Below are 53,458 nucleotides of genomic sequence, written 5' to 3'. Positions count from 1 at the left end.
GTAATTAAGAGAAAACCTTCCAAAAGGTTTTTGGAGGGCTATTTGTCATGCACAAAATAGTATATCATAAGATTAATAATAATTTTAGAGAAAAATATTGACATCCTATTAGCTGGTTTAGTAAAAAATCAATGTCAAAGCAAGATATGAGCTGGGAGGAAATATCCTAGCTCATTTTTTATGTATATTTAAAATCAGCCTTTACCTTTAACATAGCTTTATGTTAATAAGCTGAGCAAATTTCCTTAAAAGCATTTTACAGATTAAACACGAACATTAACTATGTATTGATTGGAGTGACATGTGAATGCTAATCGCTCACCCTGCGTAGGGTGTCTAGCTAGATGTAATTTAAACTATTATTAAAAAGCATATAAATTTCATTATTCTTTTTTCATTGTTCGTATTTGACTTAAAGCTAATTTCAAAATAAAGTAAAAAAATAATATAAATCGATCTATTGATTTGTTCCCTACTTTCTATATAATAAATTCTTGTGTTTCAAAAAAAGAAGAAAAGGATGGGGATAAATGAAAAGAACCCTTACAGCAGTTTTAGCATCCGCAATGCTATTATTATCTGCGTGCTCAGAGAACACAGATTCACAAGCGGAGGTTAACAAGGAAGTAGACACAAAAGCGTCAGCCGAAACTACTGTGGCAGTTAAACCAACTATGATTAAAGGCGAAGACTATGATGAAAACGGCGGTGCTGATGCCTATGCAGAAGCTGGCGATAACAAAGAGTCTCGTTATTTTAAAGCCCCTGATTTTTACAACATGAAATCAGATGATCAATTACTACTAATCGAAAATTTCCAAACGATGCAGCAAACAACGGAATGGTCTTGTGGACCTGTTACCGCATTAATGGTTGCTAACCATTTTGGCTTCACAGACATGACAGAAATGGATATTGCTGAGCAAATGAAAGCAATGACCGACTTGGACACTCCAGGAGCAAAGCCTGGTTCTGCAAACAACTTCCCAGAATACGGGACAGACGTTAGCCAGCTCCATAATTTCTTTACTAGTCTAGAGGGCTTTAAAGTGGTAGAGACAAGCTATAAGGTGAATTATGCAGCAGACGATCTAATTCAAGAAGCAGATGGTGAAACCGGAAATAATGTAGGAAACCTTCCTGCTACTTTCACATGGAACAGCTTATATGCTTCTGAAAATAGTGAAACTACTGAAGCATGGGTAACAGATGCTAAGGATAGCTATTTTGTTAAATGGTTAACTGGCCATCTTTCTAATGACCGACCAATTATGGTTGAGTGGGCAGATTGGGATGGACATTGGCAAGCCATTATTGGATATGATAATAATGGAACACCAGGTATTGGTGATGACATGCTTATCTTTGCAGACCCGTATGATACATCTGACCATTGGCAGGACGGATATTACTTCTATCCATTAGAAAGATGGTTCGGTATGTGGAACGATCGTAACATTGCACCAAAACCATTCCAATTACAGCCTTACATCGTTGTGGATTATACTAAATAGATTTAAAAGAGAGTCATGACATTGTCATAACTCTCTTTTTTTTGTTAATACTTAATAAGTAATCACTAAACAGTTTCTAAAAATCTGTCGATTGCTTTCTACTCTCTAATTTCATATGATAATAAAGCAAACAATCAACACGTTGTTCAGTACTTTATTATAAAGGAGAATGTTAAGTGAATAAAAAATATATATTAATGTTTGGTTCATTGATTATAGCTTTAGGATTAGTGATTGCAGCGCTAGTTACCGGTGACGATATAGTTACTTATCTAATAATATTCTTTTGCGTAGGTTTAGGTCTTGCTTTACTTCGTTTAGTAGTAAATGGAGCTATCAAAAAAATGAAGGGAAAAAGCATCTGGACGAAACTTCTCTTCTTCGCTGTTCTCTTAGGTTTTGGTCTACCTTTCCAAAACTGGTTCCGTAAAGACGTAATCTTTGCGATGGATTCTGATTACATTGTTCGATGCATCATCATCACTGTAATGGGAATTATCTTTATGACGTTCCTTTTTGGGATGCTGTTCAACAAAAAAAGTCAGCCAGCAGTTGAAGTAGATGTAGATTAGTAAGCAGGGAAAAGCACTTACTGCTTTCAGGAGATATTCTTATAAAAAATAGCCCATCTTTTGCATATATAAACGTCAAAAAGGGGCTATTTTTTATAGGGCTTAAATTTAACGAATGTTTAGCTAAGCCAGTAAAAGTGCTTCTTACTCCTTAAACTCTATTAAATCTGCAATTATATACTGTTTTTCTACAAGCTCTTTATTGTCAGTCCATGAAACTGTAACTTTTGAATCCTCGAACGCTTTTTTAATGTTCTCTTCCGATAATCCTTTTGCATAAAAAACCACTTCTTGCTGATATTCTGCAAAATTTTCACTTGGATTATCTTGTTCACCCTCACTTCCATGCCAATAACGATCCACTCCATCTATACTATTTAACGTATTTCTCCAGTCTACATCTATTTCTATTTGACGATCTGTTACAGCGTTCGTGTTTTCCATAAAAAATTTAAATTTTAATACTTTGAAGTCTTCTTGCTGGGGGTCATTTAAATCCTTAGTGCCACCAACGCTAGCATATTCCTCATCACTAATAGTAGAAATTATCGTTTCCACTTCTATTAGTGGTTCATTATTACAAGCAGTAATTAGAAATTGAAGCAATAAAACTAAGAACAATAAACTATACCGTTTCATACTTTCCTCCTCGCAAAATAATTCGATAACTCTCTATACTATGTAAAAACACAACTAATAATAAAATCGTTTTTTACCTTGGCTATGTTAACAATGATCATAGTATTGAGATAGCACTCGATCAATCATTCGAGTATGTATAACTAGAAGCGCAATTTCTTTTGTGATTTCTGAATTCAAAAATATCCACCTCCCAATTATTCTGCATACTGTGCCAAGCCATTGCCAAATGACCAATTTTCTTTAGGCACTTCCATTAAATTGATAAAAACATCTTCTTTTCGTATATGGAGTCTATTATTTAAATCATCCGCAATTTTTTTATATAATTGCTTTTTTAAATCTAAAGTTCTACCTTCATTCATAACAATTTGAATCATTATTATGTCTTCCGTGCGGTTAATCCCCAAATAATCAGGGCTAAAGATTAAATTATTTTTATCATGTTCGGAAATAATTTGGAATTTATCACTTTCGGGAATGTTTATTGTCTCCCGCATTGCCTCATAGACTAATTGGCTGAGTTCTTTTTTAAAATCAGATGATTTACCCGATTTAAGAGAAATTCGTACTAATGGCATTGAAAAATCTCCAGTTGTAGAATTGTTCTTTACATGCATGAACATGTATATGCATACTTTATGTGCTTTATGTGCTTTTTGTATTTTTGTAAACATTTATTTTAAATATTAAGAAAATTAAATTTAATAAAAGACATCTGAAAGTATATTAAGGTGAGCATATTTGCTTTGAAAAAGAAAGTGCCGGTTTATTACTATGAGCCATAAATTGACCATGTTTTGTTGAAGCAAGATCAATGAACAAGTGTAATATTTCACAAACTAAATTGCTTCATGAAAAAACAACCCTAGCCTTTTACATAGCCTTATATTAAAAAAACGTCTGCATTGAGTATCTCTAGATTCACGTCTTACTTTTCTTTTAGTTGCTCTAGTAAATAAATACATAGTGGGTTTATATAGTCAGCCTTACGATAATCACTTAATAATAATCTATTAAGCCCTGTAGTGTTAAATGGAATTGTTTCTACTCTTTTGAATTCTGGATGTTCTCCTTTACTATAATAATGTTTATGTATTTCTTTTACTTCTTGAGAAGTTAAATCAATGGTTACTCGATTTATTAAAACTAATGATTGGCCTCCACGTTTTATTAGCCATGGACTCAAAGGTGACAAACACATTATTTTAGTAAGGTTAATACCTAGCTCTTCTTGTATCTCTCTTATTATATTTTTGTGTATATTAATATGCCCTTCTTCTAAATCATTTTTGTCTAAGCCACCAGCAACTAATTGAATTCGATCCGGATTGGCTGTTCCTTCATTCATATGACCATAAACTAGATGTTGGTCCGAAGTAAGGACAAGTGTAGCAGGATAGACAACGGTGCAGTCGTACTCCGCTGATAACTCCATTTTCCTACTATAAAGAAAATGAGTATAGTCAGTGTGGATAAGGGTAATGAATAAATCATTTTCATCTTCTTGAATTTGATGAACAGTAAAGACCTCCCCTCTGCTAAAAGTATTTTGTCTGTTGATCGTTTCCCAGTATTGATTTACTTTTGACTTAATTTCGTCTGGTAAGTTTATTTCCTTTTCTAAGACACTGATTTTTATATTACTAGGTGACTTTTCTAAACTAATAGTGTTGGAAAATGTCATATGTTCCTCCTGATCATAATATTATTTCGTTCATCCGTATATTTGAGCTTCTTGATACAAACCGTTTTCATCAACATCTACTACTATCGTGTGACCCCAGAATAAGTCCCCGTCGTCATAGTACAATTCGGCATTTCCCTCACCAAAAATTAAAATCCCTTGTATATTAATTCGTTTTTTAAATTCATCCTTACTGATTATTTTGCCTTCATTCCATACTTCATTATGTAGTTTTAATAAATCCCCTGCTATTTTTTCTTTATACGATTCATTCTTTATTCTTATTTTCCCAAAAGTATTTTCGGCTAATTTAAATACTAGTTCTTTATCATATGACTCAGGAGAAATAGTTACATCTATAAAATAATCAGTCGCTATTTCCACTTTTCCATGATAGTTTCCTCTCTCCTTGTCATAGACCAGCCCATCAAAATTCAATCCACTGTTCATATTTACACCCCTTTACAAATTGAGGATTGTTTACTTTCATTATTTCATCACCCTCTATAATTCTACAAAGCTAGTAAAATCCCTTTCTTTATAGCTATCCTTATTTAATCTAATTTGCTTTATCCAAACTATAGGTTTTGTAAATTTTTGTAAGGTGCCAATGTATTTGAAGTGTTACACTTAAACTAATAGTTCAGTTTGTGAATAAATTGCTCAGTAGTAGATGGGATGGATGAATCATTAATATAGATACTGATTCACTTATTCAAATTATAATTATTTGGGGACTGCCGGCTTTTATGGTTTTTAGAGGTTATTTAAAAATGAATACTGAAATAGTCCTTCCCTTCATACCCTTACAATTAACAACAAAAAAGCAAGCCCAATGTTTTGAGCTTGCTGTAGTCTGCTTTGCTTTTATTATTTCTTAAATCCTTATAAAACCTTTTCTAAAAACTCTTTTGCACGCTCTGACTTTGGAGAGCTAAAGAATTCGACAGGAGGGGTGTCTTCGACTAAAACTCCACCATCCAAAAATAAAATACGGTCTGCTACTTCTTTTGCGAAGTTCATCTCATGTGTCACGATGACCATTGTCATACCTGATTCTGCTAAGTCCTTCATAACAGCTAAAACCTCTTTTACCATCTCTGGGTCTAAGGCCGAAGTTGGCTCATCGAACAACATAACAGAAGGGTTCATTGCTAACGCACGGGCAATTGCTACACGCTGCTTTTGACCGCCTGATAAACGATTTGGATATTCCGAGCGTTTCTCAAAGAGTCCGACTTTATGTAAGAGATCATCTGCAACAGCTATTGCCTCTTCCTTTGATTTTCCTTGAACATTCATTGGTGCATACGTTAAGTTTTCTAGTACAGTTTTGTGAGGAAATAAATAAAAATGTTGAAATACCATTCCTACATTTTCACGTACCTTCATAATATTAGTTTTTTTATCTGTTACAACATCATTGCCTATACTAATCACACCACTAGTAGGCTCCTCCAGTAAATTCAAGCAACGTAAAAAAGTAGACTTACCAGAACCAGAGGGCCCTATGATTGCAATTACTTCCTGTTCCTTAATTTCAGTGGATATGTTTTTTAAGACTTCATTTTTTCCAAATGATTTATATAATTTTTCTACTTTAATCACTTCTACTCATCCTCTTTTCTAGCTTTTTGCCAAGGAATGATAAAATAAGTGTAAGGATATAGTACATCACTCCAGCAATCATTAATGCCTCTAAGTAACGATAAGAAGATCCGCCCACGACGTATGCACGGCGCATAATGTCTAGTGCACCAATTACTGTTACAATCGCTGATTCCTTCGTTAATGTGATAAATTCATTCATAAGGGAAGGCATGATATTTTTCATCGCTTGAGGAAGAATAATATCCTTCATCATCTTCGAATAAGGTATACCCAAAGCTAAAGAAGCCTCTAACTGCCCCTTATCAACAGCATTAATCCCACCACGAATAATTTCAGAGATATAGGCACCTGAATTTAATCCAAATGCTATAATTGCTGCTGGCATCGGATCTACCGTAATATCAAAAAGCTGAGGAATCGCATAGTAAATAATCATTAATTGTAATACAAGGGGAGTTCCTCTGAAAATAGATGTATAAAAATCTGCTAATAGACGTAATACAGTTATTTTCCCTATTTTACATAGAGCTAACAAAATCCCTAAAATTAAACCTAAAATTGTGGCTCCCACAACTATTTGAAGTGTAACACCTATTCCTTTTGCAATATAAGGAATAGAGGGAACGACTGCAGAAAAATCTAACATATCGTTACCCTCCTTTCTATTCAAACTATTATATTTTTTATCTATATTATTCTGCTTCTACTACAAACCATTTTTCTCTAAGCTCGTCAATTTTTCCTTCTTCAATTAACTCATTAATAGCTTTATCAAACTTCTCTTTCAGCTCACTGCCTTCAGGGAAAACTGCTGCTTTAGTATCTATTTCTTCTACTACTATTGGGAAGTAAGTTAAATCTTTGTTACGCTGTGTATAATTTTCAGCTACTACATCCTCTATAACGGCTGCATCAAAACGCTTAGTCATTAGCTCTTGAATAACCTCTGGGATTAAGTTACGGCTCTCCACTTTCATGTCTACTGTTTCTGCTAATTCATTTGCTAGCTCTTCTTGAACAGATGAGATTTGAACCCCAACTGTTTTACCAGCTAAGTCTTCCACTGTTTTAATACCACTGTCTTTTTTAGTCACTACCATTTGTACTGTTTCGTTGTAAGGGATAGAAAAATCTACAACTTCATCGCGTTCTTCTGTTGGTGACATTCCTGCTAATACGAAGTCTAATTTACCTGCTTGTATCGCTGGGATTAATCCGTTGAAATCAATGTTTTCTACTTCAATCTTATATCCTAGCTTTTCAGCGATTAAATTGGATAGGTCAATATCAAAACCAATAATCTCTTCGCTCTTTGTTGGATCGATAAATTCAAATGGTGGATAGTCAGCTGAAGTCCCCATTACTAATACTGGTAATTCCTCAGAAGGTGTAGAACCCGATCCAGCATCCTCTTTCGCATCGTCTTTAGTTCCACAAGCAGCTAGTAAAGCAATAATCATTGTTAGCATGATTAGAAATAACTTGTTTTTCATAATGTTTTACCCCTTTATCTCATTTATTTTTATTTCATTTGTATATCGAATAATTGCTTTTTCAAGCATTGTTAAGCCATCATCAATTTGTTCCTTTGTTACCGTTAATGGAGGTATCATACGGATTACTTCACCGACGTTTCCACAAAGATAGAAGAGCACGCCTTCTTCTAGTGCATAGTCAAGAATTTTCATCACGGCTTGTCCATCTGGCTCTCCAGTTTCTATATTAGAGATTTCGATACCAATCATTAAACCGACAGAACGGACATCGCTAATGATTGGATATTTTTCTCTTAGCACGTTTAACTTTTCAGTTGCATATGCTCCTACAACTTTAGAGTTTTCTACTAGGTTCTCCTCATGGAGAATTTCTAGTGTAGTTAAGGCAACTGAACAAGCAATGGGATTTCCACCGAATGTTGTCCCATGCATTCCTAATGGCCACTTCTTCATTAATTCCTTAGAAGCAACGGTTGCACTTAAAGGTAAACCAGACGCAATTCCCTTTGCAATGGCCATAATATCGGGAGTAACCTCGAAATATTGTGCAGCAAACCATTCTCCTGTTCTTCCGAAACCAGTTTGAACCTCATCAAATATTAATAAGATTCCATGCTCATCGCAAATTTCTCGAATTCGCTTCACCCATGATTTAGGAGGGATAATGTATCCACCCTCACCTAGTACTGGCTCTAAAATAACGCAAGCAACCTCTTCTGGAGTTACCTGATGCTTAAAGAGTCTCTTAAAGTCTTTATCTAGCTGCTCTACACAATATACTTCTGGATCCATTCCCTCTGGACAGCTCTTCGCGTCTGCATAAGGAATCTGGTACGATAAATGAGATGGCTGTAAAAATTTTCGATACTTACTTTTAGACGTTGTGACACTTAGTGCACCAAGTGAACGACCGTGAAAGCAGCCCGTAAATGAAACAACATACGGTCTCTCTGTTACAAATTTCGCTAGCTTTAATGCTCCCTCGATAGCCTCTGTCCCACTATTGGCGAAAAAGAAACAGTCTAAATCTCCTGGTAACACTTCTCCAAGATTTTTGGAAAGCTGTAGAATCGATTCGTACATAATAACTCCTGAAGGCCCATGAACTAATTGATCCGCAGCATCTTTAATACTTTGAACTACTTTCGGATGACGGTGTCCGGTATTTGTAACGGCAATACCTGATGTAAAGTCTAAATATTTCTTTCCATCCGCTCCAAAATAGTAGCAGCCTTCCTCTTTAACTATTGGAATATTAGGATGATCCTTTGCCATACTCGGTGCTAAAAAATCTCCCATATTATTATATAAATTTAGCCAGTTATCCATCTTATTCACCCTTACTTTTCATCCACTATCAGATAGCTATTAATTTAGTAATCTGTTTTATTTCTAGCTAATGGACTTTTCTAATATTTATATAATATATGCCTTTATGTATAATTATACAATAGGTAATTTAGGGAAATTAAAAGTTTAAATTTCTCGAATTTTCAATTTAATGAATTTGGGCATTACTATAAGAAGAAAACATGAGGCTGATACATAATCAACCTAGTTTCAGGCACTTGAAGTAGTACAGAGATTTGCTTTATATAGAGGTAAACACTAGTGGTTAGAAGTCATTCTAGGGGAGAGACTACTGGCTCAGACCACGCGTAGCGGATAAACTGCGGCTATGAGGTAGACAAGAAAGCCCCGAAAATTTTTCGGGGCTCCACGCCTCATACCTTAAATATGCTCTGTAACTTCTCGGTTCAATAACCATCGTCCATTTCTCTCTTCCCAATCCTCTATTGTAAAGAATCGAGTCAGCTCTTGTCCGTTCTTTTCAATAATCATTTCATAAAACACAACGAATCTGTTAGGATCACGTTGTCTAATAATACGATGCTCAAATCTTTTCTTTGCACCCTGCAACGCTTCCACTGACTCTCTCATTCCCTGTATAGCTTCGGGACGGTCAAAGAATTCTGGTCTTTCCACATGACTATTAAAAAAAGTAACATAGTAATTATTAGTCATGATTTCAAGACCTGCAGTATCCCCTGAATACATCGCTACGTTCCATGCCTCAATGAAGTCGTCGTGTGCTTTCGAAAATTGTTCAATTGACGTTTGAAATAGATCTGCCATCATATACCCCCTATGATTTTGTATTCCATTCACGATTCAACATGCTGTAAAGAAGTGAATTTCTCCACCCATCGTCTAATAGGATATTCTCTCTTAGTAGTCCTTCTTGCTTCATACCTGCTTTCTTTAAAACCCTTTCAGAAGCACTATTTCTTGCATCACAGGTGGCATAAATACGGTTAAGTTTTAGTTCATTAAATCCATAATCAATTAAAATATTGGCAACTTGAGTAGCTATACCCTTTCCCCAAAAATCTGGATTTATTATATAGCCTATTTCTCCACTTTTGTTAGACAGGTCTAAATGAAATAACTCACCTGCTCCTATCATTTTGCAGTTTTCTTTATCAATAACCGCAAACACGTACCTATTTCTTGTTTCCTTCTTGGTCTCTGCTAAAACTTCCTCTAAATAAGCTTTAGTGTCCTCGAAACTATTTGGTCCCCATGGTTGGTATTTACAAACTTCTTCTTTTGATGCATACGAATGAATATCTATCAGATAGTCATCTGTCATTTCAGTTAAGTATATGGTGCTATTTCCTGGTCCATTCTCCATTTTTGAAATCTCCTATTTCTATTACTCTTTCTTTATTTAATTCTCTTTAACCTACTGTTTTTCCTTTAATCAACCTAGCAGATTAGTCTTTTTGTGCATATGCTATTGTAACTAATTTAGGAGGTTGCTTCATGTCAAATAAATACCTAGATTTACTATCTTATTTTGGAATTGGAAGTGCGCATCCCGGAGGATTTGGATTAACACAATTTATATTAGGGAAAGAACAGCTTGAGGCAACTCAGTCAGTACTAGATATCGGGTGCGGAACTGGAAAGACCTCCGCTTTCTTAGCTACAAAATATGGGTGCAAGGTAACTGCGGTCGATAATCATCCGATTATGATTGAGAAGGCGAGAGAAAGGTTTAAACCATTGGAGGCTGACATTCACTTAATCGAAGGGGACATTACGTGTCTACCATTAGAAAGCGACTCGTTTGACATTATTATTTCTGAATCGGTCCTTGTATTTACGGATATTGCACTAGCTTTGAGTGAGGCTGCTCGTCTATTAAAAAAGGACGGAAAGCTACTGTTGATTGAAATGACGGGAGCTTCTAATGCTTCGGAGGAAGTAAAACATAAAGTGTTGGAGCTTTATGGGATTCAACAGCTGATGGATGAGGAAGAGTGGAAAGAAATTTTAAAAAAGGCTGGTTTTTCACATATAGAGATATTAGAAAACCCAGCCGATATGAACCCAGTAGAAATTGAAGACATGAATCCATCCAGTTATATTGACATGACACTATATGAAGTCTGGGATGAGCATAATCAATTTTTAGCTGATTTTGGAAACATGATAGGCTATAGAATTTTTAAATGTCAGTTATAAACGAAGATTAAGGCTTTGGAGCAAAATCAGATCCATCTATTATTTCCTTAGTTGGTTTGTGATATAATTCGCCCTTTGGAAACGGTCCATGATTTTTTACGTAAGTATCGACTATTTGATAGCCTATATTGTAGCCTATCCACTTTGGAAAATAGCTTCTGGGACGACCAAATAAAAATAGCTGATGATTTTTTACACCTTCTAACCCTAGGGATGGCACGAAACGGTGCTTCCATATCTCGGTAGCATCCGCGTAAGGATAAAGCGCTATCCATGGGGCTAGCAGCTTTTCACCACACTCCTCTTTTACAGCATACTCTCCCAAGCCTTCTATAATCAAAGAGTCTGCCAACGTTGTTTGTGAAGGGGTAAGATCTAAGAAATTTAATCTGCATACGTGATTATATTCATGTACTAAGGTCGCCTTTATCTCTTCTTCTGAAAGGTCCTTCGATAAAAATAAAAATAATGCTTTTTTATAAGCAACACCATTTTTTACAGGTAAAGGCTCTCTTGCCTGACTTGTTCCTTTTAATTTTATTGGGAATATATAAATCGGAACTTTTGGACCACCCCACCGCTTTCGTAACCGTTTGTATTCGTTGTTTACTAATTCCCAAACCTTCCTTTTTTCTAGCTCCCCTACAGTTTCCGATAAGCCTTCCCATTCATTTGGCTCAAATAAACCGTATTGTAAAAGCTCATAGTGCACAGCCTCTCTAGTTTCATTCGGGAAAACCTCCATTAGGGGTTCACATAGGATTTCCCCTTGCCGAAGATAGATTTCCTTCCCATCTTTCTTCTCGCATGCTTCTATAAATTGATATAACCATTTAGAGGTTCTAATGACAGCCAACATCTCATCCTTTTCTCTTTATTCTTTTATATGTTCGATTTGCTTGAAAACTTATGTCTATAGTAAATAGACGATTGTCTACCGTGAAAACTTTCATACGGCATATGTTATAAAACATACTTGTATGTAATTTTTTGAGAGAGGGGGACAAAAAATGAGTCAGTCACAAGTGTATAATTTATGCTGTAAATATCATGGACAAAGAGTGCGAATCACGGATAAACAAGGAAAAATGCATGTAGGAAGAATTACTAAAGTAGATCAAAACATGGTATGGATTCGTCCTGAGAACAACTTTGGAGGATATGGATTTGGGTTTTGGGGCTTTGGACCAGGATTTGGTTACGGTATTGCATTAGGTGCCATAGCAGGTGTTGCATTAGCTGGGGCCTTTTTCTGGTAACACTTCTCGTTTGTATTTCTTTCGTTTTGGGAATAGGCTCGGACCTATTCCTTTTTTCATTTTTGTCCGAATAGGATATTTCTATGCTTAACTAACAAGCGATCAACTACTTATATAAAAAGCACACCACAAAAGTGGTATGCCTTAATGTTATAGTATGCAATTGTCTAAATAAGTTACCTAGACAGCAGTAAATCCTCCATCAATTGGTACAACAGCACCATTTATATATTTTGCCTCACTCATCAACAAGAACGCCACTAATTCTGCAACTTCCTCTGGTTGTCCTAAGCGACGCTGTGGAATACCCGCAGAGACCGTTTTAAATAGCTCAGGGTTCGCTTCTCTATATTGTTTCACCATAGGAGTTTCCGTTGACCCTGGTGCCACTGCGTTAATCTGAATACCTTGGTTTGCATATTCTGCTGCTATGGATTTCGTAATTCCTACGATACCATGCTTCGTTGCCGAGTAGCTCACGACACCGTCCTGCCCTACTAATCCAGCAGTAGAGGAAGTATTCACGATGCTACCTCCACCATTCTTAATCATTTCAGGTAGCACATAGTATAAACCATATAAAGCACCTCGAAGATTTATATCTACTACAAGGTCAATCTGTTCAATCGAATTGTCCAAGAATTTCTTACCTGGGCCAGAGATACCTGCATTGTTAAAGAACATATCCACTGACCCGAAGGTTTCCACTGTTTTTTCTACATACTTTTTAACCTCTTCAGCCTTCGTTACATCAGCTTTGATAAAGATAGCCTTAGCTCCTTTTTCTTCTACCAAACGAACCGTTTCATTTCCTTGCTCTTCCGAAACATCAATAATACTAATATTGATGCCTGACTCAGCTAATTTTAATGCAGCCGCTCTTCCTAGGCCGCCACCTCCACCTGTAATAATTGCTGCTTTAGTTGTATTCATTTAAATTACTCCTTTCTTTCTACACCTGTCTATCCTTAATAATTCCCCATGTCATTGGAATAAAACATTATTTCGCAATAGAAAAAAATAGAATAAATAATTTTAAATTCCGCATATTTATTACATTCAACTCACTTTTCATATATAGTTAATAAATGTAATATTTAGTTATTTATTTAAATTTTAGGCGATTATTTAAAATCTTTATAAAAGACTTTTTGGGGGGTAGAAGTAGTTGGAAATACTGCTATGGATTCTTGGTTTAATCATTTTGTACGTAGTCATTTATACAGCAGTGAGAGATGCCATAGAAAAGTCCGAGGTCGGTAAAATTATCATTAAAAGGTTTGGAACAAAAGATGAGCTAGCACCATTAAGTGATCTAGAAATTGAAAAGGAATTAGAAAACGAAGAAAGAAAATAAAGTTACGCTACTAAAATAAACCCTGTTTTTAAGGAGGGACACTAGATTTGTGTGACTCAGCTATTACTAGAACGCTAGAGATTGGTGGACTAACAAAATTTCAGCTTATTCAGAAACTCGAAAACCATTCTATTAGGCTGAATGAATACGCAGAAAAGCTACTATCTGCTGATAAATTCTCTCCTTCTAAAAATAAGTATAGTGTTACTACGGTTACGCTAACCGTCAGAGAACTTGGTTTCCGAGAAGGAGCCACAATGTCTCAAATATTTAAACGAGCGAGCGAAGTAGGTTTAAATCTCTGTCCACTTGAGGTAGGTCCCTATCTAAGGTTAGAGTTATTAGACCAACCTGAAGGAAATACAAAAATTCAAGTCCCGCAACAAGCCCCCTCTGGCTCTATCACAGTAGCGTCAGAAATAGTCAGTGAAGACGATAATTTTCCAAAAGGCTTTTACCTTAGAAACATCGACGGAGTATTATGGTTACGCGGATACATCGCAGATGATTTACACGTTTGGAACAGTGAGCATCACTTTATCTTTTGTTGCCAATAAAAAGAGACCCCTAGTAGTAAAGGGGTCTCTAGAAATTTATTCAACAATCTGCAGTACCGAATGTGCTTTATCACCGTTCGTACGGTTTTATCACCGTTCGTTTCTATTTATCACCGTTCATACGGTTTTATCACCGTTCAAGGAGATTTTATCACCGGTAGGTTGTTTTTTTAATAATTGAACATTTATTTATATTAGGGCTTGCTCTAGATCTTCTATTAGATCCTCAACATCTTCAATACCTACAGAAATGCGAACTAATCCATCGGTAATACCTAATTTTGCTCTTCGTTCACTCGGAATAGAAGCGTGAGTCATACGGGCAGGTACGGAGATTAAGCTTTCTACAGCTCCTAAGCTTTCTGCAAGTGTAAAGTATTTCAGCTTCGCCAACAGCTCATCTGCTTTTTCTGCACTTCCAACGTCAAAGGAGATCATTCCTCCAAATCCTGTAGCTTGTTTTTGCATCAGGTCGTGTCCTGGATGAGAAGAGAGCCCAGGATAAAATACTTTTCCGACTGCATCGTGATCATTTAAAAACTCTGCTATTCGTTGGGCACTTTCATTATGCTCTTCCATACGTAAGCCTAATGTTTTAATGCCTCGCATCAGCAGCCAGGAATCCTGCGGTCCGAGCACAGCACCAACGGAGTTTTGAACAAAATGCAGCTCACTCGCTAGCTCCTCGGAATTAACCACTGCAAGACCTGCTACTACGTCACTATGGCCTCCTAAATATTTTGTGGCACTATGCACGACGATATCTGCACCAAGTGCAATTGGTTGTTGGAAATAAGGAGTCATAAACGTGTTATCCACTATGGTTAAGAGTCCCTTTTCCTTTGCATATTTTGCTATAGCTTCTATGTCTGTTACCTTCAATAAAGGATTTGTTGGAGTCTCCAAGAAAATAGCCTTCGTATTTTCTTGAATAGCTGCCTCGACATTAGAAAGATCCCCTGTATCGACGAATGTAGAATCGATTCCAAAACGATTCAATACTTTAGAGATCACTCGGAATGTTCCGCCATACACATCGTCCGTTAATAGGACATGGTCACCCTTACTGAAGAGCATCATGATCGAGCTTGTCGCAGCCATTCCCGAAGAAAAGGCAAAGCCTGCTACTCCCCCCTCTAAATCACTGATTAATACTTCTAATGCATGTCGAGTCGGGTTACCTGTTCGTGAATACTCATACCCTTTAAATTTACCAACGGCTTCTTGCTTATACGTACTCACCTGGTAAATCGGTGTGGATACGGCACCTGTTGCTTCATCTCCAACGATTCCTGCATGAATAAGCTTTGTTTTTGCGCGCATTTATTTATTCCTCCTTGAATAATTCATATACCTTCTGGCTCAAATAGCGTTCACTAGAGTCCGGAAAGATGGTAACGATATGACTTCCCTCTAATGCCACCTCTGCTTCCTTCATTGCTGCGTAAAAGGCAGCACCTGAGGAGCTTCCCACCAGTAAGCCTTCTTTTTTGGAGAGTCTACGCAACTCTGCAAAGGCGTTCTCATCACTAACGGTATGAATGGCATTGAAGTAAGATGAGTCCATAAACTCCGGTAAAAACTCCATGCCTATTCCTTCGGTTGCATGAGAGCCAGCTTCTCCACCATTTAAAATGGAACCTACAGGCTCTACGATTACTGTTTTTATTTTTTTATTCCGTTCCTTTAAAAAGGTGGACGTGCCCATAAAGGTTCCACCCGAGCCAGCTCCAGCTACAAACACATCAATTTGTCCCTCTAAATCTCTCCATAGCTCTGGACCAAGTGTATGCTCATAAGTTTTTGGGTTAGCAGGGTTAGAAAATTGAGAGGGCGAAAAAGCACCTGGTGTGACTTTCACTAGCTCCTGCGCTTTCTTAATAGCCCCTTGCATACCTAATGCTGTGTCCGTATTAATAACTTCTGCACCCAGCGCTCGCATAAGGGTCTGCTTCTCGAGACTAAACTTTTGAGGAACTACAAACTTAACCTTATACCCCTTCCCAATTGCAGCCAGTGCAACACCAATTCCGGTATTCCCTGCTGTCGGCTCTATGATTGTCCCACCAGGAGTAAGCTTACCGGATTTCTCTGCATCCTCGATTAACGCTAGACCAAGACGATCCTTCACGCTACCACCTGGGTTTAGGTATTCAAGCTTTGCAAATATGCGGCAATTGTTAGGAATAGATATATTATTTATTTCTATTACGGGTGTATTTCCTATCAGTTCTTGCACGCTATTAAAAATATTCATTTATGCTTCCTCTTTATAAATTTGTCGCCATTCATCTTTTTTAGAAAGCATTTCAGAAGCAATTTCTTTTGCTCCCTCTAAACTATGGCTAGCTGCCCACCCGCACTGTACCTCATTACAAGCCGGTACCTCCGTTGCTTGCAGTACATCCTCTAACGTCTTTTCAAGAATGACAAGAATCTCATCATAATCCTCATGATTTATGACGGATAAGTAAAAACCAGTTTGGCAGCCCATTGGACTTAAATCTACGACTTGATCCGTATGGTTACGAATATTTTCAGCCATTAAGTGCTCCAGAGAGTGTAACCCTGGCATTTCCATATGTTCTTTGTTTGGTTGTTTAAATCTAATATCATATTTGTATATTTCATCGCCATGTTTTCCTTCTTTTGTTCCTGCTAAGCGTATAAATGGTGCTGCTACTTTTGTGTGATCAAGGTTAAAGCTTTCTACGTTCATTTTTTTCATTATAAATCGCTCCTTATTTTTTCGTTGCGTCCATAATCCAGACATAATCATTCATCTTCGAGAAATGTGCTTGAAATCCTGCTTCCTCGAATAATTCCGTTAGAATTGGAATCGTTGTATAGTATTCTCTTTCTAAATCGTCTGCTACGTTGTGAAAGTTTCTAGCTCTTTCTTTTTTAATCTGATCTAGCTTTGCTTCCTCTGTGATGAACGCAGTATCCGCAAATACTATCTTGCCGTTATGTTCGAGAAGTTCGGAATACAGCTTTAGAGCCTTTCCTTTTTCCTCATCCGTTAGATGATGAAATACAAAGGAACTAACAATTGTATCTATTTTTCCCTCTCCAATTTCAAATTGAAGTAAATCACCGTCTAGAATTTCCTTATCCGGAAATCGTTTTGCCGTCATTTCTCTCATTTTTTCATTTGGCTCGAAGCCAATTACACTTAAATCTTTTTCCACTAACAGTGCTGTTAAATTACCCGTCCCTGTACCAAACTCTATTATAGAAGTACCGGAAATTCGATTAACTACTTCATTTAAAATATAATCATAGCCTTCAAAAACATCACGATATTCTGGGTCTTTTCCTGACACCGATGCGTCGTAGGACTCTGCCCATCCATCAAAAATATTTACAAATTCTCTACCCATTCGTCTAACCCCTTTTTGAAGTGTATTAAACCAAGTTGTTTACTTTGAATTAACACTTTTAGTTATATCATATTCAGCAGACTAATAAAAGGAAGATGTTACTATTTTTTTATTACCCTTTCTGGAAGGTAAAAAACAAAAAAGGAGCAAACCCTTTAAGGCTAGCTCCTGTTTATATCTCATTTAGTTTATATGGTTCTGTTTAATTTTAATTCAAATGAAGGATTAGTTACGTATTCCTGATACACTACTTTACCCTCAAATTCCAAATAGACTTGATATCTCTTCCTGATTGCATCAGCCGTGATCATGCTAAGTACTTCATCCTTTGATACCCATAGTACTTCAGAGGTCTCCTCAGAAGTGCATAGCTCCCCACCAATTGGTTTACAAACAAAATCAAACATTACTTTAGTAGGGACGTCCGTAATGCCATCGTACCATTTATACATACCGGTATTTGAATAAACCCCTATTAAATAGGATACCTCTACGTCAATCCCGCTTTCTTCTTTTATTTCTCGCGTTAAACCATCTATCAGGTTTTCTCCCACTTCTATTTGGCCGCCTGGGTAAACCCATCCGCCATGCTCTGTTTTCACTAAAAGAATTTTTCCCTCTTCATTTTCTACGATACCGCCTGCTGCAGCGATATGAGTTGGCATTTTCATATATCTTCCCCCTTTATTAGCTTTATGAATATTTTACCATTTTTATAAAGGGAAGAAAATGGGAATCACAATCATCATGACTGCAAACATAATAAGCTGTAATGGGATCCCTGCCTTTACGAAGTCGAAAAATTTATAGCCTCCAGCCGTCATAACTAATGCATTGGTCGGCGATGCAACCGGAGTTGCAAAAGCCATTGATGATGATACCGCAATAGCGATTAAGAAAGTATATGGATTGGCTCCCATACTAAGTGCAGCAGTCATGGCAATTGGAGCAAATAAAACTGCCGTTGCCGTGTTAGAGATAAATTGACCAAACACCATGGTAATAAAATAAATACCTGCCAATACACCTAATGCCCCAAAGTCTCCGAGAAGATCTATAATACCTTCGGATAAAATAACCATTCCACCAGTCTTTTCTAATGCTGTTGCCATAGGTAGCATAGCGGCTATGAGTATGATGCTTTCCCAGTTCATCTTTCCGTATGCATCATCCATGTTACGTAAGCACCCCGTTACAACCATTAACACTGCACCTATTAAAACAGAAATTACAGCAGGGAATACTTCGGAAATCATTAAAATAATCATTAATAGCATAATAGCTCCAGCAATTGGAGCTTTACCACTAGCTGCCGCCATACTTGCGTGCTCCTTTGGTTGGCCAATAACCACTACATCATTTGTAGCCTTTGCGAGGAGCTCAATTTCCTCCCATGCCCCTTGTACTAGTAGGGCATCCCCAAAGCGTAGACGGACATCTGCCATTTCACTTAATACATATTCCCCTTTGCGATTTACGCCAAGAATGTTTAAATTATATTTTTCGCGGAACTTAATACTCGCTATCGTTTCATTAATTAATGTGGAATGGGGAGTCAATAACACCTCCGCGATTCCAAGCTGTTTGGAAACTAATAAGTCCGGCATCGAATCATCGTCATCCACTTCTAACAAATAATCCTTTGCTAGCTCCTCTGTTCTCTTTAAGGAACCTTGAATATAAAGGACATCCTTTGCCTGGACTGTACTGAGAGGACCGGCCATCTCCTGGTACGTCATTGGTAACAGATTGATCCCCTCTGTGGATTTGCGGTCTATCTTCAAAATCGCTAGATGATACTTTGCCGGTAGCTTTAGATCGGTCAACTTCTTTCCAATCATTAAAGAATGCTCAGGAACCTTCAAGCGATGAAGATTTCCCCCAAGCTCATAATCAATCGCTAGCTGTTTAGGCGATAGCTTATGACCCGCACCTACAGCATCTTTCTTTTTGCCATTTGGAAGAACTACATTTCTCGCGACAACAAAATATAAAATACCTACAATAATAGCAATTATACCAACCGGCGTAATTTCAAAAAATCCAAGCTTTTCATAGCCATTGTCTACTAGCACCTGGCTGACAATAAGGTTGGCAGGCGTTGCTATCAAGGTCAATAAGCCAGATAAACTACTGATATAGGACAGTGGAATTAAATATTTGGACGGGCTGCTATTGATGCTAATTGCAATACTAATGACGATTGGCAGCATTAATGCAACCGTTCCTGTATTGCTCATAAACGCACCAACACTACCCGTTATTATTAATAATAAAATAAATAGCTTTTGTTCACTTTTACCAGACCATTTAAGAAGGAGATTACCCGCACTTTGGGCAAGTCCAGTTCTTACAATGCCTGCTCCTACGACAAATAATCCAGCTATCATAATAACTACAGAGTTAGAAAATCCAACAAGCGCCTCGTTCGGCTCTAAAATGCCAGTAATAACAAAGGCTAAAAGTGCAAGCAATGCCACTAAGTCGGCTCGTATTCGATTACTTATAAATAAGACAATACTAATTGCCAATATACTAAAGGTTATTGCTAACTGCATATCTAAGTGAGCTCCTTCTTTTTTTGTCTCCTTTATTATATAAAATGTTTGGAAGAAGTACTCGTCATATGGTTAAAGGTTGTTACAAAGTCTTTAAGGTTCATCAAGTATGTATGAATCACAACCCTATCCCTTATTTACACTGTTGTAGCCTGCATGAATAGCATCCCAGTCATGCGGTCGAGCCATCCTCTTTTCTATGCTGTCTAACGGCTTAAATCCAAACTGTTCATATAAGGAGTGCGCATCCTTGGTAGCCAAGTGAAAATTTGTTCCCTTTAAGTTCGGATGCTCAACAATAACACTCATCAGCCATTTGCTTAAGCCCCTCCCCCTGTAATCAGGTAAAACAAATACATCTCCTAGCCATGAATGCCTCACTAAATCTGATACTACTCGAGCAAACCCTACCTGTCTGGCTGCACCAGATGTTGGATTTCCCTCATATATGCCGTAGCACAATACAGAGTTATCTATGGAAGCCTCCACTAATACTCTTGTTACCCCTTTTAACCAATAGGATTCGTTCGTTAAATAATTATAAATCACATCTATATCTAGTAACCTCTTATCCGTACTAATATAAAATCCATTGTTTTCTAATAAAATATGATCATTCATAACCTAACCCCTTTTTTATTTAATATATCCTTTTTATACAAGAATTGAAATACTAATCTAAATTCTCAAAAACTTCTAGTTAGGCTGCTATTTTTCTTTTATAGTATGTATAAAGGAGTGGAAGCTTAATGACTTTACTAAACAGACTAAAAAAGGGAGATAAAATTGGAATTTATTCACCTTCCTCACCTGTTACATACTCTTACCCTAAGCGGTTTGCACGCGCTAAGGCTTTTATGCAATCTAAGGGATTCGAGATTATAGAGGGAAGCTTAACTGGAAAGCATGATCACTATCGCTCAGGTTCTATAAAAGCACGCGCAGAAGAGCTAAATGAGCTTCTTCGAAATCCAGAAGTTCGCTGCATTATGTCTACCATTGGTGGCACGAATTCCAATGCTATTCTCCCATATATCGACTATGAGGCGTTTAAAAAGGATCCCAAAATTGTAATCGGCTATTCGGATGCAACAGCAGTTCTATTAGCACTTTACGCCCAAACAGGAATACCAACCTTTTATGGTCCAGCACTCGTCCCTTCCTTTGGAGAGTTTGAGCCATTCGTCAATTATACATATGACTATTTCAATCAAATGCTAATCGAGGAGCAGCAGGCACCGTATGTCATCCCCACCCCTCCCTATTGGACAGATGAAATGGTAAACTGGGAGGTTAAAACGAAAGAAAAGGATCAGCGAGAAAATGAGTGGGTTTGTCTGAATAAGGGCATCGCTAAAGGCAGACTCATCGGCGGCAACCTTAATGCCATGTATGGTTTTTGGGGAAGTCCCTATATGCCAAGCATTAAAGCAGGCGATATCCTCCTAATCGAGGACACGATGAAATCTGCCTCTATCGTGGAAAAAAACTTCAATCTATTGAAGGTTAATGGCGTATTCAATCGAATTGGAGGAATTATACTTGGTAAGCATGAGCTATTCGATGATGAAGGAACAGGCAAACAGCCATCTGATATACTACTAGAAACAATCGGAGACCTAAATATCCCGATCCTAGTAGACTTCGACTGCTGCCACACACATCCAATGCTAACGATGCCAATCGGCCGACAAATCAAGCTAGATGCTACGAGTAAAGAAGTTACGATAATGGAACAATGGATTAAATAAAGCGTGGATCCTAAGGGGTTCACTTTTTTAATATTGGGAGCGGAGAATAGAGTGGGGTATTGAAAAGTGTTGCGCTAATGGTGAGAAGTGTTGCGGAAACGAAAAGTGTTGCGCTAATAGTGCGAAGTGTTGCACTAATTCTGAAAGTGTTGCGAATAACCTATAAAGTGTTGCACATATCGCAGTAAGTATTGCGTGAATGAAAAGTGTTGCAGATATGGGAAGAAGTGTTGCGGGTAATCGAAAAGTGTTGCGCCAATGGTGAGAAGTGTTGCGGGAAATCGAAAAGTATTGCGCTAATGGTGAGAAGTGTTGCGGAAACGAAAAGTGTTGCGCTAATAGTGCGAAGTGTTGCACTAATTCTGAAAGTGTTGCGAATAACCTATAAAGTGTTGCTCTAACTTGAGACAATCCTGAATCTTGCGGAAAAGTAGTAAAACCTTGCGCTAACAAACCTCAATCTTGCGGAGACGATGTAGAACCTTGCACAAATCCCCCCAAACCTTGCGGAGATGGAGCGGAACCTTGCACTTATGCCAAATAACGGTGCAAATTGTGTTACCGACACAACTAATTTTCTTTAGCTCTGTTCAAGGCTACGATTTGTTTTTTGGGGTTAAGTGGCCCCTTTTGAAATGTTAATCTAACAGTTCCGGTTTACGTTAAGGAGGAATAGAAAGTTTGGAGGTGATATATTGAAAAAAGTGATTATAGCTTTATGTATAGTTGTATCGGGATTTATCTTCTTTTTCGTACAAGAAGAATTTGGCGGGAACAAAACTGAAGATGGTATTGATAAGCTGTTTTCTGGTCAAATCTATGATCATGCAAAAAAGGAGTTTACTGTCCATGCAATGGGTTTATCCGGAGAAAAAATTTTTACAGTTAGAATTGCAGAAGCACAGTATAAAGAACAAGCAAAGGAATACTTTAGAGATATTTTAAATTCTCATTATATGGAGAGTTATGGACTTGAGGTATTTGTTGATGATTTAACTTTAGAATAAAAAGTAAAAATAAATCAACAAAAAAATGAACTGGGAGAAAATATACCAGCTCATTTTTTTGTTTTACATCGACCTTTCCCTTTAATTCATCAATGGTTGTAGTGCTTCTTTAAGTTTTGAAGAGGCTTTGAATACTCCATGCACTTTTATGGAGCTAATTGTTTTTAGCGCTAGCTCTTGGTCTATGTCATTTGCTAGGATGAGCATACCAATCGTTTTAATAGATAGCGTTTTATTTTGCTTTGATAATTGCTCTAATGTATCTTTGTCGTAGTAGCTTACCCCCATCGTAAATGCTCTCATTGTCACTGCTTGATCGATTACTTGTGCATGTGTGTTTAGTTGGCTTCGAATAGAGGACTTGATGAAGTCCGTTCTGTTCGAATAAAAGCCTTGTTCTACGAGTAAGTCTACCTTTCCTAAATCCACTACGTTCATATTAATTGTTATTTTTTCTGTTTCCGCCATCTACATACCATCCCCTTACCATCTATTTTATATTTAAATATATATTACACACAATTTTCAGTCAATTAAAAAAGCACTAAATTCTCTCTTCAGTGCTTCTTTATATATTATTGTTCAGCTCAGGTAGAGGCTTCATTTTGTTCTTCCCATTCTTCTCTTAATAAGCCCATACGTATCGAATCATAGTAGACTCCATTATATAAACGGCATTTTCTCATGCGCGCTTCCATTTTCATACCTAACTTTTCTCCAACCTTGACCATTCGTTCGTTGCCGGACCAGGTTGTAAAGCCAACCCGTACAAGAGGCAGCTCCGTAAATAGATGATTGATCCACATTTTAAGTGCCTTTGTTCCAATTCCTGAATTCCATGATTTTGGGTCATAGATAAGAATTCCCATCTCTAGCCAAAGTGAGGCCTCATGCTCCCAGTAATAACAAAGTGCTCCAACTAATTCATCTTTATAATAGATTCCCCAAAAATCATCTTGGTTTATAAAATAATCTTTTTTTAAAATAAATTGCTCATAAGTCATGGAAGTGTAAGGCTCAAACGGGGCATCCCACTTTTTCCATTCTGGGGCTTCTTCTTTTAGGCTCAGTTCCCATAATCGATATAGTTCCTCTTCTTTTACCGGTCTTATATTAATGTCATTCACTTTCATGCCCCCTAACTTCCATGCATATAATTTTATCATACTATTCTTTCGAAAGAATATTTCCTATATAGTTTCTATTGTGGTAAAGTGTTATTTGTGAAAATTACATATATAAAAGGAAGTGCTACTCTCGTGGGTGGAAATCAACAATTACAACGAGGCTTGGAACAACGGCACATCACCTTAATGTCGTTAGGCGCTGCCATTGGAGTCGGACTATTTTTAGGCTCCGCAACAGCCATTCAATTAGCCGGACCAGCTATTCTGATCTCCTATATTATTGGAGGCCTAGCTATTTTCATTATTATGCGAGCACTAGGGGAAATGGCCGTCCATAACCCGGTATCCGGATCTTTTAGCAGGTATGCAAAGGATTATTTAGGATCGCTGGCAGGATATATAACTGGATGGAATTATTGGTTTTTATGGGTTGTCACCTGTATGGCCGAAATTACAGCAGTTGGAGTATACATGAAAATGTGGTTCCCTGATACGCCATCGTGGATTTGGGCTTTAGCTGCTTTGGTGATTATGACTCTAGTTAATTTGATTGCCGTAAAGGCTTACGGAGAATTTGAGTTCTGGTTTGCTCTTATTAAAATTGTGGCAATCCTTGCAATGATATTCGTCGGACTTGGCGTTATTATTTTTGGTATAGGTAACGGCGGTGTAGCCGTTGGTATAAGCAATCTATGGACAAACGGTGGCTTTGCCCCGAATGGAATAACGGGTATATTCATGTCTCTACAAATGGTCATGTTTGCTTACTTAGGTGTTGAAATGATTGGAGTAACAGCTGGAGAAGCAAAGAATCCTAAGAAGGTTATTCCTAATGCCATCAACACGGTATTTTGGCGAATTTTATTGTTCTATGTGGGAGCTTTGTTCGTTATTATGTCAATTTATCCTTGGAATGAGGTTGGAGACAACGGTAGTCCATTTGTTTTAATGTTCGAGCAAATTGGTATTGGACCGGCTGCGGGTATTATTAACTTTGTTGTTCTTACCGCTGCGTTATCAAGCTGTAACAGCGGAATTTTCAGTACAGGGAGAATGCTCTTTAATTTAGCAGAGCAAAAACAAGCACCTGCTTCCTTTAAGCGAATCAGCGGTACTGGCGTTCCCTCAAAAGCTATTATTTTCTCTGCTGCACTATTATTGTTTGGCGTTTTACTAAATTACTTAGTACCGGAAAAGGTATTTATTTGGGTAACGAGTATCTCGACCTTCGGAGCAGTTTGGACATGGGGAATTATTCTAATGTCTCAATTAAAATTCAGAAAATCCTTAACTAAGGGAGAAGTTTCAAGACTTTCCTATAAGGCATTATTCTATCCCTACGGCTCGTATCTTGTGCTTGCCTTTTTAGTATTAGTGCTTGGTCTCATGGCTTATTTCCCTGATACAAGGGTCGCAGTAATAGTCGGTCCTATATGGATCATCGGCTTAGTATTTAGCTATTACAAAAATGGCTTTCATAAAAAGAAAAACCAGATCTAAATAAAGCCCTTCATTCTCTAAAAGGAGATGAAGGGCTTTTCTTAATGCTTAAATATACTTTTCAAACCATCCCGTAATTTGTTCGAGTCTCGTTTGGCGTAGATTTGGTAACCCGACACGCGATAAATTGTGATCTGCTTGCGGGAAACGTACAAAGCTTGTTTCTTTCCCCATTCCCTTTAAAGTAATATACAACTGTTGAGCTTGCTCTATTGGACAACGATAGTCGTTTTCACTATGCAAAATAAGTAACGGAGTTTCCACCTGAGACGCATATTTTAATGGAGATGCATCCCAAAGTTTATTAATATCCGTCATATCTCCACCAATTTGCCAAGGTGTGAAATAATATCCTATATCGGAAACGCCGTAAAAGCTAACCCAGTTAGAGATAGAGCGCTGGGTTACAGCTGCCTTAAAGCGATTTGTATGACCGACAATCCAGTTCGTCATAAAACCACCGTAGCTTCCTCCTGTTACTCCTAGACGATCATTATCAATCCAATCATTTTCTGACAACACATAGTCAACGCCTGCCATAATGTCCTCATAGTCTCCACCACCATAGTCACCTCTTACGGCATCTACAAATTCTTGACTATACGAATGACTACCTCTTGGGTTTACATATAGCACTCCGTATCCCTTAGCCGCCAATAACTGTAGCTCATGGAAGAACGTGTTTGCATACATCGTATGGGGACCACCATGAATCTCTACAATTAGCGGGTATTTCTTTCCGTCCTCAAAACCAGCCGGCTTCATCAGCCACCCGTGAACATCCCAGTCCTTAGCTCCCTTATAAACAATCGCCTCTGGTTCGACAAGTTCTATTTCTTCCAAAAGCTGTTCATTGAATGAAGTTAGTGCTTTTCTCTCCCCAGTCGTCAAATTAAGCTTAAATAATTCCCCGGGAAATACTGAATTACTTATCGTGGCAAGTGCAAATGTGCCATCTTTCGCAACGTCATATCCATAAACATGCTCGTTTTCAGGTGTGGCTGGATAGATCTCTCCCTCTAAGGAAGCTACATAGAGGCGGACGTCACCCATAGTAGAGAGCTGAAAATATACATAGTTGTCTTTTGTCCAGGCTACACTTGGTGCACTTGCTCCTTGCTGCAAATCACCTCCGGAATAATCTCCAACTGGAGCATCAATTCCTTCTGTTAAAGCCTCTCTTACACCTGTTTGAACATTATAAATATATACTTCATCGTGTGTTGCATTTTCATAAGTTCTATTTGATCCTACAAAAGCAACATAGTCATTTTCATGTGAAAAAGCAGCGCCTCCGAAATAACCCTCTTCATCTACTAATATGCTCTCTTCCTTCGATTCCACATCTACTAAATACAAAGGTTGTTTAAATGAAAAGTCTTGATTTTCTTCTCTATTTACTCCCATTACTATTTTCTTGCCATCATGTGAGACTGCCTGCAGGCTGTGCTGATGATTTCCCTCCGTAAACTGTACAGCTTCCTCTGTTTGTATATCGATTATTCCAATCTGTCTATACGTATCCTTTGGCAATAGCCCTACTCCGTCTGAATGATATTTCATCTTATCTACAACATATGCCTCGGGATGCTTATTTTCTTCTTTTTCAGGGTCGTCTGTCCAGCTTTTCCCCTCTTTTAAAGGCGCGACAAACCAGATTTTTTTACTGCAAGGAGACCAGTGGAAGCTTGAGATTCCTTTTTCAAAAGTGGTTAGCTTCTTTGCTTCGCCACCCTTAGACGATAAAAGGAAGAGTTGGTTTTTGTCATCTCGACTAGACAAGAACGCTATGTATTTTCCATCCTTGGACCAACATGGTGATGATATACGTTCCTTCAGATGTGTCCACTGGGCCACCTCATCTGTCTCTAAATCTACATGATACAAATAAGAATAGTATTTATTATCCTTCTCATTCATTTCAGTTCTAATAAATAAGGCGTCCTTATTTGATGGAGAAATTACAGGATTTGTAATAGATTGCAGTTTAAATAAGTCCTTTGCTTCTAACCGTCTTTTAGTCATTATTTTTCCTCGCTTTCTTGTTGTCTTTCTTATTTCGACATTATAAATCATTTTCCTTTAATTCCCGAAAAAAAGAATGCTACATGAATATTTTCATATTTAACATTAAGCAAAGTTGATCTCTTCATAAGGCAAACGCATTTCAGGAGATGAGCAATAAGCCGACTTCCTACCCAAACACCCAATACTCTGCGGTTTACTCAATCCAACTAAATTTACGACAATGGGTCCGTGTTTTACTACAATCCCACGCTACTTTACGACAATCAATCCATAGATTACTACAATCGATCAGTATCTCTCTCGATTCAACTAGATTTACACATGTGCACTATATTTTAATTCCCACTAAAAAAACTGCCTCCCATTTCAGGAGGCAGTTTCTGTTATTTTGCTTTGGTTGTTGGCTTCAATGTACGACGTAGTATTTTACCAGTCGTATTTTTTGGAAGCTCATCTAAAAATTCTATACTTTTTGGAATTTTATATTTTGCTAGTTTTTCAGCGCAATAATCATGAAGCTGCTCTTCCGTTAAGGATTCATCCTTTTTCACAACGAAGGCAAGTACTTCTTCTCCAAAGTTAGGGTCTGGAACGCCGATAACGGCTGCTTCCACGATGCCAGGGTGCGCAAATAATACTTCCTCAACCTCACGAGGGTAAACATTATAGCCCCCGACAATGATCATATCCTTTTTACGGTCAACGATATAAAAATAGCCTTCCTCGTCTTGGCGAGCTAGGTCACCTGTATAAAGCCAGCCACCACGAATTGCATTTTCCGTTTCTTCAGGCATCTTGTAATAGCCCTTCATGACGTTCGGTCCACGAACAATCAGTTCGCCAACTTCTCCTACCGGTACCTCTTCCCCGAGCTCATTTACCACTTTGTTTTCTACGTTAACTATAGAAGTTCCAATGGATCCTGCCTTGCGGTCGCGATCAATTGGGTTAAAGCAAGTTACTGGAGAAGCCTCTGATAAACCATAGCCCTCCGAAATACGCACTTTAAATTTGTCTTCAAAGTTGTGCAATAAAGCAACCGGTAAGGAGGATCCTCCAGAAATCGCTAAACGAATCGTAGAGAAATCTTCTACCTTTCCTTCTGGGAATTGATATAGGAAGTTGAACATCGTTGGTACACCAGCAAAGACAGTTGCCTCTTGCTCTTTAATCACATGGAACACTTCCTGTGGACTGAATCTAGGAACTAACAGAATAGTAGCCCCCATTAATAATGGTGCATTTACTACTACCGTCAATGCAAATACATGGAATACTGGAAGTGTCGCTATTACTCGGTCGTCTGTGCTGAAGTTTAAATACTCGGCAACGTCACGAGCGTTCGAGTAAATATTATTAAATGTCAGCATAGCACCCTTAGGATGTCCAGTAGTACCAGATGTGTATAGAATGACAGCTGTGTCATCTGAATCAATTTCCACTTGAGGTACTGCTTCCACTGCTGTAGAAATCAAATATGTAAACGATTTCACCTTAGACTTTAAGGTAGCTGGAAGAGCTGCAAGCTTTTCAGGTGTTGATGGATCTGTCTCACAGATAATATAGTTTTCTACTGTTGAAAAAACACCAGCTGCCTTTTCTACTAGTGGTATAAACGCATCTAAGGCAATAATAGCTTTAGCGTCACTGTTTTTCACGATGTAGCTAATTTCATCTGGTGTGTATATTGGATTAATCGGTACTGCGGTTGCACCTAAACGCATGGTTGCATAAAGAGAAATTAAGAAGTGTGGAGAATTTCCAAGTAGAAACCCTACATTATCCCCTTTTTCTACCCCTAATGAATTCAAAGCAGCCGCAAAACGCTCTACCGACTGATTGAATTCTGCGTAAGTAGTGTCTTTTCCCATAAAATGATAAGCAATTTTGTCTGGATTTTTTAAGGCCCTTTGTTGAACGTGTGTCACTAAACTCATTTTTTACAGCTCCCATCTTTCTTGAATGAACAGTCATTCATAATCCCCAACTTAATTATATAAGAAAAGTTTTGACAATTCAATATAAAATGAAGGTTTGCACCATTTACTTCCAAAGCAAAATGGGAGCAGAGTACTAGCCCTGCCCCATTCTTTCATGCATATTTTATTCTTGAATATGGGCAATATATCTCCATCTTATTAAATAGAAATAGGATAGCTGGATAATGGTAAATACTATTAAAACTATTAACATTTCTTTAGCTATGGAAACTGCAGCTAGATCCACCCAAAATGCTTGTAAAAATAAGAAGGAGAAGGTGCTATGAATCATTGCTAGCCCCCAAGGTAAAAAGAATTGCGGAATTAGCTGCCTATTAACGATTTTAACTAGTTCTCTATCTGTTACTCCCATTCTTCTCAGTACATCATATTGCTTCTTATCTCTCTCCAAATCTGTGTATAGCTTGAAGTAAACAAAGCTACCTGCAGCTAGGATTAGTACTGCAGCAACTAATAGCCCCGTGAATAGAAGTAATGAGAAGGTAGCGCGAATAATGGAATAGTTCAACCCTGGGTTTACGTAATAAAAAGGATTGGAATTTATACCAGTAGAACTTACAGTTTCACTCATTAATTCGTCTAAACTAGTACCAATTTCTTTCGTACGGAGCCATTCAGAAATATGGAAGGCATAAAAGGTCATTCTCGATTGCTGGTCCTCATACCCCGCCAATGGTTCTGTTATTAATGAAAAGTCCTCATCACTAATAATGATTGTACGATCTTTGATTGCTAAGGAAGGAAAAATTAACTTATTGTAAATATCCTGAATACGAAGAGGAATATTACTTTCCTCTAACACTGTCTGTTCATTTTCCACTCGGATACTTCCAAAGTCCTCTTCTGTATTGGGTACTAACAATGCCTGTCCCGGTAGCAAATCAACAAAAGGAATTTTGAGTGCAAGCGCAAGGCTATTGACTTCTGATTCTCTAATGACGTTGACCGTCTCTCCTGTACTAGAGGACGTCTGCTTCTTCAGATTAAATTTAACTAAATCATAAGAAAGCCCTTTATTCTGCAACTCCTCGGTTAGCTTCGTCACATGCTCTTGTTCATAGGGATTATCCCAATCACTAGAGTAGAAAATACTTACAGGGTTTAACTCTCTAAACTGTGCGGTAAAGGAAGTAAACGAAGTAACGATTCCCACTGAAAGAAAGGCTATACACGATACAATTGTTACAACGAAAAACATTTTGGCATTCTCTCGAATTTTTATCGATGCATCTGCGAAAGCGATTAACCGAAAAGACCGCCAATAAAGTTTTCTTTTGTTTCGAATGACCTGTAGCAGGTAGAGGATGCTGTCCGTATAAAAGTAATACGTTCCCCAAAATGCTAATGTCACAATGACGAAGCTAAGGGCAATATGCATTTGAAATGCCGAGAATATAACAAGTCCGTAGGCAGATAAAATGAGGACAAACCCCAGTAATGCTCTCCATTTTTTATATGCAGTCGGCTCCTCGTCATTACTATATCCTCTTAGAAGCTGGATGATATCTTTCTTACGTATAAAAACGACACTGCTAAAAGAAATCACGACAAACATCGTAACAAAAACGATGATTGTTAATGCAAATGGCTTCCAAGATACATACAAAGGAAGGCTATCGAGTAAAAAAAGCTCTCGGATAACCATAAAAAAGAACTTGGAAAATGAAAAGCCAAAGAATATGCCGACAGTAACAGATATAAGTCCTAATAGCATTGTTTCTATAAAAATCATCCGACCTAGCTGTTGCTTTTGCATCCCAAGATTCAGTAGTACGCCAAACTCATGCGACCTAGCCTGTATGAAGGCACTCATCGAATAAAATAAAAAAAACAATGTAAAAATGATTAATATAATCTCAGCAATCAGCATTCCACCAAATGCTATATCACGTAAAAACTGATCCTCAATCTTTGGATGAAACATTAACATCGTATAGACGAAGAACACCATAACAGAAAAGCTACTAGCTAGAAAAAAAGCTGCATATATCCTGCTGTTCCTTATGACATTATGATAAGCAAATTGTTGAAAGGTCATTTTACATTTCCACCTAACTTTCATCTTTCGAAAATTATCAAGGCATTCGCAAAGAGTTTAAATCGTTAACGTTTCCACCTAAGAGAGAAAGGACGTTTAATATTCTCTGGAAGAAGGTTTGTCTTCGATCATCCTTATAAATCTCGTTAAAGTACTCTCCATCCTTGATAAATAGCACTCGATCGCAATAACTTGCTGCTATCGGATCGTGAGTTACCATAACAATGGTCGTATTACTCATCTGATTAACTTGAGTTAATATTTCTAATACATCACGTGCTGATTTAGAATCTAGATTCCCGGTTGGCTCGTCCGCAAGAATAATAGACGGCCCATGTATCAAAGCTCTTCCTATCGCAGTTCTTTGCGCCTGACCACCAGAGATCTCTGCTGGTCTCTTTTCTAGAATATTCATTAGATCCAACGATTCCGCTATCTCAATGACTTTTTCCCTCATTGTCCCTACAGGCTGCCCATCTAAGGTTAAAGGGAGAATCATATTTTCCTCTACAGTAAGCGCTGGGAGAAGGTTGAAATCCTGAAATACGAATCCAAGCTGTCTTCTTCTAAATAAAGACAAATCATCCTTTTTCAGCTCCAGCGGGTTTAAGCCGTCTATAAAGAAATCCCCAGAGGTTGGTCGGTCAATAGTGGAAATTATATTCAGTAAAGTAGTTTTTCCACTTCCTGATGGACCCATTACTGCAAGGAACTCTCCCTTTTCCACTTCAAAGCTAAGCTGATTAATGGCAAGGTGAGCTATTTTTCCTTCATAAACCTTCGTTATATCATCAAGAACTAATATCGACATCCTTGTCATCCCTTTCCTTAGAATCTAACTTCTCAAATAGGATCGATATGGTCGTCCCTTCACCAAGTATCGACTTGATGCTCATCTTGTGACCTAAACGATTACAGATTTCCTGAGCTAAATATAATCCCATTCCAGTAGATTCCCCACTTTTACGTCCATTCTCGCCCGTAAAAAAGGCTTTGGTCACACGTTTTATATCAGAGGCCGGGATACCAATCCCTTCATCCCTCACACTCAATACTACTTTTTCGTCCTCTAAAGTAGTTTCAAAAAATATCTTTTTATTTTCCTTCATCGTGTATTTAACAGCATTTGTTATAAATTGAGCAATAACAAAACGGATCCATTTAGAATCCGTCGCGATTAAACAATCATCTTCCATTTCAATGACTGGATAAACTCGATGACTAATAAACAATCGCTTATTCTTAGAAACCTCTTCTGCCACAACTTGCCTTAAATTCACTTGTTCTATGTGCATATCTTCTTCAAAGGTATCAAGCCTGGCATTCATAAGTACGGCTTCTAATCCTCGCTTCAATCGATCCGTTTCCTCGAGAACACTTTTAGAGTCCATCTGTTCCCCATTTTGTCCCATCATTTCTAAAACAGAAATTGGAGTTTTCATTTGATGAACCCAGCTGTTCATAAATTGCAGATGCCTGTTTTGAGTTGCATATAAAAGCTGTACCTCTTTTTGATATAAACGATAGATGTGCTGCAAATAGGTCTCCACCTGTCTTACTTCGGGGGAGTATCCTTCTTTTTGCAAGACTACCTCTATTTTGTTTGGAACAGATAGTATTTTTTTATAAAACGACATTTTTTTTATAAAAAGCGTCCCTAAAAAGGTAAGTGTTAGGATGGTGCTAATGACGATTGAGTATACGGCAGTATCAACGTTTCGAAAGCCATCCAGCCAATAAAGGAGCATGATAAATAACACAAGGAAAATTTGAAATATGATAAAGATAGAATGTTCTTTTATAAATAAACGAAACATATCAGGATTCCTCCGAACTAAGGTTTAAGCGATAACCTGCTCCTCGTACCGTTTCAATGGTGGAGCTCACATGGTAATCCGCAAGCTTTTTACGGACTCTTGTCATGTTCACATTCAATGTGTTCTCATCAACAAAGGACTGGTCATCCCAGAGCTCTTCTAATAGTTGCTCCCGTGTCACTACTTTAGGATAGTTTCTTAACAGTAATTCTAGTATGGTACACTCTTTCTTCTGAAGAGGAATTTCTTCCTTCCCAATATGTAGCTCCATCCGCTCCAAGAAAAGCTGAAGCTTTCCAGCTCGGACAATTCTCTCCTCCTGCTTTGCTGCATACTCCCCATACGTCCTTCTTAAATGGCTTCGTATTTTAGCTAGGACGATTTCATAATGGAAAGGCTTCGTAATAAAATCGTCTCCCCCATTTTCTAAAGCAAAAATCTGATCCATTTCACCTGATCTTGCCGAAACAAAAATAATCGGACAAGTCGTAAGCTGTCTTAATTGTCTACACCAATAATAGCCGTCATACGAAGGTAAATTCACATCAAGTAAAACAATGTGTGGATCAAAGGCTGTAAATTCCTCAATTATATGGTCAAAGTCTTCTATAGTATGTACTTCATAGTGATATTTTCTTAATGTATCTGCCAGTAGTGCTGCAATTTTCTTATCGTCTTCCACTACTAGCACTCGGTGTGTGTCCACAGTAATCCCCCTTAAAAAGTTCTTCTCTTATCATATCAAATCTTTCTTTATTATTCTTCATACACCCAAAGAATTCATACCACAATCATATTTTTTAAGCCTCTCCTATTGTGGTGGTGACATTTTAAAAATTTATTTTTCAAAGGATATTGTATTTATTATCAGAATAATCTATTGTTTTATTGTTCGATACATTTTCTTATAAAGGAGGGTAATTTTTACTTATTTGCAAGAACCTCCTGAGGATTGTATGGAATTATTGTAGGGGAGAATAACATGATGAATAAAGGAGAGAGTGATGGGAATGTTCAAGGACTGGACTTTATTTGAAAAAGTTTGGTTGGGTGTATTTACGTTAGTTAATATTTATTTGTTTTTTGCTTGGAAGGATTCATTATTAGGTCTAATAAGCTCACTAACAGGTATGCTTTGTGTGGTATTGGTAGCAAAGGGGAAAATTAGTAATTATTATTTTGGTATTGTAAACACGTCTACTTATGCCTACATCACCTATACGTATGGATTATATGGGGAGTCTATGCTGAATGGACTGTTCTATTTTCCAATACAGTTTATCGGAATCTATTTATGGAGAAAAAACCTAACGAAAGTTCAGACAATTGGCGAAGACGTCTCTGTAAAACGATTAGACAAAAAAGGATGGATGTATATAATTGTTATCTCTATTGTAGCGTCTATATCTTATGCCTACCTTTTAAATGCTATTGGTGGCCAACAGGTTCGATTAGATTCAGCTGCAGTTGTGTTATCTGTTCTAGCTCAAATATTGATGCTTAAACGTTATGCAGAGCAATGGGTGCTTTGGATCGCTGTCAATGGATTAACAATTGTCCTTTGGGTGATCACACTTACAAAAACGGGCGGAAATGACTGGTCAATGCTTGTTATGTGGTCGGCATTTTTAGTGAACTCTATTTACGGATATGTAAACTGGCTGAAAATGCACAGAGCGCAACATAATCTTGAAGGAGAAGCGTATGAACTACGGCCTTCCAATTGAGGAATATGACCGAAATTTAACATTTGGTTATTATGGAGGAAAGTTTTTACCATTTCATATGGGGCATCTCAGCTGTATTATAAAAGCTGCTTCGCTAGTAGATGTGTTGTTTGTAGTTGTAGGCTACGATGAAGCCTATGAGTAAGACCTGTGTCTAAACAGTAATTTTAAATGGGTGTCTCCTCGTCTAAGAGAGCGTTGGGTTACTAAAGCCACAAAAGATATGCCGAATGTTCGTGTGCTGTCTCACTATGAGCGTCGTTCAGACGGGTATATGACAGATCCATTAGTGAAGCAGGCCAATGAGGAATTGCTTCAAAAGCTTGGTGGAAAATTAGATTATGTGTTTAGTAGTGAAGCTGACTATGAAGATTATTTTAATATGTACTTTCCTGATAGTGAGCATATCCTTTTTGATAGACTGAGCACCCAATATCCTATCTCCGCAACAGAAATACGAGATAAAGGTGTCTATTCGTATTGGGAAATGCTACCTCCAGCTGTAAGGGAATCATACGTTAAAAGAATTTGCTTATGCGGAGTAGAGTCTACAGGGAAGTCAACGATGGCTAAGCTACTAGCTGCTCACTTTCAAACGAACCTTGTAGAAGAATACGGTAGAGCCTTCTACGATAACATCAATGGTTGTTTTGATATCGACATGCCAGAGGACTTCCATCAAATCGCTTTTGGACATAGCTATGCTATTTTGCAAGCGGTGCCTACAGCCAATAAAGTGCTCTTTATTGATACGGAGGAAACATACACCCAGTTTTTCAGATTAAAAAGTATCGGCGAAAAAAGCGCAGTTTTGAGCGAAATGATTAAGAGTCGAGTAAATCAAATAGATACTTACATTTACTTAGAACCTCATAATGAGTATGAAATGGATGGAACCAGACTTCCTGTCTCACAAAAACAGAGGTTACAGGACAATGAACAATTGAAAAGCTTATTTAATGAGTACGGTATTAGCCTTCACATAGTAGATGAGAATAGCCGATCCCGTCGGTTAGAAAAGTGTATCACAATTGTATATGATTCTTTAAGACATGTTATTTAAACAAAATAGCCTATATAGGAATGTCTCAGATTGGAGACATTCCTTTTTTAGTGATGAACGTTTCTGAACTCCAATTTTCCAAACTTAAAATACCTTTCGCTGATATACAGATTGGCTAACCATCCAGGAAATTAGATAAATTATAATGCAGGTAGCTGCGCCACTAAGGTAAAGAGTTGTTGTCGACATGCTAGTTAGAAAATCTGTAATCGTAGTGAGATGTTTGCTCAGGAATTGAAAGACTGGCGGGATAACAACAGCTAAGAATAGAAATCCAACCATAACCACTGCACCTATATATCCGGGTTTTAAAATATAAAATAACGGAAAGGCTATTGCTGTGAAAATGAAGAATAATCCCATAGCGATAGATATATCCTTTATCAAAAAGTCATAACTAAATATATAAAAAATGATACTAGCGACACCTATTGATAGAACCATATATGCAAGAGCGCCGATGTACTTTGCTGCCACAATCTCTTTTCTCGTATAAGGCAAAGAATTAAGAAGGATATTAGATTCTACTTGTTCATCGTAAATATATCCATTCAGTGGTATATACATGCTAGCCATCAGAAAAACAAAGGCTGGACTCATATGATCAGCAAATATTGCAAAGAACATAATAAACGGAATAAAAAGTAGTATCTGTGTTTTTTGAATAACTAAATCTTTTTTTATCAAATTATACATATTGCCCTATAGCTCCTTTCGTATAAAACATAATATCCTCCAAGGTAGCTTCTTCAATAACCACTTGAGCTCCTAATAATCTTTTTACTTCTTCTGCATTATTTGTTATTGCTTGAAATTCTGTAGAGGAACGTTCCATACTGATAAAACATTTTTCAATGTCTTGGTTGATTAGATTTGCACTTCCTTTTACTAATGCATAACGCTCCTGTATATTTCTTATCGACTCGTTGAAAAGAATCTTTCCTTTATGAATGAAAGTAATATTATCTGCGATTCTTTCTAAATCACTGGTTATATGGGTGGAGAAGAAGATAGTCCGCCTTCCATCTACCATCATATCTTTTAAAATATCCAGCAATTCTCTTCGAAAAACGGGATCTAAACCAGCTGTCGGCTCATCCATCATTATAAATTCAGCTTCATGAGATAGGGCTATTGCTAAAGAAGTTTTCATCAGCATTCCTTTGGAAAAGGTTTTAATAGCTTTGTTTAATGGGAGTTCAAACTTTCTAACATAATCATTAAATTGACTGTCACTCCAATTTTGATAAGCTGGGCCAATTATTTTACGGATTTCTTTTAGATTCAAACTCTCGTAAAATACATTACTATCATAAACAAATCCTATGCGCTCTTTAATTTCCTTTTCATGATCGGCATAATCCTTACCAAATATTTTTATTTCACCTGTATCTGGTTGTAAAAGATTCATTATTAGCTTCATGGTGGATGATTTCCCTGCCCCGTTCGCCCCTACAAATCCTGTTATTTGCCCTTGTTTAACATGTAAATTCATATTCTCTAAGGAGAAATCTTTAAAATATTTGCTGACATTTTTAAACTCTACTAAATTTTCTATTTTCCTCACCCCTTATTAAAATTAAAATGCGTGCTATCAAACTTTTCTTTGACAGGATTTTTATTGCTCATTAACTCATCCCCCTGGAGTCATCTCCTATCGCAATCATCAGATAGAAAGGTACATGTTTAAATGTTAAAAAGCTATTTATGAAATTAACTGAGCTAGAACCCCCTCCTGACATAGATAAAGCAAAAGAGTATATGTGATATATACACACTATATACTATATTAACGGTATGCACAATATTAAAATCTGATTTTTGTAAAAAAAAGCTATGTGAAAGGGTTTGGGATGATTTATGATGCAAAGAAATCTTAGATCAGAGAGTAGAATTGATTGTTCGGGACCAGACGGACGCTTTCCTCGGGGTGAGCGATAAGCCATCACCCATCACGTAGGAGTCGCCGTCTGACGCTCCAATCAATAAATGGGAACAGCTTAGGATCGATAAAGCGCTAATCAATTTACTCGCATAAGCAAAGTTGAAAAACTGTCACCACCCCCAATTTCATCATCTATTTATGTTCTTAATAGCGATTTGAATGTTCCTTTTATATTTACAGTCGCTATAAAAAGAGTTGATAGTAAAAATCAACCAATAACTTTAACAAAGCTAAAAAAAGACCTTAATATATTATTAAAGTCTTTAAAACATTATCTTTTAAACTCATTTTCATATTTCCTATTTTTACAGAAGAACACGAACGTTAAAAAGAAAATTATATGCATTTAGAATTGGTTTATGTTCATATCTCGGACGCTTTTTCGCGGTCATTTATAAATTTAACTATTTACCTTGCTTCTTTGGGCAGATTTCATATAATACATAATTTCATCTAAAGAGGCTTTCTCTATCACGACATGATCCTCAAAGACTTTTTGTACTTCTTCTGCATCTTTTGACAAAGCTTGAAATACTCCTTGAGAACGTTCTATGTCAATGAAATGCGCTTCTGTATCTCGGTCTAGTAAATCCGTGCTTCCTTTTACAACGACATATCGTTCCTGTAACTCATCTATGCGTTGGTTAAGAAGAATTTTCCCTTTATCAACTAATACAATATAATCAGCAAAACGTTCTAAATCGCTTGTCGTATGCGTTGAAAAAAATATACTCCTACCCTCATTTACCATAATTCCTTGAAAAATGTCTAGCAACTCTCTGCGAAACGTAGGATCTAATCCTGATGTCGGCTCATCCATAATAATTAATTCAGCATGATGAGATAAGGCAATAGCTATAGAAGCTTTCATTTTCATACCTTTAGAGAAATTTTTAAGAGATTTAGTTAGAGGTAACTCAAATTGATTAACATACTGATTAAATTGTTGATCATCCCATGCTTTATAAGCGGGAGCAACTATTTTACTAATTTCTTTTAAATTCAGGGATTGATAAAATATATTGCTGTCGTATACGAAGCCTATACGGTTTTTAATTTCTTTCTCATGGCTGGCATAATTTTGTCCAAATACACTTACCTTTCCTTTATCCGGCTGTAAAAGATTCATCATTAACTTGATCATCGTCGATTTACCAGATCCATTTGGACCAATAAATCCTGTTGTGTATCCTTCTTTTATCTGTAAATCTACATTGTCGATAGTTAATGTCTCAAATTTTTTAGAAACCCCCTGGAACTCTATTACATTTCCCATTCCTCTCACTCCTCGTACAGCAGCTTTAATAAACCTTGTAATTCCTCATAAGATAACCCTGATTCTTTACTGTTGGAGATAACCGCACTTAATTGTTCTTCAATTACACGTAATTTTTTCTCTCGAATAACATCTAAATTTTGCTCCGCTACAAATGAACCTTTTCCAACAATTAAATATATGAAGCCCGCCTTTTCTAATTCTTCATATGCTCGTTTTGTAGTGATCACACTGACTCTTAAATCTTTGGCCAATTGTCTAATGGAAGGTAAAGCGGTTCCTTCTTTTAACTCACCTGACAAGATTTTAGTCTGAATTTGTTTGAAAATCTGTTCATAAATCGGTTCCTTTGAACTGTTAGATATAATGATTTGCATGCAGATACCTCCTTTACATCCATGTGTGTATCTATCGTAAACCCCTCGAAAATATTTTCGAAATATAGTTAAAATAAATTTTTATCTTTATCAATTAACTTAATATATACATCCGTCTATACCTCTTTATATATTATATATATTCACTATATACTATTCAACTAACGATTCCTTTAGCTCAGCTATCTTAACGTCTAGAATTATAAAAAATCCCACTCCAAATTGGAATGGGATTTCATTTTATTTATTTCTATTTATTAGATCTTCTAATAAAGCACTAATTTCTTTACGTCTCGCGAGAGTCTCTTCCTTTAAAACTTCCAGCTGATATCCTTCATCAGTTGTTGTGATATTAACAATATCGCCTTCATTTAGTTCAAGATCGAAAGTAGATGTTGGTAGGATCAGCTGGTTCATTTCTTCTGGTGCTTCCAAAAAAACATACATACCTTCTTCAATGCGGTCTAGTGTATACTTTTTACTTAAGCTCACTTACCTTCACTCCCTGAGGGTTTAATAGTTGGGCAGGATCTCCTGAATTGTTCCAAACTTGAGCTCCTGATATTTTAATATATCCAGTACCAGTCTTTGCTTTTGATCCACTTGTTAACGTTACAGTTTTTTTTGCTCCAAGAGAATAGCTTTGTAAAGTAAAACGCTGATTGCCTTCTACTGACACTATAACCCAATTTTTAAGATTAACCGTTGTGGTACCTGTATTCTCCAATACTACTTCTTCAGTTTGTAAGTTCTTACTTTTAATTACAACTTTTCCGTTAGACACGGGAGTAGTTGGTTTAACGGCTCCAGTTCCTGTTGTTGTTCCTGATCCAGTTGATGTCCCTGACCCTGTCGTTGTTCCTGTTGCTGTATATGTTTTACCTCCAACTGAATATGTTGTTCCGTTTGTTGTTACTGTTATTGTACCTGAAATAGCAGTATGGTATATTTTTGAACCAGATGAGGTTAAACGATTTACTATTGTTTTATTAGGATGACCATATGAATTACTTTCCCCATAAGAAAGAATGGTAACTGCTGGCTTCACAGCATTAATAAACGCAGCAGAGCTACTCGTATCTGAGCCGTGATGACCAGCTTTTAAAATTGTAGATTTTACATTATACTTGCTCATCATTTCTGATTCTATTCCTGTATCTGCATCACCTGTTAAAAGGAACGAAACTTGATTGTAAATTAGCTTTAAAACGATAGATGCGTCATTATTGTCACTTGCTTTTGCGTTTGCATGAAGTACATTAAATATCAAACCATCAAAAGAAATTACTTCACCTTTTGTCGCAGGTTTAAAAATAATGGACTTATCATTAGTTATTAACTGTATCATTTCTTTATACGTATTAGAAGTATGTGCTTTACCGCTATCTAAAAACGTGCCAATTTTAATATCAGATTTTAAAACCGATATTAGTCCACCTATATGATCTTCATCGGGGTGTGTAGCTACCACATAATCTAACTTTGATATACCTTGGGACTTGAGGAATTTCAGAACTGGATCATCTTTTGACTTTCCGCCACCGTCAATCAGCATACTTTTCCCGTTTGGTGACTGAATTAATATTGAATCTCCTTGACCGACATCAATGAAATGTACCTTCATTTCTTTGGCAGATAAAGCCTCTAATTGAGCTAGCTTTGATTTAGATGGTGTTTCATACTTAACTTTTGTGCTTTTTTGTATATAGCTTCCGCCACCTACACCATATAAGCCACCTTGCTCGCTCTTATATGTATACACACGGAATTCTTCGCCCTTTTTCAAATTACGTACGGTTGATAGTGAACCATTCTCTAACTTAACTAATCGTGTGTCCCCTAATATCGTAACCTTACCTATTTGTCCTTTTTTCAGCTCTGTTTTTCCCCACATAACTTTTGTTGCATTGCTTTGGGAAGTAGTTTGCTGTTCTAGTAATGCTAACTTACTTTTTGATGGTGTTTCATATTTCACTTTAGAAGTATCTTTTTGTATAAAGCTTCCGCCGCCTACACCGTAGAGACCGCTATGTTCGCTTTTATAACTATAGACACGGAACTCTTCACCTTTTGTTAATTTACGTACTTCTTTTAAAGTACCGTTTTCCATTTTTACGAGTTTCGTCTCTTTTAATATAGTAACCTTACCTATTTGTCCTAGCTTAAGCTCTGTTTTCCCCCACATAACTGGAGCGGCCTCAGCAGTTAATTGATTAGAGAAACCTAGACCTACAAATAAAAGTAATACTATAAATATTTTCATAAACTTATTAAACAAAATCATCAACTTCCTTCCATATATTATTATCCTACAAAAATAATAAAAATATGTCGATGGAAGTTTATTGAAACATGAAAAGTGAGGAGGCAGTTCCTCAGTCACCGCAAACGTTCTTGTTTGCGACGAGCTTGCGCAGGAGCAGCTTTTAACCATTTGACCTCGAGGGGCAAGGCGGTGGAGCTAGACATTAATTTATCCACAGGTTTTAGAATTTTATAATTCTAAACAACAAAAAAATGGTATTCCCTTAGGAAACACCATTAAATTTAGTACTCATATTATCTTTCACATGCCCAGTTATCCTTATCTCTGTCATGCTTTGACGCATAAGCAGGATGCCCTTTTTTTACTCCTTGTGGATATACCTTGTTTAACTCCTTACAGTTTTGAAATTTTGTAGGAGCACCGGGTACAACCTCTATACCATTACCGTTTTCTGATTTTGCAGGTTTTGTCGGGACAGAAGTCTTCGGCGGATTCTCTAAAAGAGCTAATTTTGATTTGGAAGGAGTTTCGTATAGGACATTATTGTTTTTTTGAATATAAGATCCCCCACCAACCCCATATAATCCATTGTGTGTACTTTTATAGCTATATACACGATATTCATCGCCTTGATTCAGCTTTCTTATTGTTTGAAGGGATCCGTCCTCCCCTATCTTCACTAAAGTAGAATCTTTTACTATAGTCGCTTTACCAATTTGACCTAGCTTCAGTTCTGTTTTCCCCCACATGACTATACTTGCAGCTTCCATGCTTGTCCCATTCACAAAAACAAAACTAAACATCAATATCATTGCTATTAACAGCTTCTCTGACTTCTTTTTCATTTCCTCACTCCTACTACAATTACTTTTCTTATATATTTTACCACTTTATGTTTAATAAATGGTAAAAACGGGTAAAAGTTTCATTAGCAAAAAGATTTCATCAAAATGACAGTTATTACCCCTTGTACAATACAAACGTCACTTTGAAAACTTATATGTTATTCAGCAAAATTAAGATCCTCTTTATTTACATAAAAAAGATCAATCATGTAGTTATTCCATAATATTAGTAGTACCGATTTGCCGAAGTTATGAAAATACGTGACTTATACAGGGGCTTTTTGTTTTGAAATCATTTTGCTAATAAATTAGTAGAAAGGGTTGATTTTTATTTAATGACCTATTGCTGAGTTTAGGAGGTTGGAGTTGTATGTTGTATATAGAGGAAACCTCTCATCAAAATGTGAAGGTTTAATGTAATGCACCTATACGACTATATTAAAATAACAAATGACAAGGAGTTTAATAATGAAAAAATTAATCGGATTTATTACGTTAGTAGTTTTGGCTGTATTTCTGACAGCATGTGGTGAAGATGAAACAACTAGAACGTTTGAGGCTGAGCAAAATGGCATTGCAACAACGTTAGAGTACACGGCGAAAGGTGATAAAGTTACAAAGCAAACAACAGAAAATGTTATCGAGTATGAACTAGCTGGTATTGAATCGAAAGAACAGGCGAAAGAACTTTTTGAGCCTATGACCGAACAATTCCAAAACATTGATGGAATAACACATAAACTTGAGTATGATGATACCAAGGCAATCGAATCCTTAGTAATAGATTATGAGGCTGTCGACTTTGATGAAATTATGGACCTGCCAGGTATGACCTTTAGCGAAGACCCTAAAAAAAATGGAATTAGTATGGAAAAATCAGCTGATATGCTAGTTAGTCAAGGCTTTAAGGAAGTAAAATAATGAATGATGAACGCATTTGGATCCTCCAGGTGCGTTTTTTTATCGTACTTATTTCAGATATAAAAAAAGTAAAAGGTATCATCGAAGTTCTCCCTAAACGGGTCTTTGATGTGCCTTTTAAACAAAAAAAACAGCCCATTTAGATATGGACTGTTTACTCGGTACTATTCGAACAATTAATCAGTACATTAGCTGGATCAATTCCTCTTTCGTTATCCCACCAAAGTATTTTGGTACGTCTACTGATTCTAGAGCTTGTTCAATGGCTTCCTTGCTATAATTTTTGCCTACAAGCAGCACTTCTACCTCTTCCACTTCTCCTACTCCAAAGAAGTCTCCGAAAAATTTAACCTCTTCTATAACTCCCTTGTTTACTTCCAGACGAACGTCTACACTGCCCGTAGGGAATCGGTGGGAATGCTGGATATTAGATTTGGGCGATTTTCCATAGTTCCACTCCCATTTCTGATAACGCTCTTCAGATAGCTTGTGGATATTAGCCCAGTCTTCCTCCGTTAGTTCCCAATATTGAACCTTGTCTTCCCCTCCAAAAATAGAAGAAAGTATCGCTAAGCGGAATTCCTCTATCGTCATCGGCTTGTCCAGTAGATCTACTATATTTGTAACACGACTACGAATGGATTTAATTCCTTTTGACTCAATTTTGTCTTTTTTAACTTTTAATGCAGAAACAACGGCATCGATTTCAGTATCGAACATTAGTGTACCGTGACTGAACATTCTTCCACGAGTGGAGAACTGAGCATTACCAGAGATTTTTTTTCCTCCAGCTAATATATCATTTCTTCCAGATAGCTCTGCGTCTACTCCCATTTTCTGTAGTGCGTCTACAACTGGTTGGGTAAACTTTTTAAAGTTACGGAAGCTATCTCCATCGTCCTTCGTCAAGAAGCTGAAATTTAAATTACCAAGATCATGGTAAACTGCTCCTCCACCAGAAAGGCGGCGTACTGGGATAATACCGTTTTGCTCTACAAAATCTGTATTAATTTCTTCAATTGTGTTTTGGTTTCTCCCTATAATGATTGATGGCTGATTTATGTAAAACAGAAGAAATGAATCCTTCTCTACATCCATAGTATTGAGGGCATATTCTTCAATAGCTAAGTTAATGCGTGGATCAGTAATTCCTTTATTATCAATAAAAAACATGGGTATCACTCCTTTATTCCTATTTTAGCAAAAATCCATAGAAAGTGTTGACAAAACATTCTGTGTTATATTACAATGAATTCAATCGAAACAGTTATATAACAGATGGAGGTGGAATATATATGTTAGAAAACGTATTAGAATTTTTCCGTAACCTGCCCAAAAAGAAATGCGTAACATGCGGCGAGCCAATTGAAGAGCAACATGAATGCTATGGGAACCACTGTGATAAATGCAACAACCTATAATTATTTAAAATTACCAGCTAGAAGCTCCCCTTCCTAGCTGGTTTTTTTGCGTATATTAATGAATGAGTTTAACCATAAATCATTTATTGTTAATAACCAAGTATTATGATAGGATTAGTAATAATAATTTTCGGAATTAATAAAATAAAAAGGGAGGATTCATAATGAAGTTTGGATTTTGGTTGCCTGTATTCGGTGGATGGTTACGAAATGTAACAGATGAGGATATGCCTGCAACGTTTGAATATGTAAAAGAGCTAGCACAAAATGCGGAAGACTGGGGTTACGATTTAACCTTAATAGCGGAATTAAATCTTAATGATATTAAAGGATTGGAGAGTCCCTCTTTAGATGCATGGTCAACTGCTGCGGCTATCGCAGCTGTAACGAAACGAATAGAAATTTTAACTGCGATTCGACCTGGCTTCCATAATCCTGCGTTAACGGCAAAAGCAGCAGCAAATATAGATCACATCAGCAACGGACGTTTTTCTCTCAATGTTGTATCTGCATGGTGGGAAGGGGAAGCAAGACAATATGGAGGTATCTTCACAGCACATGATGAACGGTATGCACGGACAGAGGAGTTTATCCACATCTTAAAAGGATTATGGAAAGAAACACCTTTTACTTATACTGGCCAGTTTTATCAATATAAAAACACCTACTTGTCTCCGAAGCCAATGAAACAGCATATCCCCCTATATGCTGGTGGAGAAAGTGAAGCTGGAAAGCAAACAATTACTAAAACCTGTGACTCCTATGTTATGCATGGTGGCACAGTAGAGGAAATTACTGAAAAAATTAATGACATGAAAATTAGACGCCAATCGCTTGGGGAAAAACCATTAGAAACGTTTGGGATGTCTGCCTATATCATTTGTCGAGATACCGAGGAGGAAGTTCAACAAGAACTTGCTCGCATTACGGAAGTGAAAGAAGGTTCTCCTGGTTATGAGGGCTACAAGGATTTTGTTAGCAAATCTCATCTTAACGTGGAGGTGCAGCTTAAGGATTATTCCGTTTCCAACCGAGGATTACGGCCAGACTTAATAGGCACACCGGAACAACTTGCTAAAAAAATTATTTCGTTTGAGGAAGCTGGAGTAAATCTGTTAATCCTTCAGTTTTCCCCTCAGCACACGGAAATGAAGCGGTTTGCAGAGCAAGTGATGCCTCTAGTAGAAAAATTGAAAAAGGAAAAACAGGAAGTCTAACGGAACAATATGTACAAAATAAAGCTCCTCACATTTTACTTTTCGTAAAATGTGAGGAGCTTTAATAATTTTATATTACGCTTCTTTTGTTTGTTTAGAATAGCGTTTTGTAAACAATAACATAAAGTATCCGAATGTTATTACTAAGCACACTACCATTACGCCAAGTAAGAAGCTATTATTAAACCAGAAATGACTTAAATCACCTGTAGAAATAGATGCTTTAAAGCTTTGGACTGAGTAAGTCATTGGTAACAATTTATTAAAGAATTGCAACGGTGCTGGTATTAGTTCTAATGGGAATGTACCTGCACTTGTTGTGAGTTGCAGAATTAGGACAATAATTGCAACAAATCTTCCTGGATCACCTAAAATCGAAACAAGCAGCTGTACTAATGCTAAGTATGTGAAGCTTGTAATGACTGCAGAAAGGATGAACAGTCCTACACTTTGAGTTTCAAGCTTTAAGACAAATAGTGCAACCGCAACTACAAACAGCGATTGAATAATTCCTACCACACTTAAAACCGTTATTTTACTAGCAAACCATTTGGCCCCACTTGTTGGAGCAATTGCTGGTTGAACAAATGGGAAGACAATTGAAATTAATAATGCACCGACAAATAACCCAAGTGATAAGAAATAAGGTGTGAAGCCTGTTCCATAGTTAGGTACCTCATTGACCCCTACGATATTAACATCTACAGGGGATGCAACCATTTCGTAAGTCGATTCAGATGGTGTTACTTCGCCTGCCTGCTCACTTGCTTCTTTTAAGCTAGATTGCAAGGTTTCCGTTCCATCTGCCAATAATTGTGTACCTTCTACTAGTTTAGTAGAACCATCTGCTAATTCACCTGATTTCGTAGCAAGTGTACCAGTACCCTCTTTCAATTGAGATGAGCCGTTAGCTAGCTCGTTCAAGCCCTTCACAAGGCTAGAGGATCCAGCATACGCCTGACTGATTCCAGCGTTGAATTCGTTCATTTTTTCATTTAGGGTAGTCGTACCACCAGCAAGATTAGATGAACCTTCTACTAATGCTGCGGAAGATGATGCTAATTGAGAAACACCCTGCTTTGCTTGTGAGTAACCTCCACTCAGCTGTTCTGCTCCACTTACTATTTGAGAAGTACCAGTAGTTAAATCCTGAGTTCCACCAGCTAATTGTTCTAAGCCTGTGGAAACTGAGGTACTACCAGCTTCTAGTTGCTTTAATGTCTCTGTAATAGCAGCCGACTGTTCTGGAGGTAAAGCAGCTGTTAACTGACCTAATTGTTGAGATAAGGCTTGGATACCAGCTGTTACATTAGCAGAGCCTTGAGCCAGTTGGTTTGTGCTGTCATTCAATTTGGAGCTACTCGCTTGAAGCTTAGCCAAGGAATCTAGCAGGCCTTTTTCCTTTTCGCTAAGTAATTGATAGCTTTCATTTAGTTTATCTACACCAGCTGTGTACTCTTTAATACCACTATTTAAAGCTGCGGCCCCTTCAGCCGTTTGACTAACGCCATTTGTAAGCTGAGAAGAACCATCCGCAAGTGTTCCCAGACCTTCATTTAAATCCTTAGATCCCGTAGCAGCTGTATTAATACCATCAACTACCTTATTAGTACCATCATTCAGCTCAATCGTGCTACTAGCTAATTGTTCTAAGTAGCCTTTTAGGTTAGAGGCACCATTATTAACTTCAGCTACGCCGTCTTTTAGCTGCCCTGCCCCATCAGAGGCTTCCGCAAATCCGTCACCTAGCTTCGTAATCGAATCAAAAAGCTGTTCAGCATAAGTTGCTGATACTTGCTCATTCACTTCTGCACGAATACGATCCATTGCTGTTTCACCTATTTGCGATGATAAGAAATTAAATCCTTCATTTGCTTTATAAGTGATGACCATTTTTTCTGGCTTCTCATCTAATAAAGTCGTTGCATGTTCAGAGAAGTTTTCTGGAATCTCAATTAATAAATAATAATCTTGGTTTAATAAACCGGCATCTGCCTCTTTTTCAGATACAGATACAAATTTAAATTGGCCACTTTCTCGTAGCTTATCTGTTAACTCCTTACCTAGGGAGAGCTCCGTTCCGTTGTACTCTGCTCCTTCGTCGGAGTTAACAACTGCTACAGGTAGATCACTTAAATTAGCATACGGATCCCAGAAAGCCCATAAGAACATCCCAGCATACATCACTGGAATAAATAAAACTGCAATTATTGAAATCAATAATTTTTTGTTTTTAAAAATACCTTTCCATTCCGATTTTATCATGTCGATTCCTCCTAATACTATATGACCGATATGTTCATTTAGTCACTTTTGACTAAAAAAATGAGTCTCAAATTGCGAGACTGCGAAAAATTGTATCCTGAAAGAAGTTAGCAATATCTTCTTCAGATAATGAATCATCGTGGGTTAAGTTCCAATCATTTACGAATGCAACATAAGCCTTTAATAATAAATATGCTACAAGCTCTGCATTTACCTGTCGGATTTCTCCCTTTTTAACATATTTATTGATTTTCTCACATATGAACGAAACAATAGCTTGCTCGACTTGGCCAATGACATGCTTTACTGCAGGAGTTTTCCATTGTTTTTCCTCATCAATTATTTTTGCATACAATTGATGTGTTTCACGGAACTCTAGCATCTTTATAAGCGCTGCATGAGCATTTTGCTGAAATGGAGCATCTTCTATAATGACATTAACAGCTTCCAGTTTCATTTCTTCAATCATATGAAGGACAATTTCTTGGAACAAGACTTCTTTGTTTTCAAAGAAATTATATATAGTTCCTTTTCCTACATTTGCAATCTTGGCTATTTGCTCCATAGTTGTTGCTTTATATCCGAAAAGAGAAAAGGATTTATTGGCAGCCATTAAAATTTCCTGTTTGCGGTCCATTTGGTTATCCCTCCTCATAAAAAAAATGACCAGAAAACCATTTCGGTCAACTAGTCATTATAATACTCTCTATTGTTTATTTACGCAAGTAAAATTTAATGTTTTTCACTCATATGATCCATCGAGTTATCACTATCATCAGGTAACACTTTACTCATATCTGGTGTACCTACTGTAAGCTCTTGTTTAGGCATTACGTGCATATCTCTTGCGGTTGTATGAGCAAACATATAATAAACTCCGTCATGTTCAAAAGTAAAGTCAGCTTCATACACACCATCCTCTGTAAGCTTACCCTCTACCATATGTCCTTCGTCACGAAGTCCTGATTCCCATACCTCGAACTCTACAGAATTTGCATCATTTACTGCTTCCCCATTTTGAGTAACTTTAGCGGAAAGCTTGATATCTTCGTTAATAGGTAACTCTTTAGGTGTTTGAATCTCTACCATAACCTCTTCTAATGTTCCTTGATGACTAGTACTTGAATGTGTTTCTTCCTTTTCACCACAGCCTACCAGTGTTAAAGATACAAGTAGTGCTAGTGAGATAATGACCTTTTTCATTCGAAAAATCCTCCCAGAATGGTAATGTAAAACTCCATATACTTACTAAAAATACTCTAAAAGCCAATAACTTTTAGAGCATTTTATCAAACGTTTTTTTTAAGCTTTTAAATGCTTCATAACTACGTCCGCCATAGCATCAATAAATTGAGGCTGGTCGTTTGGCATAGCAGGACGCACATAAGTAGCACCGATTTCATCACAAACCACTTTACATTCGTAATCGTTATCGTAAAGAACTTCTAAATGCTCTGAAACAAATCCTACTGGAGTATAAACGAATGTTGTGTAGCCTTTTTCTTTGTGTAAATCATGAGTCAAGTCTTGTACATCTGGTCCAATCCATGGTTCAGGAGTTTGACCAGCACTTTGCCAGCCTACTGCATAATTTTTTACACCAGCAGCCTCAGCGATTAAATCTGCTGTTTCTTTTAGTTGATCCTCATATGGATCTCCCAAAGTTTTAATTTTTTCAGGTAAAGAGTGAGCAGAAACGATTAAGCAGGCTTTTTCACGTTGCTCTTCTGACATTGCTGAAAATGCTTCACTTACTTTATTACTCCAATACTGGATGAACTTAGGCTCTGTATACCAGCTTTCTACAGAAGTTATTTTAAGGTTGCCTAGTTTTTCAGCCTCTTCTTTGATACGTCCATTATATGATTTAATCGAGAACGTTGAGAAATGTGGAGCCAATACGATGGAAACGGCTTCCGTGATTCCATCCTTATGCATTTCTGCCACTGCATCCTCTAAGAATGGTTCGATATGCTTTAAGCCAATATATAACTTAAATTCAATATCATCTTGTACTTCATTTAAACGTTCGCAAAGACCTTTTGCTTGGTTTTCTGTGATTTTAGCTAGCGGAGAAATTCCTCCAATTGCTTTATAGCGACCAGTTAAATCCTCTAATTGTTCTTCGCTTGGTTTACGACCATGACGAATATGCGTATAGTAACGTTCAATATCCGCTTCTTCATATGGAGTTCCATATGCCATTACTAATAATCCCATTGTTTTCTTCATTTTTGTCACCTCAAAAGTTATTTTAGTTAGATTTCGCTGCAATAAGTTCTCTACTATAATCATGGATAAACGAAGTTAAGCGTTTCAAAACATCCGGATCAACTTCTGGGAATACGCCGTGACCTAGATTGAAAATATGACTAGGGTGAGCTACACCTTGTTCAATAATCAATTTTGCACGTTTCTCAATTTCTGCCCAATCCCCAATTAAATAAGATGGATCCAAGTTACCCATTAGTGGTTTAGTTAATCCTTTTGCACGAGCTTCCTCGATGGATAGGCGCCAATCAATACCTACTACATCTACAGGTAGATCATGCCATTCCATTGCCAGGTGGCTAGCTCCTACACCAAAAGTGATTAACGGAACACCAGTTTCACGCAACTCAGAAAAGATGCGTGTCATAATAGGCTTGATGAAAATACGATAATCTTCTACATTTAATGCACCAACCCAAGAGTCAAAAATTTGGATGGCCTTAGCTCCAGCTTTAACTTGAGCTTTTATGTAAATAACAATCATATCAGCAAGCTTGTCCATTAAAGCAAACCATGCTTGTGGCTCAGACACCATAAATGATTTCGTTTTGTTATAGCTTCTAGATGGTCCGCCCTCAATCATGTAGCTTGCTAATGTGAATGGAGCACCTGCAAAACCAATTAGTGGAACATTTAATTGTTCTGTCGTTAATAATTTTATAGTATCTAAAACAAATGGTACGTGGTCTTCTGGAGAGAATTCTCCTAGTTTTTCCACATCTTGTACGGTACGTATTGGATTTGAAATGACTGGTCCAACACCAGATTTTATTTTTACGTCTACTCCGATTCCTACAAGTGGAGTTACAATGTCTTTATAAAGAATAGCCGCATCTACATTGTAGTTTTCTACTGGTAGACGTGTCACATACGCACAAAGCTCTGGCTCGTGGGTAATTTGTTCTAAAGAATATTTTTCTTTAATTTTTCTATATTCTGGTTGCGATCTTCCCGCTTGCCTCATATACCATACAGGTGTATGTTCCACTTTCTCACCGCGCGCTGCACGTAAAAGTGTGTCGTTAAAAGTAGTCATTTCATTTCCTGCCCTTCTTATGAACATGTTATTTTATACCTAAATACATTACATGATAATACTTTACTACAATGCCTGAAGAAAATCTTTTGAATTGCCTTTGATAACGATTACATTCCGTTTCCAATATACGCTTCAACTATAGACGTTTCTTGAATTAATGTATAGTTATAAACGGGAATTGTCATAAATTTGTCCTCATTTCAAACCATCCTGAAAAAAGGTTGTTTTTAAATTTGCAAATTAGGGGAAAATATAAATACAAAATATAAATTATACTGGAGGAAGTTTAATGAAATTATATATGACGTCCGGAACACCTGAGTTTATGCAGTCCATAAAAGATAAACACCCCAATGAAAATATATACATTTTACATGGAACAGGAAATTCAGTTCTCATTCATGAAACGACTGGTAAATCCGTCTTTCAAGTCCCTCGTATTTATGAAATTTTAGAATCTCGCGGTAGTTTTAATGAGAATGGATATTTTGTCCTTCACCACATCCCCGTATCAGATGAAGGTAAACCAATATTTGAACATCAATATACAAACCTTTCTCCAACTGTTGAATCTGAACCAGGCTTCATAGCTTTACGCGTTTTAAAACCTTTAAAATCAGATACTTATATTATCTTATCAGAATGGAATGGACCTAATAGCTATGAAATCTGGGAAAAGTCTGTTGCACTAGACTTCACCAGTGTCGCAGATAAGCAACAGTTATTTACAAGCGCCCCTTATATATCGACCTATCGTTCGAAAACAAAAGAGGAATAAGCATAGAGATTAATAAACAAACGCTAAAACGCTCATAATCTGAGCGTTTTCTTATTTTTAATATGTACAAAAATTAAAATAATGATTCCTATTTTTGTAAAACACGAGCGGCACAAAGAAAATAAATTATGTAAGATTAATGGGACACTTTCCGCCTGCTTATGGGCGGTTCCTACCTTTACGGGCGCTTTTCTCTGATTTATGGGACACTTCTAACCTGTTTATGGGCTCCTTCCTACACTTTATGGGACACTTTCCGCCTGCCTACGGGCGATTCACACCTTTACGGGCGCTTTTCTCTGATTTATGGGTCACTTCGAACCTGGTTATGGGCTATTTTCTACACTTTATGGGACACTTTCCGCCTGCCTACGGGCGATTCACACCTTTACGGGCTCTTTTCTTTGATTTATGGGTCACTTCCACCTTGTTTATGGGCTCTTTCTTACTCTTTATGGGACACTTTCCATCAACCTATGGGCGATTCCGGGAATGTAAAATATTTTGTGTAAATGTATTACTATCTTTATTCTAAACACATACTTACTTTATCCGTTAAGGGGATAAGGCTCTGCTGAAGAGCAACCTGAGCACTTAACCGATGGCCAAAAAGGA

57 protein-coding genes are annotated in these 53,458 nt (G+C 37.2%); 17 read left to right on the top strand and 40 right to left on the bottom strand.

What is annotated here, in order from left to right:
- Positions 1-530 precede the first annotated feature (530 nt).
- Both M3627_RS17945 and M3627_RS17940 read left to right on the top strand, forming a co-directional pair.
- Positions 531-1,514 (top strand): papain-like cysteine protease family protein, encoded by a 984-nt coding sequence (locus tag M3627_RS17945; protein WP_251556885.1) that lies wholly within the window; start codon positions 531-533, stop codon positions 1,512-1,514.
- A 176-nt stretch (positions 1,515-1,690) separates the two neighbouring features.
- Positions 1,691-2,086, top strand: a complete 396-nt coding sequence (locus tag M3627_RS17940; RefSeq protein ID WP_169360227.1) for an MFS transporter permease — start codon at positions 1,691-1,693, stop codon at positions 2,084-2,086.
- Between the two features lie 144 nt (positions 2,087-2,230).
- On the opposite strand, the gene M3627_RS17935 is transcribed toward M3627_RS17940, so the two are convergent.
- The 10 genes from M3627_RS17935 to M3627_RS17890 form a co-directional block, all read right to left on the bottom strand.
- A complete protein-coding gene (locus M3627_RS17935; protein WP_169360228.1) occupies positions 2,231-2,725 on the bottom strand; it encodes a hypothetical protein in 495 nt (164 codons plus the stop codon).
- A gap of 197 nt (positions 2,726-2,922) precedes the next feature.
- Positions 2,923-3,306 carry a tautomerase family protein gene (locus M3627_RS17930; protein ID WP_251556884.1) on the bottom strand — a complete coding sequence of 128 codons (384 nt, stop codon included), beginning with the start codon at positions 3,304-3,306 and terminating at the stop codon, positions 2,923-2,925.
- Between the two features lie 350 nt (positions 3,307-3,656).
- On the bottom strand, positions 3,657-4,412 hold the full coding sequence (locus tag M3627_RS17925) for a hypothetical protein (RefSeq protein WP_251556883.1): 756 nt from the start codon (positions 4,410-4,412) through the stop codon (positions 3,657-3,659).
- Between the two features lie 30 nt (positions 4,413-4,442).
- On the bottom strand, positions 4,443-4,862 hold the full coding sequence (locus M3627_RS17920) for a DUF2262 domain-containing protein (RefSeq protein ID WP_251556882.1): 420 nt from the start codon (positions 4,860-4,862) through the stop codon (positions 4,443-4,445).
- 435 nt (positions 4,863-5,297) lie between these two features.
- Positions 5,298-6,020, bottom strand: coding sequence for an amino acid ABC transporter ATP-binding protein (locus tag M3627_RS17915; protein WP_169360232.1), 723 nt, complete (start codon positions 6,018-6,020; stop codon positions 5,298-5,300).
- Positions 6,013-6,669: an amino acid ABC transporter permease gene (locus tag M3627_RS17910; RefSeq protein ID WP_169360233.1), complete on the bottom strand. Its 657-nt coding sequence runs from the start codon at positions 6,667-6,669 to the stop codon at positions 6,013-6,015. The genes M3627_RS17915 and M3627_RS17910 overlap by 8 nt, the downstream gene beginning before the upstream one ends.
- Before the next feature lie 46 nt (positions 6,670-6,715).
- A complete protein-coding gene (locus tag M3627_RS17905) occupies positions 6,716-7,516 on the bottom strand; it encodes a transporter substrate-binding domain-containing protein (protein WP_251556881.1) in 801 nt (266 codons plus the stop codon).
- 6 nt (positions 7,517-7,522) lie between these two features.
- Entirely contained in the window at positions 7,523-8,848 is a 1,326-nt protein-coding gene (locus M3627_RS17900; protein ID WP_251556880.1) for an aspartate aminotransferase family protein, read from the bottom strand.
- Between the two features lie 402 nt (positions 8,849-9,250).
- On the bottom strand, positions 9,251-9,655 hold the full coding sequence (locus M3627_RS17895) for a hypothetical protein (protein ID WP_251556879.1): 405 nt from the start codon (positions 9,653-9,655) through the stop codon (positions 9,251-9,253).
- A gap of 10 nt (positions 9,656-9,665) precedes the next feature.
- On the bottom strand, positions 9,666-10,214 hold the full coding sequence (locus tag M3627_RS17890; RefSeq protein WP_251556878.1) for a GNAT family N-acetyltransferase: 549 nt from the start codon (positions 10,212-10,214) through the stop codon (positions 9,666-9,668).
- Between the two features lie 131 nt (positions 10,215-10,345).
- On the opposite strand from M3627_RS17890, the gene M3627_RS17885 reads away from it, so the two are divergent.
- Positions 10,346-11,050, top strand: a complete 705-nt coding sequence (locus M3627_RS17885) for a class I SAM-dependent methyltransferase (protein ID WP_251556877.1) — start codon at positions 10,346-10,348, stop codon at positions 11,048-11,050.
- A gap of 7 nt (positions 11,051-11,057) precedes the next feature.
- Here the strand turns inward: M3627_RS17885 and M3627_RS17880 are convergent, their stop codons facing one another.
- Entirely contained in the window at positions 11,058-11,906 is an 849-nt protein-coding gene (locus M3627_RS17880; protein ID WP_169360276.1) for a DUF2268 domain-containing putative Zn-dependent protease, read from the bottom strand.
- Between the two features lie 154 nt (positions 11,907-12,060).
- Here M3627_RS17880 and M3627_RS17875 point away from each other — a divergent pair, with 154 nt between their 5' ends.
- Positions 12,061-12,309: a hypothetical protein gene (locus tag M3627_RS17875; protein ID WP_169360238.1), complete on the top strand. Its 249-nt coding sequence runs from the start codon at positions 12,061-12,063 to the stop codon at positions 12,307-12,309.
- Positions 12,310-12,489: 180 nt separating this feature from the next.
- Here the strand turns inward: M3627_RS17875 and M3627_RS17870 are convergent, their stop codons facing one another.
- Positions 12,490-13,242: an SDR family NAD(P)-dependent oxidoreductase gene (locus M3627_RS17870; protein ID WP_169360239.1), complete on the bottom strand. Its 753-nt coding sequence runs from the start codon at positions 13,240-13,242 to the stop codon at positions 12,490-12,492.
- A 235-nt stretch (positions 13,243-13,477) separates the two neighbouring features.
- Here M3627_RS17870 and M3627_RS17865 point away from each other — a divergent pair, with 235 nt between their 5' ends.
- Both M3627_RS17865 and M3627_RS17860 read left to right on the top strand, forming a co-directional pair.
- Positions 13,478-13,666, top strand: a complete 189-nt coding sequence (locus tag M3627_RS17865; protein WP_251556876.1) for a hypothetical protein — start codon at positions 13,478-13,480, stop codon at positions 13,664-13,666.
- A gap of 47 nt (positions 13,667-13,713) precedes the next feature.
- On the top strand, positions 13,714-14,223 hold the full coding sequence (locus M3627_RS17860) for a helicase (RefSeq protein ID WP_251556875.1): 510 nt from the start codon (positions 13,714-13,716) through the stop codon (positions 14,221-14,223).
- A 189-nt stretch (positions 14,224-14,412) separates the two neighbouring features.
- On the opposite strand, the gene M3627_RS17855 is transcribed toward M3627_RS17860, so the two are convergent.
- The 7 genes from M3627_RS17855 to M3627_RS17825 form a co-directional block, all read right to left on the bottom strand.
- Complete coding sequence (locus M3627_RS17855; RefSeq protein WP_251556874.1) at positions 14,413-15,546, bottom strand: bifunctional cystathionine gamma-lyase/homocysteine desulfhydrase; 1,134 nt, start codon at positions 15,544-15,546, stop codon at positions 14,413-14,415.
- Between the two features lie 4 nt (positions 15,547-15,550).
- Positions 15,551-16,480, bottom strand: coding sequence for a PLP-dependent cysteine synthase family protein (locus M3627_RS17850; protein ID WP_251556873.1), 930 nt, complete (start codon positions 16,478-16,480; stop codon positions 15,551-15,553).
- Positions 16,481-16,951 (bottom strand): S-ribosylhomocysteine lyase, encoded by a 471-nt coding sequence (locus M3627_RS17845; RefSeq protein WP_169360242.1) that lies wholly within the window; start codon positions 16,949-16,951, stop codon positions 16,481-16,483.
- A 13-nt stretch (positions 16,952-16,964) separates the two neighbouring features.
- Positions 16,965-17,606: a class I SAM-dependent methyltransferase gene (locus M3627_RS17840; protein ID WP_251556872.1), complete on the bottom strand. Its 642-nt coding sequence runs from the start codon at positions 17,604-17,606 to the stop codon at positions 16,965-16,967.
- A gap of 188 nt (positions 17,607-17,794) precedes the next feature.
- Positions 17,795-18,277, bottom strand: a complete 483-nt coding sequence (locus M3627_RS17835; protein ID WP_169360244.1) for an NUDIX hydrolase — start codon at positions 18,275-18,277, stop codon at positions 17,795-17,797.
- A gap of 42 nt (positions 18,278-18,319) precedes the next feature.
- A complete protein-coding gene (locus M3627_RS17830; RefSeq protein WP_251556871.1) occupies positions 18,320-20,164 on the bottom strand; it encodes an SLC13 family permease in 1,845 nt (614 codons plus the stop codon).
- A 126-nt stretch (positions 20,165-20,290) separates the two neighbouring features.
- A complete protein-coding gene (locus tag M3627_RS17825) occupies positions 20,291-20,785 on the bottom strand; it encodes a GNAT family N-acetyltransferase (protein WP_251556869.1) in 495 nt (164 codons plus the stop codon).
- A 128-nt stretch (positions 20,786-20,913) separates the two neighbouring features.
- Between M3627_RS17825 and M3627_RS17820 the strand changes: the two genes are divergently transcribed.
- Together M3627_RS17820 and M3627_RS17815 are read left to right on the top strand one after the other, a co-directional pair.
- Entirely contained in the window at positions 20,914-21,915 is a 1,002-nt protein-coding gene (locus tag M3627_RS17820; protein ID WP_251556866.1) for a S66 family peptidase, read from the top strand.
- A gap of 704 nt (positions 21,916-22,619) precedes the next feature.
- On the top strand, positions 22,620-22,922 hold the full coding sequence (locus M3627_RS17815; protein ID WP_483315293.1) for a YolC/YozM family protein: 303 nt from the start codon (positions 22,620-22,622) through the stop codon (positions 22,920-22,922).
- 81 nt (positions 22,923-23,003) lie between these two features.
- On the opposite strand, the gene M3627_RS17810 is transcribed toward M3627_RS17815, so the two are convergent.
- Together M3627_RS17810 and M3627_RS17805 are read right to left on the bottom strand one after the other, a co-directional pair.
- Positions 23,004-23,390 (bottom strand): CopG family transcriptional regulator, encoded by a 387-nt coding sequence (locus tag M3627_RS17810; RefSeq protein WP_251556862.1) that lies wholly within the window; start codon positions 23,388-23,390, stop codon positions 23,004-23,006.
- 119 nt (positions 23,391-23,509) lie between these two features.
- On the bottom strand, positions 23,510-24,049 hold the full coding sequence (locus M3627_RS17805) for a GNAT family N-acetyltransferase (RefSeq protein WP_446740166.1): 540 nt from the start codon (positions 24,047-24,049) through the stop codon (positions 23,510-23,512).
- Positions 24,050-24,181: 132 nt separating this feature from the next.
- Here M3627_RS17805 and M3627_RS17800 point away from each other — a divergent pair, with 132 nt between their 5' ends.
- Positions 24,182-25,549, top strand: coding sequence for an amino acid permease (locus tag M3627_RS17800; RefSeq protein WP_169360250.1), 1,368 nt, complete (start codon positions 24,182-24,184; stop codon positions 25,547-25,549).
- 48 nt (positions 25,550-25,597) lie between these two features.
- Here M3627_RS17800 and M3627_RS17795 read toward each other — a convergent pair whose 3' ends face one another.
- The 6 genes from M3627_RS17795 to M3627_RS17770 all read right to left on the bottom strand — a co-directional run bounded on the left by M3627_RS17795 (position 25,598) and on the right by M3627_RS17770 (position 34,138).
- Positions 25,598-27,574, bottom strand: coding sequence for a S9 family peptidase (locus M3627_RS17795; protein ID WP_251556860.1), 1,977 nt, complete (start codon positions 27,572-27,574; stop codon positions 25,598-25,600).
- Positions 27,575-27,960: 386 nt separating this feature from the next.
- On the bottom strand, positions 27,961-29,514 hold the full coding sequence (locus tag M3627_RS17790; protein ID WP_251556858.1) for a fatty acid--CoA ligase family protein: 1,554 nt from the start codon (positions 29,512-29,514) through the stop codon (positions 27,961-27,963).
- Between the two features lie 166 nt (positions 29,515-29,680).
- Complete coding sequence (locus tag M3627_RS17785) at positions 29,681-31,615, bottom strand: FtsX-like permease family protein (RefSeq protein WP_251556856.1); 1,935 nt, start codon at positions 31,613-31,615, stop codon at positions 29,681-29,683.
- A 37-nt stretch (positions 31,616-31,652) separates the two neighbouring features.
- Positions 31,653-32,426, bottom strand: a complete 774-nt coding sequence (locus M3627_RS17780; RefSeq protein WP_169360254.1) for an ABC transporter ATP-binding protein — start codon at positions 32,424-32,426, stop codon at positions 31,653-31,655.
- Positions 32,407-33,432 carry a sensor histidine kinase gene (locus M3627_RS17775; RefSeq protein ID WP_251556854.1) on the bottom strand — a complete coding sequence of 342 codons (1,026 nt, stop codon included), beginning with the start codon at positions 33,430-33,432 and terminating at the stop codon, positions 32,407-32,409. Before M3627_RS17775 ends, M3627_RS17780 begins: the two co-directional genes overlap by 20 nt.
- Before the next feature lies 1 nt (position 33,433).
- Positions 33,434-34,138, bottom strand: a complete 705-nt coding sequence (locus tag M3627_RS17770) for a response regulator transcription factor (protein ID WP_169360256.1) — start codon at positions 34,136-34,138, stop codon at positions 33,434-33,436.
- 304 nt (positions 34,139-34,442) lie between these two features.
- Between M3627_RS17770 and pnuC the strand changes: the two genes are divergently transcribed.
- The 3 genes from pnuC to M3627_RS21130 are packed head-to-tail and all read left to right on the top strand — an operon-like array spanning position 34,443 to position 36,222.
- Positions 34,443-35,159, top strand: coding sequence for a nicotinamide riboside transporter PnuC (gene pnuC, locus M3627_RS17765; protein ID WP_251556852.1), 717 nt, complete (start codon positions 34,443-34,445; stop codon positions 35,157-35,159).
- On the top strand, positions 35,137-35,304 hold the full coding sequence (locus M3627_RS17760; protein WP_251556850.1) for an adenylyltransferase/cytidyltransferase family protein: 168 nt from the start codon (positions 35,137-35,139) through the stop codon (positions 35,302-35,304). The genes pnuC and M3627_RS17760 overlap by 23 nt, the downstream gene beginning before the upstream one ends.
- Positions 35,305-35,334: 30 nt before the next feature.
- Positions 35,335-36,222: an AAA family ATPase gene (locus M3627_RS21130; RefSeq protein ID WP_251556848.1), complete on the top strand. Its 888-nt coding sequence runs from the start codon at positions 35,335-35,337 to the stop codon at positions 36,220-36,222.
- A gap of 84 nt (positions 36,223-36,306) precedes the next feature.
- Here the strand turns inward: M3627_RS21130 and M3627_RS17750 are convergent, their stop codons facing one another.
- From M3627_RS17750 to M3627_RS20930, 7 genes are all read right to left on the bottom strand, one after another.
- Positions 36,307-36,918 (bottom strand): ABC-2 transporter permease, encoded by a 612-nt coding sequence (locus M3627_RS17750; protein WP_251556847.1) that lies wholly within the window; start codon positions 36,916-36,918, stop codon positions 36,307-36,309.
- Positions 36,911-37,780, bottom strand: coding sequence for an ABC transporter ATP-binding protein (locus tag M3627_RS17745; RefSeq protein ID WP_251556886.1), 870 nt, complete (start codon positions 37,778-37,780; stop codon positions 36,911-36,913). Before M3627_RS17745 ends, M3627_RS17750 begins: the two co-directional genes overlap by 8 nt.
- A 787-nt stretch (positions 37,781-38,567) precedes the next feature.
- Entirely contained in the window at positions 38,568-39,443 is an 876-nt protein-coding gene (locus tag M3627_RS17740; RefSeq protein WP_251556846.1) for an ABC transporter ATP-binding protein, read from the bottom strand.
- A 5-nt stretch (positions 39,444-39,448) separates the two neighbouring features.
- Positions 39,449-39,820 (bottom strand): GntR family transcriptional regulator, encoded by a 372-nt coding sequence (locus M3627_RS17735; RefSeq protein ID WP_251556845.1) that lies wholly within the window; start codon positions 39,818-39,820, stop codon positions 39,449-39,451.
- A gap of 240 nt (positions 39,821-40,060) precedes the next feature.
- Positions 40,061-40,312, bottom strand: coding sequence for a DUF3006 domain-containing protein (locus M3627_RS17730; RefSeq protein ID WP_251556844.1), 252 nt, complete (start codon positions 40,310-40,312; stop codon positions 40,061-40,063).
- Positions 40,299-42,098, bottom strand: a complete 1,800-nt coding sequence (locus M3627_RS17725) for an MBL fold metallo-hydrolase (RefSeq protein ID WP_251556843.1) — start codon at positions 42,096-42,098, stop codon at positions 40,299-40,301. The genes M3627_RS17730 and M3627_RS17725 overlap by 14 nt, the downstream gene beginning before the upstream one ends.
- A gap of 281 nt (positions 42,099-42,379) precedes the next feature.
- Positions 42,380-42,931, bottom strand: coding sequence for an excalibur calcium-binding domain-containing protein (locus M3627_RS20930; protein ID WP_169360265.1), 552 nt, complete (start codon positions 42,929-42,931; stop codon positions 42,380-42,382).
- A 468-nt stretch (positions 42,932-43,399) separates the two neighbouring features.
- On the opposite strand from M3627_RS20930, the gene M3627_RS17715 reads away from it, so the two are divergent.
- Entirely contained in the window at positions 43,400-43,852 is a 453-nt protein-coding gene (locus tag M3627_RS17715) for a YehR family lipoprotein (protein WP_169360266.1), read from the top strand.
- The gene (locus M3627_RS17710) at positions 43,852-43,995 is read left to right on the top strand and encodes a hypothetical protein (protein WP_251556841.1); all 144 of its coding nucleotides are present in this window, start codon (positions 43,852-43,854) and stop codon (positions 43,993-43,995) included. Before M3627_RS17715 ends, M3627_RS17710 begins: the two co-directional genes overlap by 1 nt.
- Before the next feature lie 37 nt (positions 43,996-44,032).
- On the opposite strand, the gene lplA is transcribed toward M3627_RS17710, so the two are convergent.
- Entirely contained in the window at positions 44,033-45,025 is a 993-nt protein-coding gene (gene lplA / locus M3627_RS17705) for a lipoate--protein ligase (protein WP_251556839.1), read from the bottom strand.
- Between the two features lie 122 nt (positions 45,026-45,147).
- Here lplA and yhfH point away from each other — a divergent pair, with 122 nt between their 5' ends.
- Together yhfH and M3627_RS17695 are read left to right on the top strand one after the other, a co-directional pair.
- Positions 45,148-45,273, top strand: coding sequence for a protein YhfH (yhfH, locus tag M3627_RS17700; RefSeq protein ID WP_169360268.1), 126 nt, complete (start codon positions 45,148-45,150; stop codon positions 45,271-45,273).
- A 164-nt stretch (positions 45,274-45,437) separates the two neighbouring features.
- Positions 45,438-46,490 (top strand): LLM class flavin-dependent oxidoreductase, encoded by a 1,053-nt coding sequence (locus M3627_RS17695; protein WP_251556837.1) that lies wholly within the window; start codon positions 45,438-45,440, stop codon positions 46,488-46,490.
- A gap of 75 nt (positions 46,491-46,565) precedes the next feature.
- On the opposite strand, the gene M3627_RS17690 is transcribed toward M3627_RS17695, so the two are convergent.
- The 5 genes from M3627_RS17690 to hemE all read right to left on the bottom strand — a co-directional run bounded on the left by M3627_RS17690 (position 46,566) and on the right by hemE (position 52,062).
- Positions 46,566-48,755: a YhgE/Pip domain-containing protein gene (locus tag M3627_RS17690; RefSeq protein WP_251556835.1), complete on the bottom strand. Its 2,190-nt coding sequence runs from the start codon at positions 48,753-48,755 to the stop codon at positions 46,566-46,568.
- 67 nt (positions 48,756-48,822) lie between these two features.
- Positions 48,823-49,392 carry a TetR/AcrR family transcriptional regulator gene (locus tag M3627_RS17685; protein ID WP_251556833.1) on the bottom strand — a complete coding sequence of 190 codons (570 nt, stop codon included), beginning with the start codon at positions 49,390-49,392 and terminating at the stop codon, positions 48,823-48,825.
- Between the two features lie 95 nt (positions 49,393-49,487).
- Entirely contained in the window at positions 49,488-49,958 is a 471-nt protein-coding gene (locus M3627_RS17680) for a FixH family protein (protein ID WP_251556831.1), read from the bottom strand.
- 99 nt (positions 49,959-50,057) lie between these two features.
- Positions 50,058-50,987, bottom strand: coding sequence for a ferrochelatase (gene hemH / locus M3627_RS17675; RefSeq protein WP_251556830.1), 930 nt, complete (start codon positions 50,985-50,987; stop codon positions 50,058-50,060).
- A gap of 22 nt (positions 50,988-51,009) precedes the next feature.
- The gene (gene hemE / locus M3627_RS17670; protein ID WP_251556829.1) at positions 51,010-52,062 is read right to left on the bottom strand and encodes a uroporphyrinogen decarboxylase; all 1,053 of its coding nucleotides are present in this window, start codon (positions 52,060-52,062) and stop codon (positions 51,010-51,012) included.
- Between the two features lie 292 nt (positions 52,063-52,354).
- Between hemE and M3627_RS17665 the strand changes: the two genes are divergently transcribed.
- On the top strand, positions 52,355-52,843 hold the full coding sequence (locus M3627_RS17665) for an antibiotic biosynthesis monooxygenase family protein (protein ID WP_169360274.1): 489 nt from the start codon (positions 52,355-52,357) through the stop codon (positions 52,841-52,843).
- The last annotated feature ends 615 nt before the right edge of the window (positions 52,844-53,458 follow it).

The sequence above is a fragment of the Psychrobacillus sp. MER TA 171 genome (assembly GCF_023713305.1).
GTDB lineage: Bacteria > Bacillota > Bacilli > Bacillales_A > Planococcaceae > Psychrobacillus.
This window is presented reverse-complemented; position numbering and strand designations above follow the sequence as displayed.

What these genes read in the sequence shown, in the direction of transcription:
- M3627_RS17945 (WP_251556885.1), top strand. Translation starts at nt 531, where the DNA reads ATGAAAAGAACCCTTACAGCAGTTTTAGCATCCGCAATGCTATTATTA.
- M3627_RS17935 (WP_169360228.1), bottom strand. Translation starts at nt 2,725, where the DNA reads ATGAAACGGTATAGTTTATTGTTCTTAGTTTTATTGCTTCAATTTCTA.
- M3627_RS17930 (WP_251556884.1), bottom strand. Translation starts at nt 3,306, where the DNA reads ATGCCATTAGTACGAATTTCTCTTAAATCGGGTAAATCATCTGATTTT.
- M3627_RS17925 (WP_251556883.1), bottom strand. Translation starts at nt 4,412, where the DNA reads ATGACATTTTCCAACACTATTAGTTTAGAAAAGTCACCTAGTAATATA.
- M3627_RS17920 (WP_251556882.1), bottom strand. Translation starts at nt 4,862, where the DNA reads ATGAACAGTGGATTGAATTTTGATGGGCTGGTCTATGACAAGGAGAGA.
- M3627_RS17910 (WP_169360233.1), bottom strand. Translation starts at nt 6,669, where the DNA reads ATGTTAGATTTTTCTGCAGTCGTTCCCTCTATTCCTTATATTGCAAAA.
- M3627_RS17905 (WP_251556881.1), bottom strand. Translation starts at nt 7,516, where the DNA reads ATGAAAAACAAGTTATTTCTAATCATGCTAACAATGATTATTGCTTTA.
- M3627_RS17900 (WP_251556880.1), bottom strand. Translation starts at nt 8,848, where the DNA reads ATGGATAACTGGCTAAATTTATATAATAATATGGGAGATTTTTTAGCA.
- M3627_RS17895 (WP_251556879.1), bottom strand. Translation starts at nt 9,655, where the DNA reads ATGGCAGATCTATTTCAAACGTCAATTGAACAATTTTCGAAAGCACAC.
- M3627_RS17890 (WP_251556878.1), bottom strand. Translation starts at nt 10,214, where the DNA reads ATGGAGAATGGACCAGGAAATAGCACCATATACTTAACTGAAATGACA.
- M3627_RS17885 (WP_251556877.1), top strand. Translation starts at nt 10,346, where the DNA reads ATGTCAAATAAATACCTAGATTTACTATCTTATTTTGGAATTGGAAGT.
- M3627_RS17875 (WP_169360238.1), top strand. Translation starts at nt 12,061, where the DNA reads ATGAGTCAGTCACAAGTGTATAATTTATGCTGTAAATATCATGGACAA.
- M3627_RS17870 (WP_169360239.1), bottom strand. Translation starts at nt 13,242, where the DNA reads ATGAATACAACTAAAGCAGCAATTATTACAGGTGGAGGTGGCGGCCTA.
- M3627_RS17855 (WP_251556874.1), bottom strand. Translation starts at nt 15,546, where the DNA reads ATGCGCGCAAAAACAAAGCTTATTCATGCAGGAATCGTTGGAGATGAA.
- M3627_RS17850 (WP_251556873.1), bottom strand. Translation starts at nt 16,480, where the DNA reads ATGAATATTTTTAATAGCGTGCAAGAACTGATAGGAAATACACCCGTA.
- M3627_RS17845 (WP_169360242.1), bottom strand. Translation starts at nt 16,951, where the DNA reads ATGAAAAAAATGAACGTAGAAAGCTTTAACCTTGATCACACAAAAGTA.
- M3627_RS17840 (WP_251556872.1), bottom strand. Translation starts at nt 17,606, where the DNA reads ATGGGTAGAGAATTTGTAAATATTTTTGATGGATGGGCAGAGTCCTAC.
- M3627_RS17835 (WP_169360244.1), bottom strand. Translation starts at nt 18,277, where the DNA reads ATGAAAATGCCAACTCATATCGCTGCAGCAGGCGGTATCGTAGAAAAT.
- M3627_RS17830 (WP_251556871.1), bottom strand. Translation starts at nt 20,164, where the DNA reads ATGCAGTTAGCAATAACCTTTAGTATATTGGCAATTAGTATTGTCTTA.
- M3627_RS17825 (WP_251556869.1), bottom strand. Translation starts at nt 20,785, where the DNA reads ATGAATGATCATATTTTATTAGAAAACAATGGATTTTATATTAGTACG.
- M3627_RS17820 (WP_251556866.1), top strand. Translation starts at nt 20,914, where the DNA reads ATGACTTTACTAAACAGACTAAAAAAGGGAGATAAAATTGGAATTTAT.
- M3627_RS17810 (WP_251556862.1), bottom strand. Translation starts at nt 23,390, where the DNA reads ATGGCGGAAACAGAAAAAATAACAATTAATATGAACGTAGTGGATTTA.
- M3627_RS17795 (WP_251556860.1), bottom strand. Translation starts at nt 27,574, where the DNA reads ATGACTAAAAGACGGTTAGAAGCAAAGGACTTATTTAAACTGCAATCT.
- M3627_RS17790 (WP_251556858.1), bottom strand. Translation starts at nt 29,514, where the DNA reads ATGAGTTTAGTGACACACGTTCAACAAAGGGCCTTAAAAAATCCAGAC.
- M3627_RS17785 (WP_251556856.1), bottom strand. Translation starts at nt 31,615, where the DNA reads ATGACCTTTCAACAATTTGCTTATCATAATGTCATAAGGAACAGCAGG.
- M3627_RS17780 (WP_169360254.1), bottom strand. Translation starts at nt 32,426, where the DNA reads ATGTCGATATTAGTTCTTGATGATATAACGAAGGTTTATGAAGGAAAA.
- M3627_RS17775 (WP_251556854.1), bottom strand. Translation starts at nt 33,432, where the DNA reads ATGTTTCGTTTATTTATAAAAGAACATTCTATCTTTATCATATTTCAA.
- pnuC (WP_251556852.1), top strand. Translation starts at nt 34,443, where the DNA reads ATGTTCAAGGACTGGACTTTATTTGAAAAAGTTTGGTTGGGTGTATTT.
- M3627_RS17760 (WP_251556850.1), top strand. Translation starts at nt 35,137, where the DNA reads ATGAACTACGGCCTTCCAATTGAGGAATATGACCGAAATTTAACATTT.
- M3627_RS17750 (WP_251556847.1), bottom strand. Translation starts at nt 36,918, where the DNA reads ATGTATAATTTGATAAAAAAAGATTTAGTTATTCAAAAAACACAGATA.
- M3627_RS17740 (WP_251556846.1), bottom strand. Translation starts at nt 39,443, where the DNA reads ATGGGAAATGTAATAGAGTTCCAGGGGGTTTCTAAAAAATTTGAGACA.
- M3627_RS17735 (WP_251556845.1), bottom strand. Translation starts at nt 39,820, where the DNA reads ATGCAAATCATTATATCTAACAGTTCAAAGGAACCGATTTATGAACAG.
- M3627_RS20930 (WP_169360265.1), bottom strand. Translation starts at nt 42,931, where the DNA reads ATGAAAAAGAAGTCAGAGAAGCTGTTAATAGCAATGATATTGATGTTT.
- M3627_RS17715 (WP_169360266.1), top strand. Translation starts at nt 43,400, where the DNA reads ATGAAAAAATTAATCGGATTTATTACGTTAGTAGTTTTGGCTGTATTT.
- M3627_RS17710 (WP_251556841.1), top strand. Translation starts at nt 43,852, where the DNA reads ATGAATGATGAACGCATTTGGATCCTCCAGGTGCGTTTTTTTATCGTA.
- lplA (WP_251556839.1), bottom strand. Translation starts at nt 45,025, where the DNA reads ATGTTTTTTATTGATAATAAAGGAATTACTGATCCACGCATTAACTTA.
- yhfH (WP_169360268.1), top strand. Translation starts at nt 45,148, where the DNA reads ATGTTAGAAAACGTATTAGAATTTTTCCGTAACCTGCCCAAAAAGAAA.
- M3627_RS17695 (WP_251556837.1), top strand. Translation starts at nt 45,438, where the DNA reads ATGAAGTTTGGATTTTGGTTGCCTGTATTCGGTGGATGGTTACGAAAT.
- M3627_RS17690 (WP_251556835.1), bottom strand. Translation starts at nt 48,755, where the DNA reads ATGATAAAATCGGAATGGAAAGGTATTTTTAAAAACAAAAAATTATTG.
- M3627_RS17685 (WP_251556833.1), bottom strand. Translation starts at nt 49,392, where the DNA reads ATGGACCGCAAACAGGAAATTTTAATGGCTGCCAATAAATCCTTTTCT.
- M3627_RS17680 (WP_251556831.1), bottom strand. Translation starts at nt 49,958, where the DNA reads ATGAAAAAGGTCATTATCTCACTAGCACTACTTGTATCTTTAACACTG.
- hemH (WP_251556830.1), bottom strand. Translation starts at nt 50,987, where the DNA reads ATGAAGAAAACAATGGGATTATTAGTAATGGCATATGGAACTCCATAT.
- hemE (WP_251556829.1), bottom strand. Translation starts at nt 52,062, where the DNA reads ATGACTACTTTTAACGACACACTTTTACGTGCAGCGCGCGGTGAGAAA.
- M3627_RS17665 (WP_169360274.1), top strand. Translation starts at nt 52,355, where the DNA reads ATGAAATTATATATGACGTCCGGAACACCTGAGTTTATGCAGTCCATA.